Origin of the sequence: Pseudoalteromonas sp. APAL1, from assembly GCF_021532475.1 — a bacterium.
In the GTDB taxonomy this organism is placed as follows: Bacteria; Pseudomonadota; Gammaproteobacteria; order Enterobacterales; family Alteromonadaceae; genus Pseudoalteromonas; species Pseudoalteromonas lipolytica_C.
Genome location: NZ_JAKGAW010000026.1, coordinates 1 through 57,671 on the forward strand (window position 1 = coordinate 1; position 57,671 = coordinate 57,671).

The following is a 57,671-nucleotide window of genomic DNA, read 5'->3' on the forward strand; positions in this document are numbered from 1 at the left end:
CACCACCGTATACTTTTGCAAGTACGTTAGTGATTGCTGCTGTTAGAGTTGTTTTACCGTGGTCAACGTGGCCGATTGTACCAACGTTTACGTGCGGTTTTACGCGTTCAAACTTTTCTTTTGCCATGACGGAACCTATCAGTTTTGTGTATCTAGATTACATATGAAAATAATCCACCGAGGGTAGATTAATTTAATTTTTTCAAATTTCAAATAGTTTTTTCTGACAGATAAAGGAAGAAATTAAGATGAGTTCTCGATACTGGTGCTGATAGGCAGATTTGAACTGCCGACCTCACCCTTACCAAGGGTGCGCTCTACCAACTGAGCTATATCAGCAACACCAGAAGTCTGGAGCGGGCAGCGGGAATCGAACCCGCATCATCAGCTTGGAAGGCTGAGGTAATAGCCATTATACGATGCCCGCATAGGAACCTGTTCTTAAACTACCTCTAACCGTCAAGAATAAAGTGGTGGAGGGAGCTGGATTCGAACCAGCGAAGGCTGAGCCGTCAGATTTACAGTCTGATCCCTTTGGCCGCTCGGGAACCCCTCCACGAAAATTCTTTACTAAGTCACTTCCGGTAAAAGGAAAGTGGTGCCGACTATCCGAGTTGAACGGATGACCTACTGATTACAAGTCAGTTGCTCTACCAACTGAGCTAAGTCGGCACTGCTTTAGTACGGGGCGAGATTCTAAGGTAAGGTTTATTGTGATGCAACAATAAAATCAAAAAAAATGTGATTTTATGTGTTAAACGCTCACTATTCAGGCAAATATAGGCTTTTTTACTGTTTTAGTGTTAATTCTAACCAGTAATTCAGTCCTTTAAAAACAAGCTGACTGTCAAACTCACTCTCAGCGAACTGCTCGGCCAACAACTTTCCATAGCCACCAGCGAATAATAAGCAGCTATTTTCATTATTAAGATGACGCTTAGCTTGCTCAATTGCCCCTACAGTCGCAACAAGCGCACCGTTTTTTAAACCATTAGGGGTGTTTCGGCCTAACTCTGCAGCAAATGGAGTTTGCCCATCATCGAACACTTTTTGCGTATTTTGCGTTAATGAGGTTGTCATTAAATCAAGCCCAGGCAAAATCCACCCGCCAAGGTGTTCTCCTTCGCTGTTTAATACATCAATCGTTGTTGCGGTGCCAGCATCGACCACAATACAGTGTTGCTTTGGCAGCTCCACATATGCAGCAATTAGTGCAAGCCAACGATCAATACCTAAATTGGTAAAGTGCTCGTAGGCACATTTTAAATTCTCAAGTTTAGCGCTTACTTTTGCCTCGTACACGGTAACTTTATGTTGCTCGGCTAACTTAATGAGAGGAGCAAGCAACTCGGTGCTGCCTACACAAGCAAACACCATGTCATTAATTTGCGGCCAAGGCAGCGCATTCAGTTCACATTGTTTGTAACAGCCCTGATTATATAAAACAGCTTTAATAGCAGTATTACCTACATCAACTAACAGTCTCATTTATCTGCCTTACGCAATGAAATCTCACCACCATAATAACTTTTTACCTCTCCGTCTTGGCGAATGCGGATACCACCTTGGCTATCAATCCCTTCACAAATTCCTCGCCAGCTACGATGCCCTGTATTTAGCTCGACACACTCTTTAGCAAATGCATTTAAGCTATTCCATTGTATGTACATCTCGTTTAGCCCTGACTGCTGGTACTGCGCTAATCGCTGTTCTAAACAAATACACAAATAAGCAGCGAGTTTATTCTTATCTAACTTTTGAACATGCTGACTCAGGTCGGTCCACGCTTGGTCAATGTGTTGGCTGACACTTTCGGGCATATGTAGGTTTATGCCAATACCGATCACTAATTGACAGGGCCCTTGTGGTTGCCCATCAAGTTCAACGAGAACACCCGCCAGTTTTTCTCTGTTTATATAAATATCGTTTGGCCACTTAAGCTCAACATCAATTTGATACAAAGCTTTTAAGGCATCATATACAGCTAGCCCTACTGCAATCGACACTCCCATCGCCGCCTGTAAGCCATCATCCAAGCGCCAGAAGTAACTAAAGTATAAATTAGCGCCAAATGGTGATTGCCATACTCGGCCGCGACGGCCTTTTCCTGCTTGTTGCATTTCCGCAACCAGTACAGTGCCAGATGTTAACGGAACATCACTTTGAAGACGGCGCATTAATTCACTGTTGGTTGAATCAATAATTGGCTGCACCTCAACGTTGGCTGTGTTACCACCTAGTTTGTTATACTGCTCAGTAATCGCTTGTTGATTTAGAAACCCTGCATTATTGTTCAGGCAATACCCTTTACCCGTTACTTTAAAGATATCTAGGCCCATTTCCTGCAAAGAATGAATATGTTTACCAACAGCAGCACGGCTAATACCTAATTGCTCTCCTAATTGCTGGCCAGAAACAAAACCACCTTGATTGAGCGCTTGCAAAATAGCTAATTTGTTACCATCTGGCGCTTTCATGATGAAGCTCCCAATTCAATGTGACACTCACGATCGGCATCAATCAGTCGCACCTCGTGTTGTAGCGCAATTTTGTAATTTTGCCAGACTTGTTGCTGAACATGTTTCACCATGGCAATTAAATCATCTCCAGTGCTATTGCCGTGATTCACGAGCACTAACGCTTGCTGCTGATGAACTTCAATTCCTGCAACTTGATAGCCTTTTAACCCAGCATGTTCAATCAACCACCCTGCGGCAACCTTATGATGTTCAGCATCAACATAGTAATGAGGTAGCTCAGGGTACTGTTTTAGAAGTACCGCAAGTTGTTCATTAGAGATCACTGGGTTTTTAAAAAAACTTCCCGCATTAGCAAGTTCACTTGGGTTTGGTAGTTTGCTGTTTCTAGTTGTGATGATTTGTTCAAACACCTGCTGTGGCGAAGGAGTTGTAAGCTGTTGCAATGGCCCATAACTAAGCACTGGTTGCCACTTTTTAGGGAGCAGTAACCCGACTTGAGTGATCACTGCTTTATTTTTAAGTGCATGTTTAAAGATAGAGTCACGATAGCCAAATTGGCATTCGTCTTTTGTTAAACAGTTTATCGTTTTGGTAGCAATATCAAAGTACTCAACATAACTAACAAACTTTTCGAGCTCCACACCATAAGCACCAATATTTTGCACTGGCGCAGCACCAACGGTACCGGGGATTAAAGCAAGGTTTTCAAGCCCAGGTATGTCATTGGCAATGGTCATAGCGACTAATTGATGCCAGTTTTCTCCGGCCGCTATATGCAATAAAAAGCCATCACTTTGCTGCTCTATATTTATGCCCTTCGTGTTCATGTGAACGACAGAACCTTGGTAGTCAGATAAAAACACCGTATTACTGCCTTCACCTAAAATACAAAAGGGAGACGAAAAGTCTGTGCTTAAAAGCTGATTCACTTCATCAATTTGATAAAAATGCTGGCATTGGCTTGGCAAAGAAAAGGTATGAAAAGATTGCAGGGACTGAGCCACAAAACGCCTCAAAGGTTACCGGTAACTAATCGCATTAGTGTAACCTATCGTCGCAAAATACGCATTAGATTGTAAAAATCACTCAACCCACTGCACTAATCATGTTATAAAACGGGCTCTTTTTCATTTGTGTTCCAGGGTTATTATGAAGTTTAAACCATTACTTTTAAGTCTTGCTATGGCCGGTGCTTGCTCTCAAGCAACTGCAGATGCAATCAGCCAGCACACTTACGCAAACTTAGATGACGTAACAACCACTCACCTACTACTAGATTTAGATGTTGATTTTGATGACAAACAACTAGAGGGTTTTGTTGAGCATACGCTAGATTGGCACAATGCGAACAGCAAAACACTTGTACTTGATACTCGCGATTTAGATATCGACAAAGTAATGTATCAAGATAAAAAAGGCAGCTGGCACAAAGCTGACTTCACCCTTGCCGCACGTGATGACGTGAAGGGCTCAAAATTAACAATTAAATTTAAAAGCCAAGCGGTTAAAGCACGTATCTACTACAACAGCCGCCCAGAAGCTTCAGGTTTACAGTGGTTAACACCAGAGCAAACAGCCAGTAAGTCACACCCATTTATGTACAGCCAATCACAAGCAATTCATGCTCGTAGTTGGATCCCTGTACAAGATACGCCTGCAATGCGCGTAACTTACTCAGCACGTATTCACACTCCTAAAGACATTCGTGCAGTTATGAGTGCTGACAATAAAGATGCGCTTTATAAAGACGGCGACTACTTATTTGATATGCCACAACCCATTTCGCCATACTTAATCGCAATTGGTGCGGGTAATTTAGAATTTAAAGCCATGTCTAAGCAAACCGGTATTTTTGCTGAGCCAACAATTTTAGATGCGTCGGTTGCGGAGTTTAACGACACACAAGCGATGATCGACAAAACTAACGCAATGTATGGCGAATACGCATGGGGTCGTTACGACTTATTAATGCTGCCACCAAGCTTCCCATTCGGTGGCATGGAAAACCCACGCTTGTCATTCATCACACCAACGGTTGTTGCCGGCGATAAAAGCTTAGTAAACCTAATTGCTCACGAGCTTGCTCACTCTTGGTCTGGTAACTTAGTTACCAATGCAACGTGGGAAGATTTATGGCTAAACGAAGGCTTCACGTCTTACGTTGAAAACCGCATCATGGAAGAAGTGTTTGGCCGTGACCGTGCAGTGATGGAACAAGCCCTTGATGCAGCAGGCTTACGTGCATTACTTAAAACGCTACCAGCACCAGATACGCGCCTTAACTTAAAACTAAATGGCCGCGATCCTGATGATGCATTTAGCTCAGTGCCTTACACTAAAGGTCAACTTTTCTTAATATATCTAGAAAACAAATATGGTCGCGACAAGTTTGACCCATTTGTAAAAGGTTACTTTGATCAATTTGCGTTTAAGTCTCTTACAACCGCTCAATTTGTTACTTACTTAAAAGCAAACCTGATCGACAAGTACCCAGGCGTGGTCAGCATGGATAAAGTTAATGAGTGGATTTTTGAGCCAGGTTTGCCAAGTGATGCACCAAATCCAACCTCTGATGCCTTCGATAAAGTTGATGCTGTAACCAAAACATGGTTAAACGGTGAGATTAGCGCAGCTCAATTACCAACAGCAGATTGGTCTGTTCATGAGTGGCTACACTTTTTAAATAATCTACCTCGCGATTTAAGCATTGAAAAAATGACTGAGCTTGATAAGCAATTCAACTTAACACAGTCAACTAATGCTGAGCGCGCTTTCGCATGGTTTATGCTAGCGGTAGGTAATGGTTATCAACCAATTTACCCTGCTCTTGATAAGCACCTCTCTGGCATCGGTCGCCGTAAATTAATTGTGCCACTATATAAAGCACTTATTAAGAACGGTAAAAAAGACTGGGCGCATGATGTGTACTTAAAAGCACGTCCGGGTTACCACCCTCTTGCACAAGGTACAGTTGACGACTTATTCGCAAAATAAGTCACTAAACTCAAAAAAGGCGCTGATTTCAGCGCCTTTTTTAATAATTAGATTTAGTTGCTTACCTTTTGTAAGAATGCCCGACGCTCTTCAGGGCTCGCTTGTTGCCACCAAAACTCTAGCATTGCCGCTGCATTTGGCATATTTTTTAATCCAGCCTGCCCACCTGGTACTTTTGCAGGTAAGGTAACTGGCACCGCTGTCGCAGGCTTACCACTTGAACTTGCAACAGGCGCTGTCGCAACAGCTTGCGCTGACGTTGGCTGTGCACGATAACTAACAATTGATAACGGCATCGCAAGCTCACTGCCTTTCGCTTTTAGACTCACTTGAGGTGACTCAGCAAACACCTGCGCTGCTACAGCATTACTGGCGCGATTAAATACAACATCATAGTCTTTGCCATTTTCAACCGTCACTTCAACCCAAAAAGGCTCTGACTCTACAACCTGATGGTCGTCATAACCTTGCTCATATAGATCTGTGTATTTCATTTTCAGCTGATAGGTACCTGGGGCAAGCTCAACATCATCAACACGGCTAAAAAATGATTGCTCAATAAGGCGATCTCCCACTTGTAACGGTACAAGCTCTTCTGGAAAGTGAATAGTCTCGGCTACACTGCTAACACTATTCAATAGCATTAACACACTACTCAGTAATACTAACTTACGCATGTTCACTCCTTGGTTGTTCAACTTGTGGCAGTTTCAGTTTGACACTGCAAATAAAGTTTGTCATTAGTGGGCGGTCATTTAACCACATTTATAAGAGAGCTAAGTATGAGCCAAGAGACTATTTTTACAAAGATTATTAATCGCGAGATCCCTGCCGATATCGTCTATGAAGACGAGTTATCACTGGCTTTTAAAGACATTAATCCACAAGCACCCTTTCATGTATTGATCATTCCCAAAACACCAATTGCGACTGTTAATGACGTTACAGAAGAAAATGCCCACTTGGTTGGTCACTTGTATGTCGTTGCTGCAAAACTAGCTAAGCAATTTGGTTTTAGTGAGGATGGCTTTCGTGTTGTGATGAATTGTAACGAACATGGCGGGCAAACGGTGTACCATATACACCTACACATGTTAGCGGGCAAACCAATGGGTTGGCCTCCTTACCAAGATAAGATGAAAGAAAGTGCCTAGCACTTTAATATGTAAATAACTGTAAAAAGTAGTACAAACATATTAATTTGGACTATACTATATATATATCAGTTAGTTAACACGTTGCATTAAGTTAACTAACTGTATTATTTGACACAAAATAGACACAAACTGCACTTTTCCTGCACAACTCTCAGAAATTTCTAATACGAAAGGGGTGGATTGCGTGGTAGGATGAAACTGTCAACTTTATTCAAGAGTGTATATATATGAGTAGTTCAGCCTTTTTATTATTAGATCCAGAACCGGTTAACACAATTGGTGTTAATGTATTAGAACCACTTTTAAAAACACAGGGGCTAGACGTCACATCTGGTACTGATATTTCTGAAGTACCTGAAGGCACACGCTTGTTATTCATTGAAACATCAAGCACTGATCCATGGGGTAAGCTTAAAGAGCAACTCGTTCATCTGCGCATGAAATGCGATATCGTATTATTCAATTTAGATGAAAACCCTGAATTAGCTAACCGTGCTCTATTAAGTGGTATCCGTGGTGTTTTTTACACAACAGACAATGCTGATGTGTTAATGAAAGGCATTCGTTTGTTGCTGGAAGATCAATTATGGTATCGCCGCGAAATCATGTGTAATGCATTAAATCGCATGCTGCAGTTTAATAAAGATGCCTTACATAAACTGACAGATGGCGACATCGAGCCGGTTAAACTTACTAAACGTGAAAAAGCAATTATTTCACTAATGAGTAAAGGTTCGAAAAATAAAGAGATTGCTGAAGACTTAAGCATTAGCCCACACACAGTAAAAACTCACTTGTACAGTGCATTCAGAAAAACCAAATGCCGTAACCGTATCGAGTTATTGTCATGGGCACAGCAAAATATTCCTGACGAGATCCGTTAAATCCAATACGCTTCGTCAAGTATTATTGCCAATTGCTACAATACACCCTACTAAGTTAAACAGACGCTACTAGCGTCTGTTTTTGTATCTTGTGGTTGATATACATGGCAATAGACCTTATTCTCAAGCTGACTGCAGACTGCCGGAAAAATAATGCTAGATTCAGCTACTTTATATTATGTAAGCGCCGCTATGATGGCGATAATGACGTTACTGAACTATTTAACCTGGCGAACAAATAATAATACCCCAGGTACACTTCTTTATATTTTCTACCCTCTTGTCATGTTTGCATCAGTAATGAGTTTTGCATTACATGGTCATATTAATAATGTAGCCAGTATATCGATTGCCAACTCACTACTTTTTTGTGCCTCGATCATTCATGTTCTTGCCGTTTGCCAATTTTTCAATGCTAAGTGTGTCGGTTTCAAAGCTTTTGTCGGTATAACTGCAGCATTTGCGCTACTTATGATCTACCTCTCTACTGACAATTCAGAGTTAAGAAGTCGCATTTTAGTTTCTGATTTACAGCATGTTATCGAAGCGCTGTTCTTATTGGCACTGTTCATTCGCAATGGCCGCAAAAACTACCCTAATGGCAGCATTGTCTATATTTTAATACTCAGCATTATTCTTGCTATTTTTACTGGCCGCACTTTATTAATGGGCGATATTGCTAAAGCAGACTTATTATCGGCAAACTGGTTTAGTATTACCCTATTCATTAACGGCGTTATCGCACCCATGTTTTATGCCACGGGTATGGCATTATTATGTAATGAACGCCGAGAACAGAATTTAAATCAACTCACTGAAAAAGCACAAAAAGACCTTGAAATTCGCGGCTTATTTTTGTCAACAATTAGCCATGAAATTCGCACCCCCCTAAATGGTATTTTAGGGAGTGCACAACTTATCATGAACCAATCAAGTGATCCTCGCGATAAACCTTACTGTGAAGCGATTATCAACTCTGCAGAATCTCTCAATTTACTGGTTGATAAAGTCCTTGATTATGCAAGTCTAGATCAGCGTGATGAAGCGCTTTATGAAGAAGATGTTGAGTTTAAAACTTGGTTAAACAATTTATGCTTACTGCTAAGCCCACTTGCAGAACAAAAACATTTAAAGTTTGAGCTTATTTACGATTTACCTGCTCAAGCATGTTACTACTGCGACCAGCAAAAACTAAGACAAGTTATTATTAACTTAGTGGGTAATGCGATTAAATTTACAGACCACGGCGCAGTAAAAATACATGTAACGTTACTTAAAGAAAGACAATTAGATCATCTTGTTCGCATCAGTGTTATCGACTCAGGTCCGGGTATCGAAGACGAAGAAATTATCTTTCTCACAGAACCCTATGTACAAAGCAGTGCAGGTAAAGAAAAAGGCGGCACGGGACTTGGTTTGGCAATAACAAGCCGATTACTCGAGAAGCTTGGAAGTAAACTTAATATTACCAGTGAGCTAAATAAAGGCAGTACTTTTAGTTTCGATATTTCACTTGCGATTGGTGAGCTAAGTCTTGTTGAACAGCGCCACCAATCAAAAGACTATGTAACTGGGCTTGACGTTTTATTGGTCGAAGATCTCGATCTAAACCAAAAAATTGCTATCGAATTTATGGCCGATGACGAGCACAAAATTAAGCTCGCAAAAGATGGTAAAAGCGCTATAGAGTTAATGCAAAAGCACCACTTTGACGTAGTGTTACTTGATATGAATTTACCTGATCTCAGTGGGCAGGATGTATTAAAAAAACTCAAAACTGTTGACCACTTAAATCAACGAACACCGGTGCTTGCCTTTACAGCAAGCCTTAGCCCCGATGAAATAAAAGAATACTTGGCGCTGGGAATTAAAGATATTGTCGGAAAACCAATAAAGCAACAAAAGCTACGCCAAGCACTTAGCGATTCGCAAACGAACCAGGCTGCGAGCATAGCTGTCGAGCTGCGCGACACTTTGTACGATGAAACGGCTGCAGCGACACTTGTAAGCTCATTTAATGAAGATGAAGTATCATCAATCTACAACGAATTTGTTTTATCAGCTCGTAACAAGTTGATTCGCTGTCAACAACTTGTAGAAGATGATAAAGAACAGTGCATCAAGCTTCTCCACCGCCAAGCCAGTACCGCTTTGCAATTAGGCTTTAACCGTTACGGCTTAGAGCTTAAAAAAATAGAGCGTAAGTTACTCGACAACAAACCTCTTAAAGACTCGCTTACAGATACACTTGTGCTGTGGCAAGACAGCCTTCAAGCCTACTTAAAACATGTAAGAAGTGAATTAACTTAAGGAAAGCGGAAACGTTAAAACCTAACCAATAAAAGTTTAAGCCGGCTGTTCTCAATAAAGAAACAACCGGCTCAATTTAGTTAAAACTTATAGCTAGTCCCTACCATACCTATCATCAAACCGCTCGATGTCGCTTTCATCAAGTATTGCACCGGTTTGTACTTCAATAACGATCAGAGGTGTGGCTTGTTGATTAGCGAGGCTATGTAATTGTTTAGCCGCAATATAACAAGATTGATCGGCTGTTAGCTCAAACTCGTCATCACCTACTCGCACACTTGCCACTCCAGATACGACAACCCAATGCTCTGCACGGTGCTGATGGCGTTGAGTTGAGAGTTTTGCACCGCTGTTGACGATTATTTTCTTTACCTTAAAGCCAGTACTTTCAATTAAAGTTCGATAGTTGCCCCAAGGTCTGAATACCGCTTGATGGTGAGTCAATTTGTCATTATCAATAACAGCAAGCTGCTTAAGTAAATCAGGAAGCTTATCGAGCGCACTTTTATCTGCCACTAAAGTGGCATCATGAGTATGAATAATTGCTTGATTACTCACGCCGAGCGCCGCAATAGTGTGGTCGGCTTCGCTGATGAGTAGATTATTTTCGCTATCTAAACTCACGCCTTGCGAGGCTAAATAGTTACCATGACAGTCTTTTTCAGCGATTTTAGAGAGTGCTGAAAAGCTGCCAACATCACTCCAATTTAAATCAACAGGAATAACAGCAACGTTAGCGCTACGCTCCAAAATAGCATAATCAATGGAATCACTTGGGCATGCTGTAAGCGCATTCGCTACAGGCCGTTGAAAACCTAAATCTGCAGTAAAGCTTGCCGCCTTTGCGACACTGTCAGCAATCTTTGGCGCAAAACGATTAAGTTCGCTTAAATACACATCCGGCAAAAATAAGAACATGCCGCTATTCCAGCCATATTCACCACTGGCAAGGTATTTCTCGGCTAATTGCCGGGCTGGTTTTTCTTTAAATTCAGCCACCTTAAAGCAGCCTTCATGGGCTAACTGCTCACCTTGGCGAATATAACCATAACCAGTATGTGGCTCAGTGGGTGTAATGGCAAAGGTCACTAACTGTTGTTGCTGGCAAAGCGCTATAGCATTATCTAAGCATGCAATAAGCTTATCAAAATCACTTATGTGGTGATCAGCAGGCATGACTAGTAAGGGATCTTTTAGGCCATTTTGCAATGCAAATTCAGCTGCTAAGGCAATCGCTGGCGCGGTATTTTTACCTTCAGGCTCCAGCAGTAGAGTATAGCTATCTGTGATTTCTGCAATTTGCGCTTTAGCAATAAAACGGTGCTCTTCATTGCATACTAAAATCGGCGCATTAAATCGTGAGTCAGCCACACGTAAAAGCGCGCTCTGTAACAGTGACTTGTCGCTAAGCAAAGGTAAAAACTGCTTAGGCATCGCTTTACGTGACAAAGGCCATAAACGAGAACCTATGCCACCAGCAAGAATAACGGGGGTGATTTTGCGACTCATGATTGCTTAAAGTAAATTATCCAACCATGAGTTTAACAAATTTTTGAGTAGGCTTCTTCGAGCAATTACAGTAACTGAAATTGATCAGCGTCTAAATGAGCAGGAAAAGCCTTTCTAAAGTCATCTAAAGGTGATTTTTCTAAGCGCTGAATAATGATACCCGATTGGTTATCTTCAAGCGCTGCCAAGGTATCACCTTTAAAATCATATACAGCAGTGCCTCCGCTGTGGGCAACATCATTACCATCAGCGCCAATGCGATTGACGCCTACGACATAACAGAGGTTTTCCATTGCGCGTGCTTTTAACAGGGTATCCCACACATGGCGACGAGCAGCGGGCCAATTAGCTACGTTTATCATCACATCGTAGTCGTTGCAATTACGCTGAAATACAGGAAAGCGAAGGTCGTAACACACTTGCGGTAAAATGCGAAAATCATTAATAGTGAATATCTCGCGCTGTGTACCCGCTGCAACAAAATTGCCTTCGTTACCTAAACAGAATAAATGGCGTTTGTCGTAATACTTTACTTCGCCGTTTGGCCAAGCCCAATAAAAGCGATTGGCCTTTTTATCACCTTTTGCGACTAAAACAGAGCCTGCAACCACAGCATTTTTTTGCTTAGCTGTGGCTTTTAACCAGCTAAGTACCTCACCTTGCTCAGGCTCACTGCAATCTAGATTAATCGCAAAACCAGTAGCAAATGTTTCTGGCAAGACAATTAAATCAACTTGCTCTTTTAAGCCATTAAGCTGCTCAGTAAAGTGTGCAAGATTCGCGCTTTTATCAAGCCAATGCAGTGATGACTGCACTAAAGCTAAGGTTAAAGTTGACATAAAATCTCCGCGGCACGTTTTAATGTGTCATCATTTTTAGCAAAACATAAACGAATCACTTTGTCGCTGCTTGCGCTGTTATAAAACACACTGAGTGGTACAGCTGCAACACCCGCTTGCTCAACCAGCCATTGGCAAAACTCAACATCATCAAGATCAGACACATCACTATAATCGAGTAGCAAAAAGTAGGTGCCTTCACTTGGTAATATTTTAAAACGGCTTTGCGCTAGTGCTTCGCTGAGCAAGTCGCGTTTTTGTTGATAAAAACCACTAAGTTCATCAACATGTTCTGGCTCTAACTCGAGCATATCGGCTAGTGCATGCTGGGCAGGCGTAAAGCTAGAAAAAGTCACATATTGGTGAATTTTACGAAACTCCCCCATTAATTGGGCAGGTGCAACACAATAACCCATCTTCCAGCCGGTGCTATGAAAAGTTTTGCCAAAGCTTGAGATCACAAAACTGCGTGCAAATAACTCAGGGTCGGTCAGCGCACTTAAATGCAAAGCGCCATCAAAGGTAATGTGCTCATACACTTCATCGCTAATTACATATAAATCATGCTTAGTAACAAGCGCTTTAAGGGCATTAATATCTTCTGTTTTAAAGATTTTACCGCTTGGGTTATGTGGCGTGTTGATGATGATGACACGTGTTTTGTCTGTTATAACATCAGCTACAGCTTGCCAATCGATTTTGTAGTCTGGCGCATGCAAAGCAACATGAACTGAGCGACCGCCAGCAAGCTCAATTGCCGGTTGATACGAGTCATACGCGGGGTCAAATACCACAACTTCATCACCCTTTTTAACAAGTGCTTGAATCGCCACGAACAATGCCTCTGTTGCTCCTGAAGTGACAGTAACTTGTTGCTCATAATTTATGTTGTTATGGTATTTTCTAGCAATCAGTGCGGCTATTTGCTGCTGCAGCCTTGCAACACCACTTGAAGGTGCATATTGATTTACCCCCTCAAGTACATAATGATTAAGCTGTTTTTTTAGCAATTCAGGTGCATCAAACTCAGGAAAACCCTGAGATAAGTTAAGCGCTTGGTACTTATTTGCCAGAGCGGTCATTTGACTAAAAATGCTGGTGCCTAAATTCGGCAATTTACTTTCAAACACAGAGGTTCCTTAAAGATGGTTTTGCGCCCGAAGCGATGCTATCATTGCTTAAAACAGATGTATAGCCGTCTAAATAACTTTTAGAATGTCGAGGAATATATGCATAACAATACCGCTATTTCAGAACTAATTGAAGCCGGTAAATGGGTAAGTCAACGCGGTTGGGTCCCTGCTACTGGTGGTAACTTTTCAGCCCGCACAGCAAGTGGCTATGTTGTCACAGCAAGTGGCTTCGATAAAGGCCAACTCGGCACTCATGCGTTTATTGAATTTGATCATGAAGGTAATCGCACTAAAGGCTCAGGTAATCCTTCAGCTGAAACTGAGCTGCATCTAAATATGTATAAGCTGATCCCATCAGCAAACTATGTCTTACACACTCATTCGGTAGCGGCAACCGTGTTATCGCGTGTTATTAAAGGCCATACTATCAACTTACACGGCTACGAAATGCAAAAGTCTTTAAGTGGTGTTAAATCGCATTTAGATACGCTAAGTATTCCTATTTTTGATAACGACCAAGACATCGACCGTTTAAGTTTACTTGTCAGTGATCATCACCTTCACACCCCTATTGAGCATGCCGTATTAATTCGCGGCCACGGTTTATACGTGGTTGGTCGCGATATCAAAGAAGTAATGCGTCATTTAGAAGGCTTAGAGTTTTTGTTTAGCTGTGAACTTGAGCGCTTAAAACTAGAAGGCATTCAAGCTGGAGTTCAGCCATGATCAAAGCGATTTTAACCGATATTGAAGGCACAATTACCCGCATTTCTTTTGTCAAAGACGTCTTATTCCCTTACGCTGCAGGGCAATTACCCGAGTTTGTAAAGTCACATCAAACAGACCCAGAAGTTGCAGCCCAAATTGATGCTGTTAAAGCACATATTGAACAACCAGAAGCCGATATTGACACGGTTATTAAGCATTTAATTCATTGGATAGAAACGGACCAAAAAATTACTCCACTTAAGCAATTGCAAGGATTAATTTGGCAAACTGGCTACGAAAATGGTGATTTTACTGGCCACCTTTACCCTGATGCTTATGACTTTTTACAAGCCCAAAAACAAGCGGGCAAAAGTCTCTATGTGTACTCATCTGGCTCAGTAAAAGCCCAACACCTGATTTTTGAGTTTTCTGATTATGGTGATGTGAGACCTTTATTCAGTGGTTACTTCGATACTAAAGTAGGCGCAAAACAACAGCAAAGCTCTTATGAGAATATTATTGCTGAACTGCCTTTTGACGCTGAAGAGGTGCTATTTTTAAGCGATGTTGAAGCAGAGCTTGATGCTGCAAAAGCGGCAGGTCTGCGAACGCTTCACCTTATTCGAGATGGCCAAGAAGCAAGTGATATCCACCCATATATTAACGATTTCACAGCATTCAGCGCGGAGCTTTTAGTATGAGTCAATTAACTATTTTTAATGATACAAACGCAGATAACATACTGTTTCATAGTGAAGATTTAAGCGCTATTGCTAGAGAGCTTAATGCGGTTGGCGTTCGCTTTGAGCAATGGCAAGCAACGGCACAGATTGATCAAGACACCAGTCATGACGCTATTTTAACTGCCTATGCTAACGATATAGAACGCCTTAAGGCTGAAGGTGGCTATCAAACAGTGGATGTTATTTCGCTTGCAAAAGGTAACCCAAATGCCAGCGAATTACGCAGCAAGTTCTTATTTGAACATACTCATAGTGAAGATGAAGTGCGCTTTTTTGTGAAAGGCCAAGGGTTATTTTGCCTACACTTGGGCGATAAAGTGTATCAAGTTCTTTGCCAACAAGGCGACCTGATTTCAGTACCTGAGCTTACACCACATTGGTTTGATATGGGCAGTGATCCTGAATTCACAGCAATTCGCTTATTCAATAATACCGAAGGCTGGGTCGCGCAAAGTACTGAGTCTGATATTGCTAACAACTTTCCCCTTTTGGATTAATATGGAAAAGCTATTTTCGTACGGTACCTTGCAGTACCCACAAGTTCAGTTAGATACCTTCGGGCGCTTGCTCGAAGGTCAACCAGCCACGCTGACAGGGTATGTAGTTGGCGAAGTAGAGATCACCGACGAGGCCGTACTTAAAAGCAGTGGGCAACGTTTTCATCCTGCATTATTAAAAACAGGTAATGAAAGCGATTCTGTGAGCGGCACAATCTACTTAATTACAGAGCAAGAGCTTGCACAAGCAGATAAATACGAAGTGGACGACTATCAACGCATTGCAGAAAAATTCCTCTGCCATACTAATGCATGGGTATATGTTGCAAAAAATAGTCTTTAATTTACAAAAATAAAACAAAAAAACCCAATTACAGTACAACTTCTGTTATTATCGACCCCATTAATAAGTACTAATTATTTGCTAAAGGACTAAAAATGGGGTCGGCACTTTCACCCTTACGCGATAATGTTATTTTTGTTGGCGAATGGCAACTTAATATAAAACAGCAAACTATCAGTGACGGTGTTCACACCCGCGAATTAGAACCTTTGCTTTTTAAATTACTCTGCTTTTTTATTGAAAATAACGAGCGAATAATTACTCGCCAAGAACTGGTTGAAAATATTTGGCAACAAAGTTTTGTTGATGACAATGCTATAAACCGAGCTATCTCTGAACTAAGAAAAGTACTCAAATCAGAGAACCAGCCAGGTCAAACCATTAAAACCCATTATCGTAAAGGCTACAGCTTATTCATTGCAGTGCGACCTCTTGAGCAGGCACCTATTGCTGAACCAGTAGTAGTGGCAAATGAAGAAACAAAACCTCACCTAAACACTAACACCATCAGCGAGAAAAACACTCACTCATCGCGCTGGCCATGGCCTTTTGTTGCCTTAGTATTAAGTTTATTGATTGCTGCTACCTGGTTGTATATACAACAGCCCCAAGCCAATGTCGAAGCCCAAGAGCAAGCACCATTTTTAGATCTTCAAGCCGAAACCATTACTTGGCATAAAGGCACGCACTATCGGTTATTGCTAAGCCAAGACAAAACGAAACTGGCTTACATACTGCAAAATGATAAGAAACACCTTTATGTTGTCGATTTAACAACTAAACGAGAGTACCAGATTGCATCAGGGGAGCTATTTTTACAAGGTTGGTCTGAAGACGGTGAACGCTTATTTTATGGTTCATGTGAAGGGGATGATTACAACGATTGTATTACTTGGCAAGCGAGTAACCTGCTATCTAACGAAGCACTAATAAAGCCTCGAACAAATCAATCTGTACTAAACCGCACCCCAAGCCAATACATGGAAGTCGGCAATGTGGCAATTACAAGGCGTAATAATTACCGTGGTTTAACTCACCTATATGCTTTGTATGCACAAGATTTAAAAACAGGTGAAGAGATTCGCATTACCTCACCTAATATTACAGGCACGGGTGACTTTATATTAACGACGATTCAAAACCCTAGCCGCATTATTTTTGAACGCCATAATGTTGCCCAAGCAGAAATTTACATGGCTAATTTAGACGGCAGCTCACTAAAGCTATTAACAACTAACAATTACCGCTCTTGGGCTGCGACTTACGATGAGCAAAGCAACTCGCTTGTTTGGTATAACCGCGGTAAATTGACGATTGAATCATTTTCGTTTGATTCCATGAGCCGTGGGCAACCTATTAAAGCCCCTGTAAAACGAGCCAATTACGCTTACCCTCTTAATAAACATAGCGTGCTAATTAGCACAGATATACACGACAGTGATGCAGCTTTATTTGACTTAAAATCAAAACAAATGAGCTATATTGCGACTGCAAATAAGCATGAGGATGACTTAGTTGCATTAACTAATAATGATGTGTATTTCGCTGACTTTGAATACTACAAACGCCAACACTGGCTTCGAAAAGATAACCAATATATCGATATAACCGATAAGCTTGGTGAAGATACTGCGATTATTGCTGCAAATAGTAGCAGTAGTAAGCTTGTTAGCTTTAATAAAACCAATCAGCAATTAACGCTACTAAATGCGAATGACTTTTCAGAAATTAAGCATTGGACACTACCAGGGAACACTAAACTGGCGGCTGTCAGAGGTAATAAGATTGCCGTTATTTATACCGAGCTTAGTAGCCTGCAAAACCAAATAATGATTTTGCATACTAACAGCGATGAAGTTGTCAAAAGTACCATCGACACCCCTTTGGCAATTGCTTGGTATGACGAAACTCAGCTAATAGTGCATTCTAAATATGAAAAATACCTGCTTTTAGATAGTGACAGCAATACTTACAGTGAACTAACAACGCCAGATAAGTTAACCGAGCTGAAGCCTTCAATTATCTCAATGACAAGCAACCAACACAGCTTGTATATTGCCACGGAAACTGAAGTGTATAGCATTAAATTAGCAAACCTGCAGGATGTCGAATTAGCTCTGCAAATGCAGCCTTTGCACTTTATTAGCCAGCTCAATGCAAGTAATGACAAGCTCGCAATTTCATTCTTAACAGCAAACAGTCAAAACAGCATTGAGCTTTACACAGAAAAAAGCGCTGAATAAATCCGCTATTTTAACTGCTTTAAAATACCTTGCTCGATATCTGCTTGGTTATAAACCCCGGTATCGAGCACCCAACCTGTTACTAAATTAGCAGGTGTTACATCAAACGCTGGGTTATAAACCTGTGCATTAGTCGGTGCCCACATTGCTTCACCAAAACTACCACTAACACCGCGCACTTCATTTACACTACGCTGCTCAATTTCAATGTCATTACCACATGTCGTTTGCGTATCAAGCGTAGTCAATGGCGCAACAACATAAAATGGAATGTTATGAAAATGCGCTAATACAGCAAGATTATAAGTGCCCACTTTGTTAGCAAAATCACCGTTTGCAGCAATGCGATCAGCGCCTACAAAAATCTTATCAACCTTACCTGCCGCCATTAAGCTAGCTGCCATGTTATCGCAAATCAAAGTATAAGGAATTTGCCAACGCTCAAGTTCAAAGGCAGTTAAACGGCCACCTTGCAGTAATGGTCTAGTCTCATCAACCCAAACATGAATATCACCATAGCGTTGCTGCGCTTTATAAATCACTCCTAATGCAGTACCCACACCTGCTGTTGCTAATGCGCCAGTATTGCAATGAGTTAAAATATTGTCGCCTTTGGCAACCAAAGCCGCACCACGTTCAGCCATACTATCGCAAAGCGCAATATCTTCTTTAAACAACTGCTCAGCGGTAGAGACAACAGCAGCAACAAAGTCGCTCTCAGTCAACGCTTCGCGTAACTTGGCCATACAGTGCATTAGATTAACAGCTGTTGGACGGGTTGCTTCTAGCTCATCTATGGCGATAGCGAGTGAGGCTTGGCTCATGCCCTGCTCTGCTAAATGTGCAACGAGTAAACTAGCGCCTAAACCTATTAACGGTGCACCACGAATTTTCAGTGTCAAAATTAAATCTTTCATCGTTTCAACATCATTGCACACATGCCAATGCTGTTGATGTGGCAACAAATACTGGTCAAGTACAGTTAGCGTACCTTGCTGATATTTAATACTACTCGCGATGAGATCTTGCATACTGAATCCGAATAAATAATGAAAAGCTAATTTTATTGAATGGTTATTTTACATCAGTTTTGACAACTAACAAGCTGGATGTATGGACATCTAAATGGTTAAAAGTATAGAATGCTTAAAGTTTATTGTTTTATGAGATAGAGCCATGGCTGATTACACCGCCTTCACTTCAGAGCATGCTGTTGATTACATTAAAGAACTTGTTAAAAGTGAACTGATTTCAGTTTTCCCTGCTGATGCAATACTGACTGCATACGAGTTTGGAGACGGAAACTTAAATCTGGTTTTTCGTGTAACGGATCAACACAATAATAGTGTTATTTTAAAACAAGCCCTTCCCTATGCTCGTTGCGTAGGCGAATCATGGCCATTATCACTTGATCGCGCACGCATAGAAGCTGATGTGCTTATTAATCACGGTGCCTTATGCCCAGAACATACTGTCGCTATTTTGCACCATAATGCAGAACTTGCCTTAACAGTGCTGGAAGATTTAGGGCATTTGCAGATTTTACGAGGCGCGCAAATCAACGCAGAGCAATTTCCGCTACTGGCAAGTCATGTCGCACTGTATTTGAGTCGTACTGGTTTTTATAACTCAGACTTCTATTTATCTGCTGAAGATAAAAAAGCCAAAGTGAGTCAGTTTATCAACCCTGATTTATGTAAGATCACTGAAGATTTATTCTTTACTGACCCTTACATTGAGCATGAGCGCAATAATTTCGCTGCTGAGCTTAATGAGCACGTCGAAAGCATTCGCAATAATGACGCTTTAAAACTAGCCGCAGCCAAATTAAAAGCTAAATTCTTATCTTGTCCGCAAACTTTATTACACGGTGATATGCATAGCGGCAGTATTTTTGTCGATACAAACACCACCAAAATGATCGACCCAGAGTTCGGATTTTTTGGCCCTGTTGGTTTCGATATCGGCTCTTTTATGGGCAATTTATTGCTTAATTACTGCGCGCAAAATGGCCGTATTACAAATCAGGCAGCACGCCGTCAATATCAAACCCACCTTCTAACTTGCTTGCAGGATTGTTACAGCCAATTTGAACAACATTGGCTAACCCTAGCAAGTAACGAAGCAACAGATATTAGCTTTGCAAACCGCGCTTTTACTGAAGATTATTTACAACAAGTATTACACGATGCGATTGGTTATTGTGGCGCTGAGCTTATTCGCCGCACCATAGGTTTAGCCCATGTTGCCGATATCGATGGCATTGACGATGTAGGCGCTCGCCTTGCTGTGCAACAACAAACGCTGGTACTCGGAGAGCAGTTAATGCTTAACGCGACAAGCTGCAATAATAAAGATGAGTTTTTCTCTTTACTGGTTAGCTTGCTAAACTAAAAACAAAGGCGCTAAACGCGCCTTTCTAAATACTTTACTGATAATGCTCGTACATTTTATCGAGCGGCTCAGACAAGCCATTTTCTTGCACTACGCGCACATGATGACGAGCCAATTCTCTGGCACTGGATACACCACATGAATGGGCAATCAAACCTGCCCCATAATGAATATATTTATTATAGTTAGCAACACGCTGAGCCTTGTCTGTGACATCTAAACCTCGTTGTAAGCGCTCATTGTGGGTTGTAATACCTGTAGGGCAAGTATCTTTATTACATTGTAGAGCTTGAATACAGCCAAGCGAGAACATGTGACCACGAGCCGAAACAATAAAGTCAGCACCCAGCGCTAATGCCCAAGCAACTTTTGATGGCACAATTAACTTACCCGATGCGATAACCTTTACACGCTCTCTTAGACCATGTTTTTTCAAAAGATCTACAACAAGAGGTAAGCTTTCACGCAGCGGTAAACCGACAGAGTCCATTAACGGCTGAGGCGCTGCGCCCGTTCCACCGTCGGCACTATCAATCGTGATAAAATCAGGCGCTGATTCAATGCCTCGATTATTAATTTCACTGAACAAGGTTTCAAGCCAAGTGTATTCACCAATCACTGCTTTAAAACCTGTTGGTTTACCTGTTGTTTCTCGAACTGTCGAAATCATATCGAGTAAGTGGGCCGGTTCTTTTATTTCTGGATGGCCATTAGGGCTAATCGAGTCATGCCCTTCAGGGATCCCCCGAATTTTGGCGATTTCAGCGGTTACTTTCCGCCCAGGCAACATACCGCCTTTACCCGGTTTTGCGCCTTGGCTCATTTTAATTTCGAACATCTTAACTTGTTCATGCTCGGCAATTGCTTTTAGTTTTTCTAAACTTAGCTTACCTTGCTCATCACGCACACCATATTTTGCCGTACCAATCTGAAATACAATATCAGCTCCCCCTTCGAGATGATAAGGACTCAGTCCACCTTCCCCCGTATTCATCCAACAACCAGCTAATTTTGCACCTCGTGATAAAGCACGCACAGCGGGTTTTGATAAAGCGCCAAAACTCATGCCCGAAATATTGAATAATGCATTGGTAGAATAGGGCTTCTCACAGTATGGACCTAAGGTGACATAACTTGGCTCTAACGCCTCTTCATCCAGTTTTGGGAAGGCGCAGTTCATAAACATCACAGTCCCTGTGGCTTCTAGGCTTTGTGTTGAACCAAACGCAGTAGTGCGGTCAACATTTTTTGCTGCGCGATAAACCCAGCTTCGCTCTGCGCGGTTAAATGGTAACTCTTCCCTATCCATAGCAAAGAAGTACTGACGGAAGAACTCACCTTGGCGTTCAAAGAAATAGCGAAAACGTCCTATCACCGGGTAATTACGGCGAATCGCCTGCTTAGATTGCGTCACATCACTAATGTAAAAGCACACAATCACCAGTAATCCGATCCCTAATGCAAAAATAAATAAACTGGCAAATACATCGATACTAAAAATTATAAAATCACTCATCCAAGGCCCCTTTGTGAAATGACATCTTTCAAAGCATATAAGGTGTTTATATTACGTGCAATAAACAAAAAAGGCGTGATGTAAATCACGCCTTTTCGTCTTTTATACTGCTATGCTGCTCGTTTGGCTAATTCAGCTTTTATGTAAAGTTGAATTTGCTCTTCGAGCACTGACATTGGCACTGAGCCATGTCGTAATATTTGATGATGAAATTCACGAATATCGAAATCTTGACCAAGTGCTTGCTCAGCTTCGTGGCGTAAACGTTTAATGGTTAGCTCACCAATTTTGTATGACAACGCTTGTGCAGGCCATGAAATATAACGGTCAGTTTCGGTCTTCACGTTATGCAATGAAAGCGCGGTGTTTTCGCTCATAAACTGCATTGCGCGTTCGCGGCTCCAGCCATACATATGCATACCTGTATCAACCACTAAACGTGCTGCACGCCACATTTCATAAGTCAAACGACCAAAATCACTGTATGGGTCTTGATAAAAGCCCGCTTCGATGCCTAAAAACTCCGAATATAGGCCCCAACCTTCACCAAATGCCGACAAATATGCATTACGGCGATAACTTGGCAATGACTCAAGCTCAGCATTAAGTGAAATTTGTAAATGATGCCCTGGTACAGCTTCGTGCAAAGTTAATGCTTCAAGTACATACAACGGGCGCTTATCTAACGCATAGGTATTAACCCAGTAGTAACCTGCTTGGTCATCACGACGAGACCCTGAGTAACGCCCCGTTGTATATTTTGGAGCTATGCTCGCTGGCACCGGTGCAACACCATACGGCATTCTCGGCAAGGTGTGGAACAACTTAGGTAACTGCGCATCCATTTTCTTGGCAATGTAAGACGCTTCTTTTAGTAGCTCTTCAGGTGTTTTTGCGTAAAATTGCGGATCAGTACGTAAAAAGTGGACAAAATCAGCAAACGAGCCTTCAAAGCCTACTTGCTCAATAATTTTTTCCATTTCTGCACGAATACGCGCGACTTCTTGTAAACCCAACTCATGAATTTCTTTTGGCGTCATATCTGTGGTGGTGTAGTACCTTGCGCGATTTTCGTAAAACGCTTTACCGTTTGGCGTACTTGAAATACCAATTTCTGTACGTGCACCCGGTTGATATTCATTATTAAAGAAGGTTAAGTAACCTTGATAAGCTGGAATAACCTGCTCTTTAATAATGGTTTGCGCTTGCTTTTGTAGAGCTGCAAATTCGCTATCGCTCAGGCCCGCAGTGTTATTTAAAAATGGTTTGTAGAATTCAGACTTAGTAGCATCATCAACAATATACGCCGTGATTGAGTCTTGATAGCCTTCTAACACAGCCTTAGGTTGGGTTAGCCCCACCTCAAGCCCTTTGCGCATCCAACCGATATTTTGTGTGAAATAGCGGGGAATTTGCTGCAATTTTGCAAGATATAGCTGGTAATCTTTTGCTTTTGTGTAATCTGAGCTGGAAATCATAAATGATAAGCTAGAGTGAAAACCGTACTCAGAAGTCAGCGGCATATAGTGCGCATTAAACACATATTCATCGACACTATTTTGCACTTGGCCACGCAAAATAGTCAGGTTAATGCGATTTTCTTCAGATAATTTATCACGGTCGATAGCGTCTAGCTCGGCAAGTAATTGAGTATTCTTTTTGTACTTTTTCTCTAAAAATTCAGCCGACAAGTTTTCCAGTAAATAACCGTCAACGCCATTTTCCTTTCCATAAGGGCTAATACTTTGACGATGGTTAACAATTTCTTCTGCAACTTGATTAAACTGCTGATCAGCGTCAATTTTGGTAACCTGACAGGCACTTAAAGTGCAAGCTAACGCAACAGCAATTAGCGATCGATTTACAGTTTGCGATAATGAGTGTTTCATAACTTTCTTATTCGTTTTGATCTGTGCAGCTAAATTAGCTCAGCTCAGATTAAAACCCAAGCAAATGCGACCAAGCTCAGATTATTTACGCTCAAATAAACGCCCAACAAACGCAACGAATGAACAAGCTTTAAACAATTTATGCTTATACATGGCAAAGTTGTAGAGAAAATCAGCTAATAGACCCAAACAAAACAAATTTAAGTTCCAAATTTGGCAATTTTGCTTTTAAATAGACTGATTACAGATTACTGTAGACTCAGTATTTATGCTTGGAAGCAAATGCACTTTAGGGACAAGATGATTAATTAGTTGATATGCGTATTTAGTGGTATTGAAAAATGATGTTCCATGATTCCATGGCTATTGCTCAAGAAAAAATGACGAAGGTATGTATCTTTTTAGAACATCATTCATTACCGCCGTCACCACTTAACTACCACGTCGTTTATACCTATGTCAGCCAAGCTAACCAAAAACTCAATACCGCAATAGACCGTGCTATTGCTCAAAAGAAAACGATCGACAGCGTTTACGTAGAACAACTGTATTTCGATTTTATGGAACAAGGCTATAAAATGAATACAGCAATTGTTCGTAATGTCGACTCCGTTATAAACTCATTATCTCGTAATGCGAATACGAATGAGCAAAACATGATCCGCTTTGCTGATCAAGTTACTGATTGCGTGCATGCCATAGATGAAAATAACCTAGAGCAAACTCGCCACGCACTGAAAATGCTTAGCAAGCAGTCTGAAGTATTACTAAATCAGCACCGACAATTTAAACAAGAAATTGCAAAAGCTAAATCACTCCAAGAAAAAACCCAAAAACAGCTCACTCAACTTCGTAAACAACACATCACTGATCCACAAACCGGATTATATAAACGCCATTACTTAAATCAGCAAACGCAATTATGGATTGGGCAAAACAAGGCGGTGTGTGCCATATCAATTCAAATTGAAAACCTTGATCACTTTATAAGCAACTATGGTGATGTGATTGGTGAAGTGATTTTGAGTAAAGTTGCCAAACAAGTTCAAAAATATGTATTAGAGAGCGGTTTACCGGGTCGTACTGGTAAAGAGGAATTTACTATCCTTCTTGCTGACATTGAGCCTGAAACAGCAAATTTAATCGCTGAAAAAGTACGTAATGGTGTTGAAAAGCTGCGTTTTGTTAGTTCAAAAAATGGCACCAAATTACCTGCTATCACGCTCGCTTTGGGTATAGCAAAGCACGAAGAAGGTAATGATTTTAATTACCTAGCACGAAAAGCCTCATTAGCAGCAGCAAAAGCAAAATCATTGGGTCAGAGTAGCTATATTGCAGGTCAATAACATCTAATCCTGTTCTAAGTCATTAAATACAACGCTAATCTGATGATTTAGTTATAATCAAATTGCACCCCATAGCTACAATCAAGTACACTAGTCTTTATTGCCACGATAGAGATTAATCATGAACGAGAATCAAGAAAAGACCACGCATTTTGGCTATAAAACCGTTGCTGAAAACGACAAAGCATCGATGGTTGCTGATGTATTTCACTCAGTCGCAGCAAAATATGACGTTATGAATGACTTAATGTCATTCGGTATTCATCGTTTATGGAAACGCCAAACTATTGCAAGTTCAGGTGTTCGTAAAGGCCACTACGTATTAGACCTTGCAGGCGGTACTGGCGATTTAACCGCTAAATTTAGTCAGTTAGTTGGCGAAACCGGTCAAGTTATCTTAGGCGATATTAACTCTTCAATGCTCAAAGTTGGTCGCGAAAAACTTCGCAACTTAGGTCGCGTAGGCAATATTGAATACGTGCAAATGAATGCAGAAGCATTGCCATTTCCAGATAATAGCTTTGACTTAATCACGATTGCATTTGGGCTACGTAATGTCACCGATAAAGATAAAGCATTACGTTCAATGTACCGCATCCTTAAGCCTGGCGGTCGCTTGCTAGTGCTTGAGTTTTCTAAGCCTGAGCATGAAGTGCTGAGCAAAGCGTATGACTTTTACTCATTCAATATCTTACCTAAAATGGGTGAACTGGTAGCGAATGACAGCGAGTCTTATCAGTATCTTGCTGAATCAATCCGTATGCACCCAGATCAAGAAACGTTAAAGGCTATGATGGAAGATGCCGGCTTTGAACAAACCACTTATCAAAATCTAACGGGTGGTATTGTTGCTTTACACCGTGGTTTTAAATATTAAACCTAAGCAGGTAATGTGATGTTAGCTAACGCTCTGTTGTCACTTGTAGAACGCATTATTAATCATGTGTTGCAATTAGATCCCGCTGTTAAAAACAAGCTTGCCAGCATTGCTGACAAGCAACTTTTAATTGAAATACGCGATTGGCAACAGTCCATTTTGTGCGTTTACAGCGACGAGCAAATTCACTTATACAGTACGCAAGAGCGCAGTTTTGATTGCATGATCAGCGCCGATATCAACACCTTGTTGGCCCTTAAAGATCCATCAATGCTTACCCAGCTAATTCGCCAAGATAAACTCGATTTACAAGGCGATTTAAATCTTGCGCAAGGCTTTAGCAATGCGTTTGCAGAGCTTAATATTGACTGGCCTGAACACTTTTCTCGTTATATTGGCGATGCCCCAGCGCAGCAACTATGGCTCTCTTTACAAGCCTTAAAACGCCGTGGGCTACAAACAAAAAGTAAGCTAGAAAATACCTTAACAGCGCTTTGCCAAGATGAGCTAGCGGTGACGATTCACCCACTAGAACTTGCTGAATTCAAACAGCAAAATCGCCAATTAAAAAGCCAAGTATCTCAATTAGAGATGCGAATTAACGCGCTGTTACAGTCACGCTAATGCGCTAAGGAACTTGTGTGTCGTCTGCTCGTCTTTATTACATCACAAAAACGCTACTGAGCTATGGCTTAGACGAATTAATTCCGCGAAAAAGAGTACCTTGGTTTGCAAAGCTCGCCCGTGGCAGCTTATTTTGGTTACGTAACCAGCATAAAGATAAACCTGCTGGTATGCGCCTTCGACTTGCTTTGCAAGAACTTGGCCCGGTGTGGGTCAAGTTTGGGCAAATGCTATCGACACGCCGTGATTTACTCCCTCATGATGTCGCGTTAGAGCTTGCATTACTTCAAGATCAGGTTGAACCATTTGAAGGTGAGCTTGCTCAGCAACTTATCGAAAAAGCACTGGGTATCAATGATATCAGTGAGTTGTTTAGTGACTTTTCGCAAACACCTCTGGCATCAGCTTCGATTGCTCAAGTTCACACAGCAACCTTAATTGATGAGCATGGCGCACCTCAAGATGTTGTCATTAAGGTCATTCGCCCAAATATTAAAGAGCAAATTGATGCCGACTTAATGCTAATGCAAAAAGTCGCACGCTTAGTTGCTAAATTATTAAAAGAAGCAAAACGTTTGCGCCCTATCGAGGTTGTAAACGAATACAAAAAAACCTTGCTGGATGAGCTCGACTTAATGCGCGAGGGGGCGAATGCGATTCAGCTACGCCGTAACTTTGAAGATTCTGAATCACTCTACATTCCTTTTGTTTACAGCGATTTTAGCCGTAATAACGTATTAGTTATGGAGCGTATTTACGGTATTCCAGTGTCAGATACCGACGCACTGCTTGCACAAAATACCAATATGCAGCTGCTGGCTGAACGCGGTGTCGAAGTGTTTTTCACGCAAGTTTTCCGTGACAGTTTTTTCCATGCAGATATGCACCCGGGTAATATCTTCGTGTCTCGTGAAAACCCACACAACCCAAAATACATCGGCATTGATTGCGGTATTGTAGGCACCCTTAATCGCGAAGATAAGCGTTATTTAGCAGAAAACTTTATTGCCTTTTTCAATCGTGATTACCGCCAAGTAGCGCAACTGCATGTTGATTCTGGCTGGGTACCCGCCGATACCAGCATTGAAGAGTTTGAATTTGCGATTCGTACCGTATGTGAGCCAATTTTCAATAAACCACTGGCAGAAATTTCTTTTGGCCATGTGTTAGTCAACCTGTTTAATACGGCTCGTCGCTTTAATATGCAGGTTCAACCACAATTAGTGTTACTACAAAAGACGCTGTTGTATGTTGAAGGCCTTGGCAGACAACTGTATCCGCAGCTTGATTTATGGAAAACCGCTAAACCTTTTCTAGAAGATTGGGTCAAAGAACAAGTTGGTCCGCTTGCTGTAATGAAAAAAATGTATGCGAATTTGCCATTTTGGGCAGAAAAAATGCCCGAATTACCAGATTTAATTTATCAAAACTTAAAACGTCAACAACAACCTGTACAATTGCCAGCACCGCAATCAGCTAAGCCTTTGTTACTAAGTATCTTTGCTGGTAGCTGTTTGATTGTTTCAGGCTTATGTTATTTACAGCATGACTTAGTCGCCAGTGCAATTACGGCAGGCCTTGCTGTAGCAGGCTTTATTGCAGCATGGCGTAGCGCATAAACTAAGTGCTATTTATGTTTTGGTGAGTATAATCGAAACAAGTCTATTCAATAAATTTGATAAAAACGGAGTAACCCATGGGTTTTGGTGGTATCAGTATTTGGCAATTAATCATTATTTTGGCAATCATCGTGTTGTTATTTGGCACAAAAAAACTTCGTGGCATCGGCGGTGATTTAGGTAGCGCAGTAAAAGGCTTTAAAAAAGCGGTGTCTGATGATGACCAAGCTAACGCTAAAAGCGAGAAAATAGAACAAGCTTCTAACACGCAAAGCAAAGAAACCGTAGAGAAAAGCAAAGACGACCATAAGGCTTAATCAACATGGGGATGTGGGAACTTGTTGTCGTACTGATCGTGGGTCTAATTGTATTAGGCCCTGAGCGTTTGCCTGTGGCAATTCGTACAGTAAGCCGCTGGATAAAAACGTTAAAGTCAGTCGCCAACTCAGTGAAAGCTGAAGTGAACGAAGAACTCCGTATCCATGAGCTCCACGAAAATTTAAAAAAAGCAGAGCAACAAAACTTGCAAGAACTGTCACCAGAGCTGCAAGACTCTGTAAACGAACTTCAAAAGGCTGCTCAGTCAGTCACCCACAGTTACAAAAAAGACACGCCTGAAAAAGCAGAAACTAATAATAATGACGAAAAAAAGTGAATTTAAACTCTGTTTTTGTGGTCAATAACAACGATGATGAATAGTAAACTATGACCGAGCAAGCTCACACAGGCTTTGTTGGCCACTTAATTGAGTTACGAAATCGACTCATGAAAGCTTTGTTAAGCATTTTGATTATATTTATTAGCTTGGTGTACTTTGCCAACGATATTTATAGCTTTGTTGCGGCCCCATTAATCGCACACTTGCCAAGCACTGCTACTATGATCGCAACGGATGTAACAGCCCCATTTTTTGCACCGTTTAAACTCACCTTATTTGTGGCGTTATTTGCTGCTATTCCTATGATACTGCATCAAGTTTGGAGTTTTATAGCACCAGGCTTGTATCAACACGAAAAGCGTATGCTCATGCCTATTTTGGCCTCTAGTATCTTGCTATTTTATGGTGGTATCGCATTTTGCTACTTTGTGGTGCTACCGATTATTTTAGGGTTTTTTACTAGTACTGGCCCTGATATGATGACATTAGCGCCTGATATTAGTAGCTATTTAAGTTTTGCTTTAAAACTGTTTTTTGCTTTTGGTATTGCGTTTGAAATACCTGTTGCCATCATGCTGTTATGCTGGAGTGGCGCAACAACAACGAAAAGTTTAAAAGAAAAACGGCCTTATATCGTGGTAGGTGTATTTGTGATTGCTATGTTCTTAACACCACCCGATGTATTGTCACAAACATTACTAGCATTACCTATGCTGTTACTATTTGAATTAGGCTTAATTTTGGCTGCATTTTATACCGCCAAACCTCAACAGGAATCAGAGGAATAAAATGAAAAAACAACTCATCCCTTTCGTCGCTCTTCTAACAATTGCTGGTACTGCCCAAGCAAACGAGGTTAACTTACAGGCATTACAAGCCTGTACTTTTGTTGAAAACGACTTTAACCGTTTACTTTGTTACGACAATGTAATGGCAGGTAAGTCGCTATCTAAGCCGGTAAAAAAGCAACAAATTGAGCAGCCTAAAATGAGCTCTGCAGCTAGTGCAGCTACCACTGCGACTACTGAGGCCGCAGCAACAGTTGCAACTAAACAAAGCGAGCAAATTGTAAAAACAAAAAATGAAGACTTTGGTTTAGAGCATAAAGAAGTTGCAAAAGTAAACGATGATCAAATTAACGCCATCGTTAAAAGCGTAAAAACTGCGCCTTATGGCGAGCTAATCATCGAACTTGAAAATGGTCAACAATGGCGTCAAATCGGCTCTGATAAAATAAAACTGAAAGTTAATGAAACTGTAATTATTGAGCGTGGTGTCTTCAATTCATTCTTATTAAGGATTGAAGGTCAAAACCGCTCGATTCGCGTTAAACGAACAGATTAATGAACATTCAACTGGTTGATGCAGGTGTCAACCTTAGCAATCATCAGTTTGATGACCGTCACCAAGAAGTGTTACAACGTGCAAGCGATGCCGGTGTAACACAAATGCTATTGATTGGCTGCGATTTACAAAGCAGCCAAGCTTCTCTGAGCCTTGCTAAGCAATTTTCGCAGCTTAGCACAGCAGGAGTTCACCCCCACGATGCAAAAACCGCAGATGATCGGCTGGAAGAGCAGTTAATTTCCCTTAGTCAACATAATGAAGTTGTGGCTATAGGTGAGTGCGGCCTTGATTATAATCGTGATTTCTCTCCTCGAGATATTCAACGCAATGTATTTAGGCGACAACTTCAACTGGCTGAGCAGCTAGATATGCCCGTATATCTGCATGAGCGAGATGCCAGTGAAGATATGCTTGCAATCTTGAACGAACATAAGGTCCGAGGCGTTCTACACTGCTTTACAGGTGATGAAACTGCATTACAGAATTACCTAGCGTTGGGGCTTTATATTGGTGTTACGGGTTGGGTCTGTGATGAACGAAGAGGCGAGCAATTACAGGCACTCATTCCTGCTATTCCTCTCGAACGATTACTGATAGAAACAGACTCCCCTTTCTTAATACCTCGAAATATCAGACCAAAGCCTAAGTCGCGCCGCAATGAGCCTCAGAACCTTCCTTATATATGTCAGCAAATTGCTGATTTAAAAGGCTGTGAATTTACTGATGTCGCAAAACACACTACACTAAACTTTCAGCAATTATTTACCACTAAGGGTTAAGATGAAGCGCCTATGGTCACTGTGTGGCTTACTCTTCGTTGTTTTTTTTACTCCCTACTTGCTGGCTAACTCGATTACCGTTGGCCCACACTTTAAGTCTCTTCATTCGCTAAATGTTGAGTACACGCTTGATCCCATAACAAAGCAACAAGCATTAACGAATCATAACGTGTCTTGGCAAACTAACCATGGCAAAACGCTCAACCTAGGTATGAACTTAAGTCCTTTGTGGCTAAAGCTGCCAATTGAAAATACATCGTTACATGACTTGCCGCTGATTTTATCTATTGATAACCCGTTACTAGACGAAGTGAGTGTATTTCACCTGCAAGGTGATCATGTCAAATTCAGCACGCGAATTGGTGATGCACTTCCTTTAGAAAATCGACAAATTAAGAATGAATCACTCCTCGTGTCTTTGACGCTTCCTAAAGCAAGTCATTCAGTTGTTTATTTAAGAGTTAAAAATAACGGCGGCCTAAGAGTGCCTTTAAGTCTGTGGGAACCCTCTGAGTACCTAAAACATAAGAGTAAATTCAATTTACTTTATGGTTTACTGGTGGGTTTTATTCTCTCTTTAGCAATCACTAATTTAGTGCTTTATGGTTTTTCAAGGCGCAGCTATTTTGCCTATACTGGCTTTTTGCTGATGTTGTTATGGCTATCACTCGCCTACCTTTATGGCTTTGGCTATCGTTACCTGCAACCTAGTGGGGCATCATTTCAGCAATTAACAATTCCAAGCTTGTTTTTTATTTGCTGTGCACTGTTTGTCCCCTTACAACGTTACATTTTTGGTGCAGAAAAGACTCGCTTAAGCCGCGTGCAAAATTGGTTTGCATGGAGTGTTGTTGCCACCACTTTCGTGTTATGGCTTTTACCTGTTTATGTTGCAATTTCGCTATGCTTATTAAGCTTACCTATTCTGCTATTTGCCTTCACAGCGATAGCAATTAAGCAGTTTAATCGCGACTATAAACAGCCATGTATTGCCTTTATTATTGGCCTATTAGCATTTTGTTCTGCCATTATTTACAGTGCATTTGCTGTATTTAATCCATTTAATTTATATATCAATGAGCAATCTCTGATCTTCATTTTCTTTTTAATTTGCAGCTTAAGTTTGAGCTATGCTGTTATAAAGCTTTTTATAATGCAACGTGATGCAGAAGTAGCCGCACAACAGACAGCTTTGGCGCAAAGTAAAGCACAAGATATCCTGATGCAAGAACGCTTAGAGCTTCAAGAACAAGCACGACAAAATCTAGAAGCTAATATTGAAGAACGTACTTTCGAGCTACAAGTCACTCTGCGCGAGCTTGAGGAGAAAAACCGCGAACTTGAACAGCTCAATATGGAAGATGCGCTGACTAAAACCAAAAACCGCCGTTACTTTGATAAGAAACTACTAATGGATGTTCGTCGCTCTCGCCGAGAACAAACGCCATTGGCCATTATCATGTTCGATATCGATCATTTTAAAGCAATTAATGATACTTATGGCCATTTAACCGGTGATCAAACAATTCAAGCAGCTGCCAATATCATCAAAGCACATTTAAAACGGCCACTTGATGAAGTTGCTCGTTATGGCGGTGAAGAATTTGTAGTACTTTTACCCAATACTCCACTTGATGGAGCCATAGAAATTGCTGAACAAATACGCAATTCGGCTGAGAATGCTGATATAATAGTGGCCGGAACAACGCTCAAATTTACTTTAAGCGCAGGTGTTTACAGTGCAATAGCTGATGACATCAATCATCCAAGTTTATTTACTGACTATGCCGATAAAGCCTTATATCATGCCAAGCAAACAGGGCGTAATCGGGTAGTGAGTTATCCTCTACCAGACTAGGAGTACACAACGAATGGCCCAATCAGGACTCGACCTTTTCCCTTATACACGTATGCGTCGCATGCGTCGTGATAGTTTCTCTCGTCGCTTAATGGCTGAACACCAACTAACCGTTAATGATCTTATTTTTCCTGTATTTGTGTTAGAAGGTAAAAACCGCCGTGAAGCTATTGAGTCTATGCCTGGCATTGAACGTCTTTCTATCGATTTACTACTTGAAGAAGCAAAAGAACTCGTTGAATTAGGTGTTCCTGCTATTGCTATTTTCCCTGTTACACCAAGCGATAAAAAATCGTTGCTGGCTGAAGAAGCCTATAACCCAGATGCATTAGCGCAGCGAACAGTACGTGCATTAAAAGAAGCATTTCCTGAACTTGGTGTGATCACTGATGTTGCGCTTGACCCTTTCACCGTGCATGGTCAGGATGGCATCATTGATGAAAATGGTTATGTGATTAACGATGTAACAACTGAAATTTTAGTTAAGCAAGCATTGTCACATGCTGAAGCTGGCGCTGATGTAGTTGCACCTTCAGACATGATGGATGGTCGCATCGGTGCAATTCGTGAAGCATTAGAAGCCGAAGGCTATATCCATACTCGCATTATGGCTTACTCTGCTAAATACGCTTCAAGCTATTATGGACCATTCCGTGATGCGGTAGGCTCAGCAGGTAATTTAAAAGGTGCCGACAAAAAAACCTATCAAATGGATCCAGCAAATTCAGATGAAGCCTTGCGTGAAGTAGCGTTAGATCTACAAGAAGGTGCAGATATGGTTATGGTTAAACCTGGCATGCCATATTTAGATGTTGTACGTCGTGTGAAAGACGAGTTTGGCGTACCAACATTTGCGTATCAAGTGAGCGGTGAATATGCCATGCATAAAGCGGCTATTGATAACGGCTGGCTTGCAGAAGAAGCAATAATCATGGAGTCGTTATTAGCATTTAAACGTGCTGGCGCCGATGGCATTCTTACTTACTTTGCTAAACAAGCAGCCCAATGGTTGAAAAACAACCAACGCTAAGTTAGATATATAAAACGGTACAACTATTACCGTTTTATTAACAATTTGTATTTAATTTGTCATAGATTTTCCTTAAAGTATGTGTCCCATTTTGGGACTATTAACTTACATACACGGGAAAAATAATGATAAAGACTAAATTGACGCCGCTCGCGCTTGTAATTGCAAGCCTGAGCGCGCCGGCTTCAGCTAACCTAATCATCTCTGAATACGTTGAAGGAAGTTCTAACAATAAAGCGGTAGAACTATACAACACCTCAGGTGCAGAACTATCGCTTGATGGTTACACCATTTCTTTATACTCAAATGGTAACGGCGATCTTAGTGCTCCTAATAACACCTTAGATTTAACTGGTACACTTGCTGCAAATGCGACTTACGTTATTGTAAACCCAAGCTCTGCAGATGAATTAAAAGCAAAAGGCAATACCGAGTCAACAATCACTTATTTCAACGGTGATGATGCATTAGTTCTTACTAAAGACGGCGCAATTGTTGATAGCTTTGGCCAACTAGGTGTTGATCCAGGTTCAGCATGGAATGAAGGCGGCGTTTCTACACAAAATAAAACTCTACGCCGTAAAGCAAGCGTGACCACGGGTCGTACTGATGCAACATCAGCATTCAATCCAAGCGATGAGTGGCAACAATTCGACCAAGACGATTTCAGCAATATTGGTTTATACGGTGATAGCACAGAGCCAACACCTGAACCCGATCCAGTAACACCACTTGAGTGTGGCGCAACAAAAACGCTAATTAGCGCAATTCAAGGTGAAGGGGGTGATAGCCCACTAATTAATACTGAGGTCGAAGTTGAAGGTGTTGTTACAGCTGACTTCCAAGGTGATGAGCAACTAAAAGGTTTCTTCATTAGCTCACTGGCTGCTGATGTTGATACAAACCCACTTACCTCTGAAGGTGTATTCGTTTATTTCGCAGATACCGACGTTGCTGTTGGTGACCACGTACGTGTTAAAGGTAGCGTGGCTGAATACTTCAGCGCAACACAGCTAGGTGATGTTAGCCAAGTAGAGATCTGTGCGACAGGTTTATCTACCGATGCAACCGCTATCACTCTGCCAGTTGCCGACGTTGCAGACCTTGAAGCTTACGAAGGTATGTTAGTTACCATAGCGCAACCTCTCGTGGTTAATAACAACTACGGTCTTGGTCGCTATGGTGAAGTTGACTTAGGTACTGAACGTTTATACCAAGGTACTCAAGTTGCGCTGCCAGGCGATGCAGCCAATGCTGTTGAAGCTGAAAACCTGAAAAAACAAATCTTACTTGATGATGGTTCAACAAAACAAAATCTTGACCCAATTGCCTATCCTGGCACTGGTCTTGATGCCTATAACACATTACGTTTGGGTGACACTGTTAATACTATTACCGGTGTGATGGGCTACAGCTTCGACCGTTACCGTATTCACCCGACAGTACAACCTGAGTTTATTGCATCAAACCCGCGTACAGATGCACCAGAGCTTGCAGAAGGTGCTGATTTACGAGTAGCTAGCTTTAACGTATTAAACTACTTTAATGGCGACGGTCAAGGCGGTGGCTTCCCAACAAGCCGCGGAGCAGACAGCGAAGAAGAGTTTATTCGTCAGCAAGCGAAAATCGTTAGCGCAATCACTGCTATTCAGGCGGATGTAATCGGTTTAATGGAAATCGAAAACGATGGTTTCGGTGAAAACAGTGCAATTGCCAGCCTAGTAAAAGCACTCAATGATGAAGATACAGAAAATAGCTACGCTTTTGTGGACTTTGAAGTTGATCAAATTGGTACTGATGCAATCACAACAGCACTGATTTATCGCTCAAATAAAGTAACTGAAGTTGGTAAGGCAGCTCATACCACAGTAGCACCTTTCGATTACAGCAATCGCCCGCCAATTGCACAAAGCTTCCAATCGCTTGAAAGCGAAGAAATCTTCACGGTTGCAGTTGCACACTTAAAATCTAAAGGTGGCTGTGGCAGCGCTGAGGGCAACAATGCTGACTTAGGTGATGGCCAAGCATGTTGGAATGAAATCCGTGTTGCAGGTGCTAATGCGTATGCCGATTGGTTAGCGACTTACCCAACTGAGATTGAAGATGAAGACATCATCTTAGTAGGTGATATGAACGCTTATGCAATGGAAGATCCAATCCGTGCATTTGCAGATAAAGGCCTTAAGAGTGCAGTTGCTGAATTAGACGGCGACACCTTAGGTTACTCTTATAGCTTCTCTGGCAGAATTGGTAGCCTTGACCACGCACTAGTATCTGAGTCATTACTTGGCAAAGTCGTTGCGGCGACAGATTGGCACATTAATGCGGACGAACCAATCAGCCTAGACTATAACCTTGAATTTAAGTCTTCAACACAGCAAGCTGGTCTTTATGCTGATAACGCATACCGTGCATCAGACCATGATCCTGTGATTGTTGATATTAAATCTGCAGAGCCTATTCCTGCAGAGCAGGCGCCTGTAATCGAGGCAAACCAAACGTTTAATATTGTTGAAAATAGCGAGGTAGGTACTGTTATTGGACAACTTGTATTCTCTGATGGTGATGCTGATTACACACCTGTTGTAAGCTTTAATATTACTGGTGAGCATGCTGATGCAATCGCAATCAGCGCAACAGGTGAAATCACTGTAGCTAAAGTACTTGATTACGAACAACAAGATACATTAACACTCATGGTTCGTGCTGAAGATAGCGCGGGTAACTTGTCACAAGAGCAGCAACTTAACATCAATATCACTAACGATGAAGCAGATGATACTCCTGACGAAGTTGAAGAACAGCCTAAAGATAATGATTCAGGTTCATTTGCTTGGTTAAGCTTACTTTCTTTACCATTTGTATTACGCCGTCGTATGAAAAAATAGACTGCAAAATCAATAACTAAAAAGGCCGCTTTTGCGGCCTTTTTAATTTTTTAATGGAGTAACAGGATGCTTAAATTGCTTCTTTACGTTGCTCATCTGGTTGGTAGAGAGCTGTTATTGCGCTCTGTTGCTGCTCATCGATTTGCCAATTAAAAAAGCTATATGTTTTACCATTCTCAAGAAAAACCTTAAATATTGTTATAAAGGTCGTTGATTTAAACTCTACACCCTTGATGTCTTCAGCATTGATATAACGCTTGCCTATGCCCAGTGAATAGCATATTCCCGCATTGTAACAATACAAAAAACGCATCCCTAACAAGCTCAATACCGGAAAAAAAAGCAACACAGGTAATATAAAAATTAATAACGAAGCATCAAAAAAACTGCTTATCAATGCAATAAGTATAGCCAGTGCGATCGTGCTTCCTTGTAAAATCCAATTCGGACCTAACTTAATCGTTTTCATGAGTATAAATCTTTAATTGATAGTTAAAAGGTGAAAATTAATACAAAATAACTAAAAAACAGGTTGATTTTGCAATTCTACACAGGTCAAAATAGGTACACAAGCGAATAAAAACGACTTAGCCTGCGTCTTTCTACTTTTAGAGTGCAACTCCCTAAAAGTACTGTCTTTTATCTCAACATTAATTTTGTATGAAAATAATATTAAAAAACACCAACCCACACTTTAGAATCAACGAAAAACAAAAATAATAACTAAAGGATGAGTTGTGGTGGATACAATAATCAAGAAGGACTGAATAAAAGGTTAATACCAGTACACTTAATTAAGTGATCGATTTTGAGGAAATAAAAAACCCGCAACAAGTGCGGGTTTTTTTAAAGAAGTTAAAAGGCTAATTACTTAGCAGCTTTTTTCTCTTTTTCTGCAGCGATTACAGTTTCAGCTACGTTCTGTGGACATGGTGCGTAGTGTGAGAACTCCATAGAGAACTGACCACGACCAGACGTGATAGTACGTAAGTGACCGATGTAACCGAACATTTCTGAAAGTGGTACTTCACCCTTGATGCGAACGCCCATTGCGCCTGCTTCTTGGTCTTTGATCATACCACGACGACGGTTAAGGTCACCGATTACGTCACCCACGTTGTCTTCTGGAGTGAACACGTCAACTTTCATGATTGGCTCAAGAAGTTGTGCGCCCGCTTTAGGGATAGACTGACGGAAAGCACCTTTAGCAGCGATTTCGAACGCGATTGCTGATGAGTCAACTGCGTGGAAAGCACCGTCGAAAAGTTCAACTTCAACGTCTAACACTGGGAAGCCAGCTAGAACACCTTCTTGCATCATTGATGCGAAGCCTTTCTCAACTGCAGGCCAGAATTCCTTAGGAACGTTACCACCAACAACTGAAGACGTGAATGTGAAACCTGAGTTAGGCTCACCTGGCTTGATGCGGTAATCGATCTTACCGAATTGACCAGAACCACCAGATTGTTTCTTGTGCGTGTAGCTATCTTCGATTTCTTTCGTGATAGTTTCACGGTAAGCAACCTGAGGTTGACCAACGATTAGGTCTACGCCGTAAGTACGCTTAAGGATATCTACTTTGATATCTAAGTGAAGCTCACCCATACCTTTAAGGATGGTTTCGCCTGAATCTTCGTCAGTTTCAACTTGGAATGAAGGATCTTCTGCAACCATCTTACCGATCGCGATACCCATCTTCTCGTTACCGCCTTTGTCTTTAGGAGCAACAGCGATTGAGATAACTGGATCAGGGAAGATCATCGCTTCAAGAGTACATTCGTGCTTAGGATCACATAGAGTGTGACCAGTTTGAACGTTCTTCATACCAACAACAGCGATGATGTCACCCGCTTGTGCTTCAGTAAGCTCAGTACGCTCGTCAGCTTGCATCTCAACCATACGGCCGATACGCTCTGTTTTACCAGTTGCAGAGTTAAGTACTGTATCACCTTTTTTCATACGACCAGCGTAGATACGGATGAACGTAAGTGCACCGAAACGGTCGTCCATGATCTTGAACGCTAACGCTTTAAGTGGCGCATCTGCATCAACAGTTGCAACTTCACCAGTAGGCTCACCTGTTTCAGGATCAGTTAGAGGTTGTGGATCAACTTCTGTAGGCGCAGGTAGGTAATCTACAACCGCGTCTAGTACTAATTGCATACCTTTGTTTTTGAATGCAGAACCACAGAAAGTTGGGAAGAAAGCAAGGTCACGAGTACCTTTACGGATACACGCTTTGATTTGCTCTAGTGAAGGCATTTCACCTTCCATGTACGCTTCCATTAGGTCGTCGTCTTGCTCAACAGCAGACTCAACTAACATCTCATGGTACTCTTCAACTTTGTCTACCATGTCAGCTGGAACGTCTTGTACTTCGTAGTTTTCAGGAAGACCTGTCTCGTCCCAAACGTATGCTTTTTTCTCAAGTACGTCTACAACACCACAGAATTGGTCTTCGATACCAATTGGTAAAGTCATAACTAGTGGGTTAGCACCAAGTACTTTTTCAACTTGACCAACTACACGGTAGAAGTCAGCACCCATACGGTCTAGTTTGTTTACGAAGATTACACGTGCAACTTCTGATTCGTTCGCATAACGCCAGTTAGTTTCTGACTGTGGCTCAACACCACCAGAACCACAGAATACACCGATACCACCGTCTAATACTTTAAGTGAACGGTATACTTCTACTGTGAAGTCAACGTGTCCCGGAGTATCGATAACGTTTAAGCGGTGGCCTTTCCACTCACAAGTTACAGCTGCTGATTGGATTGTAATACCGCGCTCAGCTTCTTGTTCCATGAAGTCAGTCGTAGACTCACCGTCGTGTACCTCACCAGTCTTATGAATTTTACCCGTAAGCTTAAGGATACGCTCAGTGGTGGTAGTTTTACCCGCGTCAACGTGGGCGAAAATACCAATATTTCTGTACTTCGATAAATCTGCCATTATTTTACTCTTAATAAAGTCGAAAAATTATTCGGCGGGAGTATAGCATTACTTAAAGCGAACATCACCATCGAAGTCGCTTAAAATGCAATCAATTTTATAAAATTTTTCTATGCTCAGGATAAGCGGCACTTTTTATCGTGCCGATTAATGAATTTATATGACTAAAATCGTTAATTGAACGGTAATTTACCCGATAAATGATGCAATTAGCTGTTTGTCATTTTGTAACAGCGCTCGGGGCGACCAATACTTCCGTAGCTCTGATCAGCACTGACTTGCTCAGCCTCAAGCAGATATTCCAGATAACGGCGGGCTGTTGAGCGACTAACCCCAACTAAATCACCCATTTGCTGAGCAGTAAAAGCCGTGCCAATATTCGCTTTAAAAGCCTTTAAGATCTTTTGCAAAGTGAGCTGATCTACCCCTTTTGGTAACCTAACTGGCGCTTTTAATTGTTCTTGCGATCCAAATAAAGTATCAACCATTGACTGGGTAACTTCATCAGCACCCAACAAACATTGTTGCCTTGCTTCAAATCTTGCCAGCGCTTGATCTAAGCGGTTTAGCATTAATGGTTTAACCAAGAAATCACAGGCACCAAGCTGCATAGCCTTTTCAAGAGTTTCTACTTCTTTTGCTGCAGTTAGCAGCATTACTTCGCTTTTCATTTCTTCGCGGCGTAGTTCATTGAGTAAATCAAGACCATTGCCATCAGGTAAATGAATATCTAGCAAAATTAAATCAGCATTAATTGCCGATAACAGCGCTTTCGCTGTGGCAAGATTGCCTGCAATACCCACAACCTGATATTGCCCCTGACGCAGTGTTTGCCGTGCCCCTTGCTGGCCAGCAACGCCATGAGGAAGTAATAAGTATTGCGCCAATAACTGGGCAACTTCTACTTCGTCTTCAACAATGACAACCGAGTAAGTCATGTTCTTTACCTTTTATTTATAGGCTGATCGTTTTTATTATTTTGGAATGTAGACACTTAAACGTGCACCCATGAGATCAGACTCACCTATTTCTAAACTACCACGACACGAATCTAAGTTGGTTTTAACCAAATAAAGGCCAATACCATGTTCAGCCCCTGACTTAGAGCTGTATTGTGGTGTAAATACTACATCCTTGTCATCGCCTAAACCAAAGCCACTGTCTTCAACATCAAACAATAATGTTTTACTGGTTTCGTCAACCGTAACACGAACCTTAGGGGTACGTGTATCACTGGCTCTAATAGCAGCTTCAATTGCGTTATCAATCAAATTGCCAAGTATCGAGACAACCCGCTCTAGCATATCTTTACGGGTGATCGATCCTAGTAAGCTGTCTGGATTAAGCTCAAGGATTACATTAAGTTCACGGGCTTTGTGGTATTTACCGACCAGTAAACCAGCTAGCACTGGATCTTGGATCCTTTCGAGTAAGTGATGGATCTGCGCTTGCGAGCCTTTGCTTTCTTGACCAATTAACTCAATGGCCTGCTCTGTTTGCCCCATTTGAATTAACGCACCAATTAAGTTTAGCTTGTTTGAGTAATCATGAGTTTGCACTCGTAATAACTCAGCAAAAGCTTGTACTTTGGTTAATTGCTGCGATAAATATTCAAGCTCATCCGCAGGGCGCATACTCAGCAAAATACCATCAGCCTCACCTTGCACTTGCAATGCATATCGCGACAACACAATGCGTTTATCGGCGGCAAATAATTCAAAACCAACAATCGGACGCTGTTGGTTATGCATTAAAAATTCAGCATGTTCAGGAAGCAAATCTTCAAGCTTAAGTGGCTGATGGATACAGCTGGTCGGTTTACCGAGGATTTCGCAAGCGCGCTGGTTTAAGTTACGTACGTTACCTTCAGGATCGAGGGCGATAATGCCACTACGAACGGTATTCAAAATAGCATCTTGCTCAGAGAACAACCGTGCTATTTCGTCAGGCTGTAAACCAAAAATAGCATTACGTACCCGTTGACCGATATACACCGCAGCCAAAATACTTAAACCAACTAACAACAAGCCCCAAAGCATGATTTCAGCACTACGAGCACGAATAAGCGGTTCAATTGATTGCACTAAAAAGCCAACCGAAACCAAGCCGATAACTTCGCCCTGCTCTGAAAGCACGGGTACTTTGCCACGGATAGATTCGCCCAAACTCCCTTTTGCAATCGAGACATACCGCTCACCACGTAGCGCCGCTTTACTATCACCACCCACCATAGGTTTACCCAGCTTGTCAGAGTCGGGATGAACAATACGGCGGGTATTCCTATCACCGATAACAATAAAGCTCGCTGCGGTTAGTTCACGAATATGCTCTATTTGCGTATTTAACTCATCAAGCCCTTGCTTGGTTTGTAATGCATTTTGCACGTCATCTCGTGAGGCAATACTGGTTGCTAGCGAAAGTGCTTTATCACCCATGTGGCTATGCAAGCTTTCTGCAGTGATCTGATACACCAAAGCGCCAAACAACACAGCTTGCAAAACACATAGACCGGTAACCCAAATGATGAGTCGCGTTTCTAAGCGCTTTGGTTTTTTAACCACATGCTGAAATGGGTTTAGCTTATTGGTGTATCTCATATCAGTGCCTTGTTCTACGCATGTTGCTCTGCTTGCGTAGCTGCTTTGTCTTTACGACGTTGGACAATATAGTCTTTCAGTGGGAACAACAACACTAAGATCGAAATCACAAAAATACTCAGTGTTAATGGGCGGTCCCATAAAAAGCTCAGCGAGCCATCTGAAATCATCATTGCACGGCGGAAGTTTCGCTCAATCATATCACCGAGTATAAAGCCCAGTAATAAAGGCGCCATCGGGAAAGCTAATAATCGAAGCACCAAAGCCACCAGCGCAAAGCCCACCATCATAAATAAATCAAAGGTGTTAAATGACACTAAATACACACCAATTAAGCTAAAGAATAAAATCATCACTGTCAGCACAGATTTAGGCATTGCCAGCACTTTAGCGAAATACGGGATCAGTGGCAGATTCAAAATAAGCAGTACAATATTGCCAAAGTACATACTGACAATAACTGCCCAAAACACGCTTGGGTTTTCTTGCATTAACATAGGGCCCGGCTGAATACCGTAGGCAATTAATGCACCTAACATAATCGCTGTCGTACCAGAGCCCGGAATACCTAAAGTCAGCAATGGTACAAATGAGCCCGTACAGGCTGCATTATTAGCCGACTCAGGTGCAGCCAAGCCACGCATTGAGCCCTTACCAAACTTATCTTTTAGTGCTTTTGGAGCAAGGTTACGCTCAGTAGCATAGGCCATAAAGCTGGCAATCGTTGCCCCTGCGCCCGGTAAAACACCGACAATAAAACCAAGTAAAGATGAGCGACCAACCACAGGAGCCATATCTTTAACTTCTTCTTTAGTCAGTTTTGTTGAACCAATTTTTGGCGTATCAGGATCATCAATTTTTTTATCTGGTTCAGCTTCAGGGCGTGCCACATTAATCAGCGCCTCAGCCAACGCAAACGTTGCCATTGCTACTAATAAAAAGCTAATACCATCTAATAAATCAGCTTGGCCAAAAGTAAAGCGCTCGGTACCTGAAGAGGGATCAATACCTACCGTTGCCAGCATCAAACCAAATACCGTCATCATCATGGCTTTTAAAAATTGTCCTTTATTAGAGAACGCAGCGATAGCCGTTAAGCCTAAAAACATCAGTACAACATAATCAGGCGACTGAAAACTTAATGACACTTTCGCTAATAATGGCGCAGCCACCATCAATAAAATGGCGCCAATCGTCCCGCCTATAAAGGATGAATAAGCTGCAATCGCAAGGGCTTTACCAGCCTTACCTTGTTTTGCTAGCGGGTAACCATCAAACGATGATGCTACCGTCCCCGCCACACCCGGCGCATTAATCAAAATTGAAGAAGTAGAGCCACCGAATATAGCCCCGTAGTAAACACCCGCCATTAAAATCATGCCCGAATCAGCACCAATGCTGTAAGTGATCGGGATCATCAACGCAATCGCAGTAATTGGACCAAGCCCAGGTAGCATACCGATGAACGTGCCAACAAAGCAGCCAATAATTACATATAACAAGTTGTTCCAGTCGAGTACGGTCGACAAACCTAACATAATTCCATCAAGCATAACTTAACTCCACAAATTGCCAGGTACTAAGTAAATGCCCAGTACTTGTGTCATTAAAAACCAAAAAACCACAGCCACAGGTACAGAAGCAAACAACAACACCGTCTTACGGCGCTCACCCATAATAAAAAAGCCAGCAATTAAAAATGCACTGGTGGCAATTAAAAAGCCGAACGGTTCAAGCATGGCGCTATAAGCAACCATTAAAACCAGCAGTGCAAAGGTACGTAGTAAGTTGCCCTTACTGAGTAGTTCTGCTTTTTCTGTTGGCGCTTGCTTTAATAAGTTGGCACCAATCGATAGTACGCACACCACGATCCCGAAAACTGCATACACTTTTGGTAAGGTTGCAGAAGTAACGCTTTCGTACTCTTCAAATGGCATAAGTGGAATTTGCCAAGCCACAAGGGCGTAGAGGGTAAAGAGGACCAAGAATAAACTTGGTCCTATTAGTTCACGGTTTAACATTGTCTAACCTTAGCCTCGGATAAAACCAAGCTCTTTCATTACAACGCGTAATTGCGCTTCTTGCTGCTCAAGCGATTTAATAAACGCATCTTTTTCTTGAAATAGATTTAGCCAACCATTGCGGGCACGAACCGCTTCCCACTCAGGGGTTTGCTGCAACTTACGTAGCTTTTCTGTGTACTGGGCTAGTTTGTCTGCTGGTAAGTCTGGGGTTGCAAAAAAGCCGCGCCAGTTTACAAACTCCATGTCGTAACCTAGCGACTTTAAGGTTGGAATTGCTGGGTAATCAGGCAATTTATCGGCAGAAGTAACCGCTAAAATACGTGCCTGACCACCATTTGCGACTTCGAGTGCTTCACTTAAGCCTGTTGAAAGTAAGTTGACCTCGCCCGACAATAAACCTGCCTTCGCTTTACCACCAGCATCATAAGGAATGTAACGTAATCGACGGCCATCAATACCCGCCGCTTTCACCGCTTGTGCTGCCACTAAGTGATCCATGCTGCCGCGCGCAGAGCCACCCGCCACTTTTACAGAACCAGGGTCTTTTTTCATGGCATCAATAACGTCTTGCCATGTTTTAAATGGCGAGTCATTGCGCACAACAAATGCACCATAATCAGCAATCATGCTGGCAACTGGCGTTAAATCGCGATAGCTGTAAGGAATTTTGCCTGATAATGCACGCAGAACGATAGGCGTTGAGTTAACCATCAACATATCGCCTTTTTTAGTGCCCGACTCAATTAAGTAAGCAATTGCACGGCCACCGCCGCCGCCCGACATATTCTGAAACGATGCATTGTCTTCAATGCCCGCTTTCACCATTGCTTCACCGACACCACGTGCTGTGGTATCCCAACCGCCACCTGGGCCACCTGGTACCAAAAAGTGTAAGTTTGCCAATGCCAGTGGGCTGGCTACTAATAATGAAGCTGCTAAAACAGATCTTTTTAATGATTTAAACATAGTCATAATGCACGACTCCTAAAATAAGTACTGCATACGAGCACTGATGCCCATACCTGAATCTTCATCACCAACCAGCGTAGAAGCACCGGCACCGTCAACATCGCTGTAAATCAGGTTGCCCATAAATTTAATATCGCTGCTTAGGTAATAAGATGTACCTAACGTATAAGTGGTTACGTCGGTACCTTGTTGTTTGCTGCTGGCATTCATTTGCGACACACGGGCAACAAGCTCCCATGCATCTTTAATCCCTTTTGGTTGCACAAATAATGCTGAACCTGCTTTGTAACGGCGCTGCTCACCGCCTAAGAAATAACTCGCCGAAACATGAAAGCCATCAAAACGTTCACCATCAAGTTCATTGCTACTATCAACCGTATCGAGGTAACGGCTGGCATATTCAGCCTCTAAAGTGAATGCATTCGCTTGGTAGGCAAATTCAAGACCGCTTTGCGACATACTATCTAGTGCTGCCGTTTCACCACCAACTGCGTAATCCACTAAGCGAACATTGGTTTCACGCACTTCACCACGGGCAAAACGAGCGCTTAAGTCATTGCCGCCCATATCACGATAAGAGTGCCAAGCACCTATATGAATCACATCACCCGGTGCTGCACTTGACCAAGTTAAGCGACCTGTTACAGCCAATGTTAGTTTGTCATCTTCGTCATGGCCCGATGCACCAAACGCGTCGTTTTTGTAAACACCCACCGCGTAACGTAAGCCTGAGTCTTTGAAGTATTGATAAGCCGAGATACCCCAGCGGAAGAAAGGCGAGAAGGTATTAGCAAGGGTACTGCGCTCAATGGTATTTATGTGTTTAGAGCTGGTTAGCGCATTGAGTGACATGTCTTCACGGATTTTACCGGCTTTTACTTTTAAGCCGTTGTCGAATGCATAGCGTACACGCGCTAACACGATTTCAGCCGTGCCTTCAGCAAATTCGAGTAATAGTTTGTGATCCCAGTTGCCATGTTCACTTTCAACATAAGTACGGATACGGCGAGGGAAGAATTCGCTGCCTCCTGCGCCATCATTGTTGGCATTGTAAGCACCGTCGAAATAGTTGTAATCAAGTTGTACGCGACCACCAAATTCTAAGTTGAAGCCGCTAGATGTTTTTAATGAATCCACTTCTTTTTGAAGTGCATCGAGTTGTTGTTGTAGTTTTTCAGTGTCGCTTTGTGCGAATGCTGATGTACTTGCTAACGCCGCTGCAACGGCTAAAGCGAGCTGTGTGTTACTAGCTTTCATGAATTACTCCACACCAGATTATAATTATTTGTTGTCGTTGATCGGCCTACTGCAATCGGCGATCTGGTTTGGAGCATAGTGTTAACGATAGATTAACGAAATGTTTAGGGGGTAAGTTGCATTGATGGTGATAAATGGCTTTTTGCTCATAAAATTCATGAACAAAAAGCACATTATTGGGGTTTAGTATAAAATCTAGGCAAATTAGCTGCTTAAAAGTCGTAAAACTAGCTAAACGTCATCTCAGGAATGTCACCAGAGACAATAAGCTTGCCCTGTGTCTTAGCAATAATCTCATCAACCGAAACACCCGGGGCACGCTCTAATAAATGAAATGCACCGTCTTTAATTTCTAAAAGTGCCAAATCGGTGATCACTTTATTGATACAACCAACACCCGTTAACGGCAAACTACATTCAGTCAGCAGTTTTGATTCACCATGCTTATTAGCATGGGTCATAGTACAAATAATGTTTTTAGCGCCAGCCACTAAATCCATCGCACCGCCCATTCCTTTAACCAGCTTTTTCGGGATCATCCAACTGGCAATGTTGCCGTTTTGGTCAACTTCAAACGCACCCAGCACGGTTAAATCAACGTGGCCACCACGGATCATGGCAAAGCTTTCTGCTGAGCTAAAAATAGCCGCCCCCGTTGCAGCGGTGACCGTTTCTTTACCTGCGTTGATCATATCGGCATCAACTTGGTCTGCACTTGGGTATGGCCCCATACCGAGTAAACCATTTTCAGATTGCAGCATCACTTCGATGCCATCAGGGACATAATTAGCGACCAAGGTTGGAATACCGATGCCCAAGTTAACGTAGTAACCATCCTGTAGTTCCATCGCCACGCGTTTAGCGATTTGTTCTCGTGATAATGCCATCAGCGTGCTCCTTATTGATTCTCTTGCTTAGTGGTAACTTTCTCGATGCGCTTCTCAAATTCACCCTTAATCACCCGGTCAATATAGATACCCGGCGTGTGAATTTGGCTTGGCTCCAGCTCCCCTGGCTCGACAATTTCTTCAACTTCAAGAACCGTAATTTTGCCTGCGGTTGCTGCCATCGGATTAAAGTTCATCGCCGTATGACGATAAATGCAGTTACCGTAGCGGTCTGCTTTCCACGCTTTAACTATCGCAAAGTCGCCAGTAATGCTTGGCTCTAATAAATAGTCACGACCATTAATATTGCGGGTTTCTTTACCGTCAGCCACCGGGGTACCCACGCCAGTTGCGGTATAAAATGCAGGAATGCCCGCACCGCCAGCTCGCATTTTTTCTGCTAAGGTGCCTTGCGGTGTAAGCTCAACTTCAAGTTCACCATTTAATAGTTGCTGCTCAAATAACGCGTTTTCACCAACGTAAGAGGCAACCATCTTGCTGATTTGCTTGTCTTCAAGCAGCACACCTAAACCAAAACCATCAACACCACAGTTATTCGATACCACGGTTAAATCTCGGGTGCCTTGCCGTTTAATTTGCGCAATCAAGCCTTCAGGAATACCGCATAAACCAAAACCACCGGCTATCACTGTCATGCCATCTTCAAGGCCAGCCATCGCTTCGCTGTAACTTGTAACTACTTTATCAAAACCTGCCATTGGCTCCTCCTACTGTGCAGTCCAACCGCCATCAATGGCGATTGCTTGGGCGGTAATATTGCGTGCTGCATCGGCCATTAAAAAGCTAACGGTATGCAGGATCTCATCTAAGCCGATAAATGCTTTTTTCGGCATCGGTGCTAGCATAATTGTGTCGATCACTTGTTGCTCTGAAATGCCATGCTCTTTGGCTTGCGAGGCAATTTGTTGCTCCACAAGCGGTGTTTTTACATAGGCTGGGCACACGGTATTAATCGTGATATTGGCATCGCCAGTTTCGAGTGCCATGGTTTTAGCAAAGCCGATTAAGCCATGTTTTGCGGCGATATAAGCCGACTTATATTTAGACGCCACCATGGCATGGATTGAGCCAATATTAATGATGCGACCAAAATCTTGCTCACGCATGCGAGGGAGTACTGCCTTGGTCATCATCGCCGGGCCAACCAGCATAACTTGCTGTAAGAACTGCCATTTATCAGCCGGAAAATCTTCAAGCTTCGCAACATGCTGAATACCCGCATTATTAATAAGCACATCAATTGGCTGATTAAGCTCAGTGAAAAACTGCTCTATTGCATCACTATCAGCCACATTAAGTGCATACCCTTCGGCGCTGCCACCTTGCTCAACAATCCCTGCTGCCGCTTGTTGTGCTGCTTGCTGATTTAAATCAGTCACAATAATAGTGTGACCTTGCATCGCCAGTTGCTGTGCAACATATAAACCAATACCACTTGCTGCACCGGTAATTAAAACTGTTTTGCTCATCGGACTACTCCTCTAAAAACTCACTGATAAGCTGCGCTTTCGGGGCGATTGAGAAAATGCCATCAAGGTGTCCCCAACCCCCTTCAATTTCTGAAATCTCAACGTCTTTACCTGCTGCTTTCATGGTGTCAAACACGGTGCGCATGTTTTCAGGGCGAAGCAGTAAGTCGTTCGTTGCGGGTAGTAATAATGTTTTGGCAGAGACATTTTTAAGTGCCGTTGTTAAATCACTTTGCATGCCAGCGGTAAATAGTTGTGATGCCCGGACCAAATAAAGTACATGGTTTGCATCTTGCGTTTTAGCTCGTGCCATTGCGCGCTGAGCGAGTACTTGGTTTAATTTAGGCAAGGTGCGAATGTCTTTTAACGCACCTTCATCCAATACATTAAAGTCAGGGAAGCTCGCGTTATAAATAATTGGATGCATCGCATCTTGCGTAATATTAAGCATGGTTGCCGCTAAGCCATCTAATGGGCGCTCTTTGCCGTAGTAATTACCTTGCTGCCAGTTTTTATCTAAACGAATTGGTAACGCCCATTTCTCAAGTGCAGCGACTGTCCATGCATCCATGGTTGCAGCGCCAATCACATGAATTAAACGCTCTACTTTATCTGGGTAACGTGTTGCCCACTCAAGTGCTTGAAACGAACCCATTGATGCACCCATCACAGCATGTAATTTAGTGATACCTAGGCTGTCGAGTAACCGCTTTTGCACATTCACAAAGTCAGTAATCGTAACCACTGGGAAATCTAAACCATATGGTTTACCTGTTTTTGGATTGATTGAGGCAGGGCCTGTGGTGATGACATTCGGATCATGCCAGTTGGCATTCACTAAAGTATCTGAGCTAATCACATAATATTTATTGGTATCGATAGCTTTACCTGGGCCGATAATCGCATCCCAATAACCCGGTAAGGCATCATCCGCTTTATATTTACCTGCGGCATGAGAAGTACCAGAGAAGTAATGGGTTATTAAAATCACGTTATCTTTATTGGCGTTTAGTTTTCCGTAACTTTCCCAGCCAATGTCCACTTGCTCTAAAGTCACACCAGACACTGTGGTAAAATCTTTTGTCGTAAAATGCTGTTTTTCCACCAGCATGGTGTCGGCTTTGTTGGCAGCGCCAAACGCAGTGCTACTAAATACAACTAGCCATAGCAAAATTATTAATTTGGTTTTCATTGCTGTTCCTTAAAAGAAAATAAAGAGTCCGAGTGCCAAGGCGACACCGATAAGCGGAATAACCGCAGTCAGCGCTGCCATTGACCAATACGCTCGTTGATGTGTTTCTTTACAGATAGCGCGTATTGTTGTGACCACATAACCATTATGCGGCAAGGTATCGAGGGCTCCAGAGCTAATTGCCACTACACGGTGCAGTTGTTCAGGGTTTACACCCATGTCTAAATAACCAGGTGCGACAAGCGGTAATGCAATGGCTTGCCCGCCAGAAGCAGAGCCTGTTAAGCCGGCAATCACACTAACCGCAACCGCAGCACCAAGTAGTTCATTACCCGGCATATGGGTCATCACATCGACAGCGGCGGTAAATGCTGGTGATACTTTCGCCACAGCGCCAAAACCAACCACGGCAGCGGTATTACCGATTGCCACTAAAGCGCCAGTTGTACCAACATTAATCGCGTTACCCATATCGTGAAAATGCTTGAAGTTAATAATTACAATACTCAATACGCCACCAAGCAAGGCAACAATCAGAGCCGTCTGCTGTAAAATATCGTGCAATGCAAATGACAGAACTAATACCACAATCAGTGGGATCACACCCGTGATTGGATGCGGACGACGACGCTCAATAATGACAGGATCATCATCACGCGCTTCAAAGGTTTCGCCGTTAGCAACGGCTTTTTTGATCATCTTGTTTAACCAAAAGTAACCTGCTGTCGCCATGAAAATAGCCACCACTAAGCTCACTTCCCATGCTGCATAAGGTGACGTACCAAGGTGTTTAACCGGGATCCAGTTTTGAATTTCTGGCGAGCCTGCTGAGGTCATGGTAAAGGTCACCGAACCAAATGCCAGCGTTGCTGGAATAAAGCGGCGCGGTAAGTTTGCATCTTTAAACAGACTTAATGCCATTGGGTAAACAGAAAACGCAACAATAAAGACGCTCACGCCACCGTAGGTTAAAACTGCACAGGCAATCACAACCGCAAGAACGGCGTGCTTCATACCTAGTTTACCCACAATGTAGCTCGCAACACTGTCTGCAGCACCGGTGTCTTCCATGAACTTACCGAATAACGAACCCAGTAAGAACATAAAGAACCATGCGCTTAAAAAGCCTGCAAAGCCATCCATATAGGCGTTAATAAAGTTTGTATCTGCCGATACAGGGAAAATGGCCATGCCACTACTAAGTGCAACTAATAGTGCACAGATTGGCGCAGCGATAAATAAATTTACCCCACGCAGCGTTAAAATGATCAGCAGTATCAAACCGCCTAACAGTCCTATCATGCTCAGCATAGACATTCCTATAATTATTGTTATTACACAGATGAGGTGACATCGGAATAATGCCTTCAGTCTTACCCTAAGCGTTCAAAAAATACATAACACTAAGGTACTATCTGCTTTAAAAATAGCTTAATTGCTTGATAAATAAAGGGCTGTGGCGGGTATAGCACTATGGTACTAATTCAATTTTTGCAACTATCTTCTACATTAACTGACAGGTGACACGGGCAAATCTTATTAAGTCTTCGGCAACATCAATGTGAGTGGCCATAAGACTAATGACAACAATAACAAGGAATACAACATGATAAAGCTTAACCCAAAAGTCGCGCCACTTACTCTGGCTGTATCACTTGCTTTGGCAGGTGTCAGTGCTCAAGCGGCAGAACAAGCCGAACCTGCAGCAAAAAAAGGGGAACTTGAACGCATTCAGGTAACAGCACGTAAAACTGTTGAAAACCTGCAAGAAGTTCCTGTCGCAGTCACTTCAGTTGGTGCTGAAGAACTGGCAGAAAATGGCATCGTCGTTATGACCGAAGTTCAGCAGTTCTCGCCAAATACCACCTTGCAAGCAAGCCGTGGTACAAACTCTACTATTACCGCGTTTATTCGTGGTGTAGGTCAGCAAGATCCACTTTGGGGTTATGAGCCGGGTGTAGGTATCTATATTGATGATGTTTATCTTGCTCGCCCACAAGGTGCCGTACTTGACCTTCTTGATGTGCAACAAATCGAAGTATTACGTGGTCCACAAGGGACCCTTTACGGTAAAAATACCATTGGTGGTGCAATTAAATACGTCACCAAAGAAATGAGCGGTGATGCAACGTTAAACATTCAAGGCACTGTAGGTAGCTATAACCAAAAAGATTTAAAAATTACCGGCCAATTACCGATTGTTGACGAAAAGCTTTACGTAGGGTTTGGTTTTGCAACGCTAAATCGTGATGGCTTTGGTGAGTTTTTAACATCGGCTCTTGATAACCAAGACCGCGAAAACTACAACAAAGACGTAACCGCAGCTCGTGTTACCTTAGAGTACACACCGACCGATGACCTTTTCTTCCGCTTAGCGTGGGATAAAACAGAAGATAAATCTAACGCGAAAGGCGGCTATCGTTTACTGCCTAGTCTACTAACTGATGCGCCAGTACCAAACAGCGTGTATGACTCATACACCAGCTTGCCTACATGGAACAAAGTTGAACTTGAAGGCTACAGCCTGACTGCACGTTGGGATATGAGTGATAGCACAAGTATTAAATACATAGGTTCAAGCCGCGAAAGTTACTCTCCAACAAATATCGACTTTGACAATACCTCGTTGCCAATTTTCGATGTACCGGCTATTTACGATGATGAGCAAACCACTCACGAGTTACAGCTAAATCATCAAGGGGATAACTACAAGCTTGTATCAGGCCTTTACTATTATGATGGTGAATCATGTGGTCAATTTGAGGCTATTTTAGGTATCTTAGGTCAAAGCCTAGGTGCACCAGGCCTGACTCGTGAAGTAAGCGGTTGTAGTAACTCAAACAGTAAAGCAGCCTATATTCAAGGCTCGATTGATTTAACCGATAAATGGTCAATGACACTTGGCGCGCGTTACACCAAAGATAAAAAAGAAGCACAGGTTAACAACGGCCTCATCTTTGACATTGTTTATCCAGAGTCAGGTTGGGTGCCAGGTTACACTCGACCAGAAGGCCAACTTGTACCAACGGTACTCGATGATGAAGAAGAGTGGTCACGTTTCACACCGCGTGCAGGTGTTGAATACCAATATTCAAACGACATCATGTTCTTTGCAAGTTACGCGCAAGGCTTTAAGTCAGGTACTTTCAACCCACGTGCAACTACTGCAGAGCCAGCAGCAAAACCAGAAATCGTTGATTCATTCGAAATCGGTATGAAGAGTGAGTGGAACAACAACTTACGTGCAAACGTCACTTTATTCACCCTTGACCACAAAGACCGTCAATATATTTCGGTATTACCGGGCGACAGCGCAGCAGATCTAAACCAACGCTTAGGTAACATTGGTGAGTCAACATCAGATGGTATTGAGCTTGAGCTTAACTATGTTGCAACAGAGTCACTCAGTTTTGATGCGTCAGTAGGTTACATCGATAGTAGCTTTGATAACGTAATTGACTACAACCCAGAAACGGGTGAAGCATTCGATAAATCAGATCGCTTTAGTGTATCAAATACCCCTGACTTAACCTTTAACCTGGGTGCAACATACCGTATGTACACAGAAATGGGTGACTTTGTTATCAATGGTAACTACTACCACAGAGGTGACTACGCACTATTCGAAGAAGATAGCCTATTAACGCAAGATGCTTACGGTATCTTTAATATGGGTATCACTTGGTACAGCACTGATGGCCACTGGACTGCTGGTCTTTACGGTAAAAACTTAACGGATGAAGAGTACATGATTGGTGGTTACCAGTTCGTAGCGCCTGATCCAACAGACCCAACAGATACTAGCAAATACACCCCAGGTTTAGGTGGTGATAATACGCTGATCGGCTACTACGGCGACCCTCGCACTGTAGCCTTCACTGTTGGTTACCGTTTCTAAAATAGAACCTAAATCCTTGTGTGAGAAAGGTTTGTCTGAAACTTCCCTTCAGGCAAACCTTGTTTCAAAACGCAAAATCACTTATAACATAACGCATTGGAGAATCGAGGGAATGTCTTTAGCTGTGAACACCATAATCGCCGATGATCACCCGTTATTTAGAAGTGCATTGCGTCAAGCTGCCGCGACATCAGTGCCAGAAGAACATATCAAAGAAACCAGTGACATTGATGGTTTGTTTGCACTGTTAAGCGCTCACCCTGAGATTGAACTGATATTTTTAGACCTCACCATCCCTGGTGCAAATGGCCTACAAGCCCTTTCGCAACTGCGTAACCACTACCCAGATATTTTAGTGATTATGGTCTCTGCCAATGAGACACCAGCCATCATAAAACAAGCAATGAGTCTTGGCGCTGCAGGCTACATTCCTAAGTCATCTTCTTTAGATGTCATCAGCGAAGCTATTAGTCATGTACTCAACGGCGACACTTGGTTACCACCTGAAGTAGATTTAACCGATGTAGTGATCAACGACGAACAAAGTGAATTTGCTCGCAACCTTGAAAAACTAACTCCACAGCAATACCGCGTACTAGCGATGATTGCCGACGGTTTATTGAATAAACAAATCGCCTTTGAAATGTCGATTCAAGAAACCACAATCAAACAACATGTGTCAGCGATTTTACGCAAACTAAATGTTTATAACCGCACCCAAGCGGGCATTTTGTTTAATCAGCTTTCGCAAGTTGGCAAAATCGAAGAAAGCTAATTTAAGCATTCACTCCCAGTTTTAATTTGAAATTCCCATAAATGGGAATTTTAAAACCAAGAAAAACAATAAAAGCCATTAACTTCAACACCTTAAAGATTGGCATACTCCTCGCTTTAGTGCTCACATCAAAAACTATCTAAGTAAAAATAATAGATACAAATGAACACTAAGGACAACATCGTGTACACAGCTTGCAAAAAATTAATCCTTCCAACGATTACTCTTCTATCGCTTATTTTAAGTACCTTTTCTGCACATGCAGATGAGCTTGACCAATGGCTGGTTGAGTTAATGCAAAAAAGAAATATTCCCGGGCTACAACTTGCTGTCGTTCGAGATAATAAAGTAATTAAAGTTGCCAGCTACGGAGTTGCAAATATTGAAGATAATATTGCAGTTGATGCCGACACTTTATTTGTGATTAATTCCGCAACTAAAGCCTTTGTTGGTGTGGCACTGATGCAGCTTGTTGAGCAAAAGAAATTAGACCTTAATGCGCCTATTGGCACTTACCTACCCGAGCTGCCAACTCAGTGGCACTCTATAACAACAAGAGAGTTAATGAGCCATACATCAGGCTTACCTGACATAATAAAAGATGAAATTGCCAATCTAATCTCAGATCAAGGACCCGATGACGCATGGCAACAAGTACAAACTAAACCATTAGAGTTCGAAACCGGCACCCGTTTTAAATATAACCAAACAAACTACGTCATTATTGGTAAGTTAATTAATAAGTTATCTGGGATTCCATTTCAGCAATTTATAGCAAAAAACCAGTTACAAAAAACTGAGATGAACAGAACACTTCAAGCGGGCTTTGGCAATCTCAACAATGTTGTAAAACACTCGGCTAGACGATACGAAACGCAAGGTAATGAACTAATAAATTCAAGAGAAGCCATTTTCTCACCAATGCTACAAACCGCCGCAGGTATGGCCTCAACAGCAACTGAGCTAGCAAATTGGCTAGTGGCATTACAAACAAATCAATTTATTAATGCACAAAGTATTCAACAAATGTGGACCCCGACTCGACTAAAAAATGGTCATACTCAAGGCTTTAATCAGCGCTTAAATGGCTACAGTCTTGGTTGGCCTGTAATGGGACGAGAAGAACATCCGGCATTAGCTGCCATAGGTGGTAACAGAGCAGGTATCTTTGTTTACCCTGAAGATAATATGTCGATAGTAATCTTAACCAACTTGATTGGCGCAATGCCATCGCAATTTGTAGATGAAATTGCGGGCTTTTATATCCCTGAAATGAAACAAGAAAATGGCTTTGGTTTAGCGAAAAATATTAAACGCTTATGGCAAGTTCTTGAAGTGCAAGGCTATGAAAATGCAATTACAGCTGCCGCTCAATTAACTAAAGACGAGCAGATCCAATTTACTGAAAGCGATATTAACTTATGGGGTTATTCGCTTATTAACCAAGACAAACTCAATGAAGCGTTAGCGATTTTTAAACTAAATACGCACCTTTACCCACATAGTTACAATACCTTTGATAGCTTAGCAGAGGCATACTGGTACCTCGGTGATCTCAAGCAAGCAACCGCCAATTATAACCATGTGTTAAAGCTTAAACCTGATAACACACATGCTAAAAAGCAGCTGGCTAAGCTTGCAAAGTTACTACAGTAGACTTCACTTTATATCTGTCCCACTTTTGATTTTATTAATCCCAAAAGTGGGAAAACCCATCTCACCTAAAAACAACAAAACCTTTAAAATCAATAAATTAAACCTTGGCACGTTCCTCGCTTTTGTGTTGCTAAACCTACAATACAATGAAATATAGCCAATGGATTTAGACAGCACACTAAAACGCAAACCTCAGCAATCAAAAGCTAAAAAATGGCTTTTTGGTGCAGCTATTGGCGTGTCAGCTCTTGGCGCTTTAATGGCGTATCAATGGGCGACCCCCACCGTGGTTGCTGCAAGCCAACTGCAAATAGCAACCGTAGAACAAGCCGATTTTGTGGTAAAAATACGTGGCTTTGGCCGTTTAAAGCCAAAGTATCAACGTTATTTAACCAATACCGACACCGCAATGGTCGAAGCTATCCATGTATACCCCGGCACTATTGTTAACAAAGACACGGTAATTTTAAGCCTAGTAAACCCACAGCAAGCGCAGCGTTTATCGGTCGCTCGGCTAGAGCTTGCTCGCCAAAAAGCCAGTGTGAATGAGCAAAAAATTAATCAGCAAAGTGAGCTACTTGAGCGCCAAGCAAATCTCGCCATATTAAAAAGTGAGCTGCAAAGCGCAGAGCTTAGAGTCGATGCCGAAAGCAAACTGATCGAGCAAGGAATTGTTTCAAGCCTCGATTACAAACGAAGCATGCTAAACGTAGCACAGCTTACAGAGCGCGTAAGTATCGAGCAGCAACGTCTTGCACAGCTTAAAGAAATGCACTTACAACGCAGCAAAATACAGCAAGAACTATTAAGCCAATTTGAGCTTAATTATCAGGTTGAGCAGCACGCTTTTGATCAGCTACAAATAACAGCAGGCATCGATGGCATGCTACAAGAGTTGAATGTTGAACTTGGCCAAAACCTAGTGCCGGGCACCCGCCTTGCGGTGGTTGGCTCAAATAAAGCACTCAAAGCAGAGCTAAGCGTGAAGCAAGCTGATGCCGAAAAAGTGGCACTTAATATGGCAGCGAAAGTAAACACCTTTAGCCAAGCAAGCCACGGTGAAGTTGATGCCAAAGTCACCCGAATTGACCCTATCGTTACCGATGGTCGAGTTATTATCGAACTTGATTTACAAGGCACACTGCCTGCCAATGCCCGCCCCGATTTAAGCATTGAAGGCTATGTGGTTAGCAATATTATTCCCGATGCATTAACCATTAACGTGCCACAAAAAGCACAAGCAAATAGCGAAGCCACGCTGTTTAAACTTAATCCAGATACCCAGTTAGCAACGCCAACCAATATC

At 42.2% G+C, this 57,671-nt stretch carries 50 protein-coding genes and 4 tRNA genes (1 of these 54 running past the window's edge); 26 read left to right on the forward strand and 28 right to left on the reverse strand.

The window, feature by feature from the left end:
- The 8 genes from L1264_RS13285 to murB all read right to left on the reverse strand — a co-directional run.
- Nucleotides 1-127: GTP-binding protein (locus L1264_RS13285; RefSeq protein ID WP_033023824.1), on the reverse strand; the 127-nt coding region annotated here is incomplete at its 3' end.
- A 136-nt stretch (nucleotides 128-263) separates the two neighbouring features.
- Nucleotides 264-339 (reverse strand) — tRNA-Thr (locus tag L1264_RS13290).
- A 13-nt stretch (nucleotides 340-352) separates the two neighbouring features.
- Nucleotides 353-427: transfer RNA gene (locus L1264_RS13295), tRNA-Gly, on the reverse strand.
- A gap of 44 nt (nucleotides 428-471) precedes the next feature.
- Nucleotides 472-556, reverse strand: a tRNA-Tyr gene (locus L1264_RS13300).
- A 40-nt stretch (nucleotides 557-596) separates the two neighbouring features.
- A tRNA-Thr gene (locus tag L1264_RS13305) sits at nucleotides 597-672 on the reverse strand.
- 117 nt (nucleotides 673-789) lie between these two features.
- On the reverse strand, nucleotides 790-1,488 hold the full coding sequence (locus L1264_RS13310; RefSeq protein ID WP_199527228.1) for a type III pantothenate kinase: 699 nt from the start codon (nucleotides 1,486-1,488) through the stop codon (nucleotides 790-792).
- Nucleotides 1,485-2,477 (reverse strand): bifunctional biotin--[acetyl-CoA-carboxylase] ligase/biotin operon repressor BirA, encoded by a 993-nt coding sequence (gene birA / locus L1264_RS13315; protein ID WP_135922947.1) that lies wholly within the window; start codon nucleotides 2,475-2,477, stop codon nucleotides 1,485-1,487. The genes L1264_RS13310 and birA overlap by 4 nt, the downstream gene beginning before the upstream one ends.
- The gene (gene murB / locus L1264_RS13320; RefSeq protein ID WP_199527227.1) at nucleotides 2,474-3,484 is read right to left on the reverse strand and encodes a UDP-N-acetylmuramate dehydrogenase; all 1,011 of its coding nucleotides are present in this window, start codon (nucleotides 3,482-3,484) and stop codon (nucleotides 2,474-2,476) included. The genes birA and murB overlap by 4 nt, the downstream gene beginning before the upstream one ends.
- A 145-nt stretch (nucleotides 3,485-3,629) precedes the next feature.
- On the opposite strand from murB, the gene L1264_RS13325 reads away from it, so the two are divergent.
- The gene (locus L1264_RS13325) at nucleotides 3,630-5,474 is read left to right on the forward strand and encodes a M1 family metallopeptidase (protein ID WP_135922949.1); all 1,845 of its coding nucleotides are present in this window, start codon (nucleotides 3,630-3,632) and stop codon (nucleotides 5,472-5,474) included.
- Nucleotides 5,475-5,527: 53 nt separating this feature from the next.
- Here the strand turns inward: L1264_RS13325 and L1264_RS13330 are convergent, their stop codons facing one another.
- Nucleotides 5,528-6,151, reverse strand: a complete 624-nt coding sequence (locus L1264_RS13330) for a DUF2057 domain-containing protein (protein WP_199527226.1) — start codon at nucleotides 6,149-6,151, stop codon at nucleotides 5,528-5,530.
- 105 nt (nucleotides 6,152-6,256) lie between these two features.
- Here L1264_RS13330 and L1264_RS13335 point away from each other — a divergent pair, with 105 nt between their 5' ends.
- From L1264_RS13335 to L1264_RS13345, 3 genes are all read left to right on the forward strand, one after another.
- A complete protein-coding gene (locus tag L1264_RS13335; protein ID WP_199527225.1) occupies nucleotides 6,257-6,628 on the forward strand; it encodes a histidine triad nucleotide-binding protein in 372 nt (123 codons plus the stop codon).
- Nucleotides 6,629-6,858: 230 nt separating this feature from the next.
- Nucleotides 6,859-7,515, forward strand: a complete 657-nt coding sequence (locus L1264_RS13340) for a helix-turn-helix transcriptional regulator (RefSeq protein ID WP_135922952.1) — start codon at nucleotides 6,859-6,861, stop codon at nucleotides 7,513-7,515.
- A gap of 153 nt (nucleotides 7,516-7,668) precedes the next feature.
- The gene (locus tag L1264_RS13345) at nucleotides 7,669-9,825 is read left to right on the forward strand and encodes an ATP-binding protein (protein ID WP_235404108.1); all 2,157 of its coding nucleotides are present in this window, start codon (nucleotides 7,669-7,671) and stop codon (nucleotides 9,823-9,825) included.
- Nucleotides 9,826-9,918: 93 nt separating this feature from the next.
- On the opposite strand, the gene L1264_RS13350 is transcribed toward L1264_RS13345, so the two are convergent.
- From L1264_RS13350 to L1264_RS13360, 3 genes are all read right to left on the reverse strand, one after another.
- Nucleotides 9,919-11,334, reverse strand: a complete 1,416-nt coding sequence (locus L1264_RS13350; RefSeq protein WP_235404110.1) for a mannose-1-phosphate guanylyltransferase/mannose-6-phosphate isomerase — start codon at nucleotides 11,332-11,334, stop codon at nucleotides 9,919-9,921.
- 65 nt (nucleotides 11,335-11,399) lie between these two features.
- On the reverse strand, nucleotides 11,400-12,173 hold the full coding sequence (locus L1264_RS13355; RefSeq protein WP_235404111.1) for an amidohydrolase: 774 nt from the start codon (nucleotides 12,171-12,173) through the stop codon (nucleotides 11,400-11,402).
- Nucleotides 12,161-13,303, reverse strand: a complete 1,143-nt coding sequence (locus L1264_RS13360; protein ID WP_328256158.1) for a methionine aminotransferase — start codon at nucleotides 13,301-13,303, stop codon at nucleotides 12,161-12,163. The genes L1264_RS13355 and L1264_RS13360 overlap by 13 nt, the downstream gene beginning before the upstream one ends.
- A gap of 99 nt (nucleotides 13,304-13,402) precedes the next feature.
- Here L1264_RS13360 and L1264_RS13365 point away from each other — a divergent pair, with 99 nt between their 5' ends.
- The 5 genes from L1264_RS13365 to L1264_RS13385 all read left to right on the forward strand — a co-directional run bounded on the left by L1264_RS13365 (nucleotide 13,403) and on the right by L1264_RS13385 (nucleotide 17,840).
- On the forward strand, nucleotides 13,403-14,032 hold the full coding sequence (locus L1264_RS13365; RefSeq protein WP_199527220.1) for a methylthioribulose 1-phosphate dehydratase: 630 nt from the start codon (nucleotides 13,403-13,405) through the stop codon (nucleotides 14,030-14,032).
- Nucleotides 14,029-14,715 (forward strand): acireductone synthase, encoded by a 687-nt coding sequence (gene mtnC / locus L1264_RS13370; RefSeq protein ID WP_199527219.1) that lies wholly within the window; start codon nucleotides 14,029-14,031, stop codon nucleotides 14,713-14,715. Before L1264_RS13365 ends, mtnC begins: the two co-directional genes overlap by 4 nt.
- A complete protein-coding gene (locus L1264_RS13375) occupies nucleotides 14,712-15,254 on the forward strand; it encodes a 1,2-dihydroxy-3-keto-5-methylthiopentene dioxygenase (RefSeq protein WP_135922959.1) in 543 nt (180 codons plus the stop codon). Before mtnC ends, L1264_RS13375 begins: the two co-directional genes overlap by 4 nt.
- Nucleotide 15,255: 1 nt before the next feature.
- The gene (locus L1264_RS13380) at nucleotides 15,256-15,597 is read left to right on the forward strand and encodes a gamma-glutamylcyclotransferase family protein (RefSeq protein ID WP_135922960.1); all 342 of its coding nucleotides are present in this window, start codon (nucleotides 15,256-15,258) and stop codon (nucleotides 15,595-15,597) included.
- Between the two features lie 95 nt (nucleotides 15,598-15,692).
- Nucleotides 15,693-17,840, forward strand: coding sequence for a winged helix-turn-helix domain-containing protein (locus L1264_RS13385; protein WP_199527218.1), 2,148 nt, complete (start codon nucleotides 15,693-15,695; stop codon nucleotides 17,838-17,840).
- A gap of 5 nt (nucleotides 17,841-17,845) precedes the next feature.
- On the opposite strand, the gene mtnA is transcribed toward L1264_RS13385, so the two are convergent.
- Nucleotides 17,846-18,871 carry an S-methyl-5-thioribose-1-phosphate isomerase gene (gene mtnA, locus L1264_RS13390; RefSeq protein WP_138558433.1) on the reverse strand — a complete coding sequence of 342 codons (1,026 nt, stop codon included), beginning with the start codon at nucleotides 18,869-18,871 and terminating at the stop codon, nucleotides 17,846-17,848.
- 145 nt (nucleotides 18,872-19,016) lie between these two features.
- On the opposite strand from mtnA, the gene mtnK reads away from it, so the two are divergent.
- Entirely contained in the window at nucleotides 19,017-20,234 is a 1,218-nt protein-coding gene (gene mtnK / locus L1264_RS13395) for an S-methyl-5-thioribose kinase (RefSeq protein ID WP_199527217.1), read from the forward strand.
- Nucleotides 20,235-20,268: 34 nt separating this feature from the next.
- On the opposite strand, the gene L1264_RS13400 is transcribed toward mtnK, so the two are convergent.
- Together L1264_RS13400 and L1264_RS13405 are read right to left on the reverse strand one after the other, a co-directional pair.
- A complete protein-coding gene (locus tag L1264_RS13400) occupies nucleotides 20,269-21,750 on the reverse strand; it encodes an FMN-binding glutamate synthase family protein (protein ID WP_135922964.1) in 1,482 nt (493 codons plus the stop codon).
- Nucleotides 21,751-21,860: 110 nt separating this feature from the next.
- Nucleotides 21,861-23,639, reverse strand: a complete 1,779-nt coding sequence (locus tag L1264_RS13405) for a DUF885 domain-containing protein (RefSeq protein ID WP_199527215.1) — start codon at nucleotides 23,637-23,639, stop codon at nucleotides 21,861-21,863.
- Between the two features lie 359 nt (nucleotides 23,640-23,998).
- Here L1264_RS13405 and L1264_RS13410 point away from each other — a divergent pair, with 359 nt between their 5' ends.
- The 12 genes from L1264_RS13410 to L1264_RS13465 all read left to right on the forward strand — a co-directional run bounded on the left by L1264_RS13410 (nucleotide 23,999) and on the right by L1264_RS13465 (nucleotide 36,665).
- A complete protein-coding gene (locus L1264_RS13410; RefSeq protein WP_235404114.1) occupies nucleotides 23,999-24,985 on the forward strand; it encodes a GGDEF domain-containing protein in 987 nt (328 codons plus the stop codon).
- 121 nt (nucleotides 24,986-25,106) lie between these two features.
- Entirely contained in the window at nucleotides 25,107-25,862 is a 756-nt protein-coding gene (gene ubiE, locus L1264_RS13415; protein WP_135922969.1) for a bifunctional demethylmenaquinone methyltransferase/2-methoxy-6-polyprenyl-1,4-benzoquinol methylase UbiE, read from the forward strand.
- 18 nt (nucleotides 25,863-25,880) lie between these two features.
- Nucleotides 25,881-26,486, forward strand: coding sequence for a ubiquinone biosynthesis accessory factor UbiJ (locus L1264_RS13420; RefSeq protein ID WP_135922970.1), 606 nt, complete (start codon nucleotides 25,881-25,883; stop codon nucleotides 26,484-26,486).
- A gap of 17 nt (nucleotides 26,487-26,503) precedes the next feature.
- Entirely contained in the window at nucleotides 26,504-28,105 is a 1,602-nt protein-coding gene (gene ubiB, locus L1264_RS13425) for a ubiquinone biosynthesis regulatory protein kinase UbiB (RefSeq protein ID WP_199527214.1), read from the forward strand.
- Between the two features lie 77 nt (nucleotides 28,106-28,182).
- Entirely contained in the window at nucleotides 28,183-28,422 is a 240-nt protein-coding gene (tatA, locus tag L1264_RS13430; RefSeq protein WP_135922972.1) for a twin-arginine translocase TatA/TatE family subunit, read from the forward strand.
- A 5-nt stretch (nucleotides 28,423-28,427) separates the two neighbouring features.
- A complete protein-coding gene (tatB, locus tag L1264_RS13435; RefSeq protein ID WP_135922973.1) occupies nucleotides 28,428-28,760 on the forward strand; it encodes a Sec-independent protein translocase protein TatB in 333 nt (110 codons plus the stop codon).
- Nucleotides 28,761-28,810: 50 nt separating this feature from the next.
- The gene (tatC, locus tag L1264_RS13440; protein WP_199527213.1) at nucleotides 28,811-29,551 is read left to right on the forward strand and encodes a twin-arginine translocase subunit TatC; all 741 of its coding nucleotides are present in this window, start codon (nucleotides 28,811-28,813) and stop codon (nucleotides 29,549-29,551) included.
- Nucleotide 29,552: 1 nt separating this feature from the next.
- Nucleotides 29,553-30,107, forward strand: coding sequence for a hypothetical protein (locus tag L1264_RS13445; protein WP_135922975.1), 555 nt, complete (start codon nucleotides 29,553-29,555; stop codon nucleotides 30,105-30,107).
- Nucleotides 30,107-30,889, forward strand: coding sequence for a TatD family hydrolase (locus tag L1264_RS13450; protein ID WP_135922976.1), 783 nt, complete (start codon nucleotides 30,107-30,109; stop codon nucleotides 30,887-30,889). The genes L1264_RS13445 and L1264_RS13450 overlap by 1 nt, the downstream gene beginning before the upstream one ends.
- Before the next feature lies 1 nt (nucleotide 30,890).
- Nucleotides 30,891-32,747 (forward strand): sensor domain-containing diguanylate cyclase, encoded by a 1,857-nt coding sequence (locus L1264_RS13455; protein WP_138558116.1) that lies wholly within the window; start codon nucleotides 30,891-30,893, stop codon nucleotides 32,745-32,747.
- A gap of 13 nt (nucleotides 32,748-32,760) precedes the next feature.
- Nucleotides 32,761-33,777 carry a porphobilinogen synthase gene (hemB, locus tag L1264_RS13460; protein WP_199527212.1) on the forward strand — a complete coding sequence of 339 codons (1,017 nt, stop codon included), beginning with the start codon at nucleotides 32,761-32,763 and terminating at the stop codon, nucleotides 33,775-33,777.
- 125 nt (nucleotides 33,778-33,902) lie between these two features.
- A complete protein-coding gene (locus L1264_RS13465; RefSeq protein ID WP_199527211.1) occupies nucleotides 33,903-36,665 on the forward strand; it encodes an ExeM/NucH family extracellular endonuclease in 2,763 nt (920 codons plus the stop codon).
- A gap of 70 nt (nucleotides 36,666-36,735) precedes the next feature.
- On the opposite strand, the gene L1264_RS13470 is transcribed toward L1264_RS13465, so the two are convergent.
- The 13 genes from L1264_RS13470 to L1264_RS13530 all read right to left on the reverse strand — a co-directional run bounded on the left by L1264_RS13470 (nucleotide 36,736) and on the right by L1264_RS13530 (nucleotide 51,347).
- On the reverse strand, nucleotides 36,736-37,134 hold the full coding sequence (locus L1264_RS13470) for a hypothetical protein (RefSeq protein WP_199527236.1): 399 nt from the start codon (nucleotides 37,132-37,134) through the stop codon (nucleotides 36,736-36,738).
- A gap of 398 nt (nucleotides 37,135-37,532) precedes the next feature.
- A complete protein-coding gene (gene fusA / locus L1264_RS13475; protein WP_135922981.1) occupies nucleotides 37,533-39,620 on the reverse strand; it encodes an elongation factor G in 2,088 nt (695 codons plus the stop codon).
- 209 nt (nucleotides 39,621-39,829) lie between these two features.
- Nucleotides 39,830-40,558 carry a response regulator gene (locus L1264_RS13480; protein ID WP_135922982.1) on the reverse strand — a complete coding sequence of 243 codons (729 nt, stop codon included), beginning with the start codon at nucleotides 40,556-40,558 and terminating at the stop codon, nucleotides 39,830-39,832.
- A 36-nt stretch (nucleotides 40,559-40,594) separates the two neighbouring features.
- Nucleotides 40,595-42,217: an ATP-binding protein gene (locus L1264_RS13485; protein ID WP_138558112.1), complete on the reverse strand. Its 1,623-nt coding sequence runs from the start codon at nucleotides 42,215-42,217 to the stop codon at nucleotides 40,595-40,597.
- 14 nt (nucleotides 42,218-42,231) lie between these two features.
- The gene (locus L1264_RS13490; RefSeq protein ID WP_199527210.1) at nucleotides 42,232-43,770 is read right to left on the reverse strand and encodes a tripartite tricarboxylate transporter permease; all 1,539 of its coding nucleotides are present in this window, start codon (nucleotides 43,768-43,770) and stop codon (nucleotides 42,232-42,234) included.
- A gap of 3 nt (nucleotides 43,771-43,773) precedes the next feature.
- The gene (locus L1264_RS13495) at nucleotides 43,774-44,238 is read right to left on the reverse strand and encodes a tripartite tricarboxylate transporter TctB family protein (RefSeq protein ID WP_062567509.1); all 465 of its coding nucleotides are present in this window, start codon (nucleotides 44,236-44,238) and stop codon (nucleotides 43,774-43,776) included.
- Between the two features lie 9 nt (nucleotides 44,239-44,247).
- Entirely contained in the window at nucleotides 44,248-45,213 is a 966-nt protein-coding gene (locus L1264_RS13500; protein WP_425343234.1) for a Bug family tripartite tricarboxylate transporter substrate binding protein, read from the reverse strand.
- Nucleotides 45,214-45,225: 12 nt separating this feature from the next.
- Nucleotides 45,226-46,467, reverse strand: coding sequence for an OprO/OprP family phosphate-selective porin (locus L1264_RS13505; RefSeq protein ID WP_199527209.1), 1,242 nt, complete (start codon nucleotides 46,465-46,467; stop codon nucleotides 45,226-45,228).
- Between the two features lie 227 nt (nucleotides 46,468-46,694).
- Nucleotides 46,695-47,354, reverse strand: a complete 660-nt coding sequence (locus tag L1264_RS13510) for a 3-oxoacid CoA-transferase subunit B (RefSeq protein WP_130050233.1) — start codon at nucleotides 47,352-47,354, stop codon at nucleotides 46,695-46,697.
- Nucleotides 47,355-47,365: 11 nt separating this feature from the next.
- Entirely contained in the window at nucleotides 47,366-48,073 is a 708-nt protein-coding gene (locus L1264_RS13515; RefSeq protein WP_063527828.1) for a CoA transferase subunit A, read from the reverse strand.
- 9 nt (nucleotides 48,074-48,082) lie between these two features.
- A complete protein-coding gene (locus L1264_RS13520; protein ID WP_054552326.1) occupies nucleotides 48,083-48,844 on the reverse strand; it encodes a 3-hydroxybutyrate dehydrogenase in 762 nt (253 codons plus the stop codon).
- A 4-nt stretch (nucleotides 48,845-48,848) separates the two neighbouring features.
- The gene (locus L1264_RS13525; protein WP_135922988.1) at nucleotides 48,849-50,036 is read right to left on the reverse strand and encodes an E22 family MetX-like putative esterase; all 1,188 of its coding nucleotides are present in this window, start codon (nucleotides 50,034-50,036) and stop codon (nucleotides 48,849-48,851) included.
- Between the two features lie 9 nt (nucleotides 50,037-50,045).
- Nucleotides 50,046-51,347, reverse strand: a complete 1,302-nt coding sequence (locus tag L1264_RS13530) for a GntP family permease (protein ID WP_105173894.1) — start codon at nucleotides 51,345-51,347, stop codon at nucleotides 50,046-50,048.
- 295 nt (nucleotides 51,348-51,642) lie between these two features.
- Here L1264_RS13530 and L1264_RS13535 point away from each other — a divergent pair, with 295 nt between their 5' ends.
- The 4 genes from L1264_RS13535 to L1264_RS13550 all read left to right on the forward strand — a co-directional run.
- The gene (locus L1264_RS13535) at nucleotides 51,643-53,934 is read left to right on the forward strand and encodes a TonB-dependent receptor (RefSeq protein WP_199527208.1); all 2,292 of its coding nucleotides are present in this window, start codon (nucleotides 51,643-51,645) and stop codon (nucleotides 53,932-53,934) included.
- A 112-nt stretch (nucleotides 53,935-54,046) separates the two neighbouring features.
- Nucleotides 54,047-54,709: a response regulator transcription factor gene (locus tag L1264_RS13540; protein WP_054552322.1), complete on the forward strand. Its 663-nt coding sequence runs from the start codon at nucleotides 54,047-54,049 to the stop codon at nucleotides 54,707-54,709.
- Nucleotides 54,710-54,871: 162 nt separating this feature from the next.
- Entirely contained in the window at nucleotides 54,872-56,365 is a 1,494-nt protein-coding gene (locus L1264_RS13545; RefSeq protein WP_199527207.1) for a serine hydrolase, read from the forward strand.
- A 160-nt stretch (nucleotides 56,366-56,525) separates the two neighbouring features.
- Nucleotides 56,526-57,671, forward strand: partial view of an efflux RND transporter periplasmic adaptor subunit gene (locus L1264_RS13550; protein WP_199527206.1) — the 5' portion only. It continues 132 nt past the right edge of the window; 1,146 of the gene's 1,278 nt are visible here — the first part of the coding sequence; the start codon lies at nucleotides 56,526-56,528; the stop codon falls past the right edge of the window.

Excerpts from the sequence above, each read along its gene's own strand:
- L1264_RS13310 (WP_199527228.1), bottom strand. The coding sequence starts at position 1,488 with ATGAGACTGTTAGTTGATGTAGGTAATACTGCTATTAAAGCTGTTTTA.
- birA (WP_135922947.1), bottom strand. The coding sequence starts at position 2,477 with ATGAAAGCGCCAGATGGTAACAAATTAGCTATTTTGCAAGCGCTCAAT.
- L1264_RS13325 (WP_135922949.1), top strand. The coding sequence starts at position 3,630 with ATGAAGTTTAAACCATTACTTTTAAGTCTTGCTATGGCCGGTGCTTGC.
- L1264_RS13330 (WP_199527226.1), bottom strand. The coding sequence starts at position 6,151 with ATGCGTAAGTTAGTATTACTGAGTAGTGTGTTAATGCTATTGAATAGT.
- L1264_RS13335 (WP_199527225.1), top strand. The coding sequence starts at position 6,257 with ATGAGCCAAGAGACTATTTTTACAAAGATTATTAATCGCGAGATCCCT.
- L1264_RS13340 (WP_135922952.1), top strand. The coding sequence starts at position 6,859 with ATGAGTAGTTCAGCCTTTTTATTATTAGATCCAGAACCGGTTAACACA.
- L1264_RS13345 (WP_235404108.1), top strand. The coding sequence starts at position 7,669 with ATGCTAGATTCAGCTACTTTATATTATGTAAGCGCCGCTATGATGGCG.
- L1264_RS13350 (WP_235404110.1), bottom strand. The coding sequence starts at position 11,334 with ATGAGTCGCAAAATCACCCCCGTTATTCTTGCTGGTGGCATAGGTTCT.
- L1264_RS13355 (WP_235404111.1), bottom strand. The coding sequence starts at position 12,173 with ATGTCAACTTTAACCTTAGCTTTAGTGCAGTCATCACTGCATTGGCTT.
- L1264_RS13365 (WP_199527220.1), top strand. The coding sequence starts at position 13,403 with ATGCATAACAATACCGCTATTTCAGAACTAATTGAAGCCGGTAAATGG.
- mtnC (WP_199527219.1), top strand. The coding sequence starts at position 14,029 with ATGATCAAAGCGATTTTAACCGATATTGAAGGCACAATTACCCGCATT.
- L1264_RS13375 (WP_135922959.1), top strand. The coding sequence starts at position 14,712 with ATGAGTCAATTAACTATTTTTAATGATACAAACGCAGATAACATACTG.
- L1264_RS13380 (WP_135922960.1), top strand. The coding sequence starts at position 15,256 with ATGGAAAAGCTATTTTCGTACGGTACCTTGCAGTACCCACAAGTTCAG.
- L1264_RS13385 (WP_199527218.1), top strand. The coding sequence starts at position 15,693 with ATGGGGTCGGCACTTTCACCCTTACGCGATAATGTTATTTTTGTTGGC.
- mtnA (WP_138558433.1), bottom strand. The coding sequence starts at position 18,871 with ATGCAAGATCTCATCGCGAGTAGTATTAAATATCAGCAAGGTACGCTA.
- mtnK (WP_199527217.1), top strand. The coding sequence starts at position 19,017 with ATGGCTGATTACACCGCCTTCACTTCAGAGCATGCTGTTGATTACATT.
- L1264_RS13400 (WP_135922964.1), bottom strand. The coding sequence starts at position 21,750 with ATGAGTGATTTTATAATTTTTAGTATCGATGTATTTGCCAGTTTATTT.
- L1264_RS13405 (WP_199527215.1), bottom strand. The coding sequence starts at position 23,639 with ATGAAACACTCATTATCGCAAACTGTAAATCGATCGCTAATTGCTGTT.
- L1264_RS13410 (WP_235404114.1), top strand. The coding sequence starts at position 23,999 with ATGGCTATTGCTCAAGAAAAAATGACGAAGGTATGTATCTTTTTAGAA.
- ubiE (WP_135922969.1), top strand. The coding sequence starts at position 25,107 with ATGAACGAGAATCAAGAAAAGACCACGCATTTTGGCTATAAAACCGTT.
- L1264_RS13420 (WP_135922970.1), top strand. The coding sequence starts at position 25,881 with ATGTTAGCTAACGCTCTGTTGTCACTTGTAGAACGCATTATTAATCAT.
- tatA (WP_135922972.1), top strand. The coding sequence starts at position 28,183 with ATGGGTTTTGGTGGTATCAGTATTTGGCAATTAATCATTATTTTGGCA.
- tatB (WP_135922973.1), top strand. The coding sequence starts at position 28,428 with ATGGGGATGTGGGAACTTGTTGTCGTACTGATCGTGGGTCTAATTGTA.
- tatC (WP_199527213.1), top strand. The coding sequence starts at position 28,811 with ATGACCGAGCAAGCTCACACAGGCTTTGTTGGCCACTTAATTGAGTTA.
- L1264_RS13445 (WP_135922975.1), top strand. The coding sequence starts at position 29,553 with ATGAAAAAACAACTCATCCCTTTCGTCGCTCTTCTAACAATTGCTGGT.
- L1264_RS13450 (WP_135922976.1), top strand. The coding sequence starts at position 30,107 with ATGAACATTCAACTGGTTGATGCAGGTGTCAACCTTAGCAATCATCAG.
- L1264_RS13455 (WP_138558116.1), top strand. The coding sequence starts at position 30,891 with ATGAAGCGCCTATGGTCACTGTGTGGCTTACTCTTCGTTGTTTTTTTT.
- hemB (WP_199527212.1), top strand. The coding sequence starts at position 32,761 with ATGGCCCAATCAGGACTCGACCTTTTCCCTTATACACGTATGCGTCGC.
- L1264_RS13465 (WP_199527211.1), top strand. The coding sequence starts at position 33,903 with ATGATAAAGACTAAATTGACGCCGCTCGCGCTTGTAATTGCAAGCCTG.
- L1264_RS13470 (WP_199527236.1), bottom strand. The coding sequence starts at position 37,134 with ATGAAAACGATTAAGTTAGGTCCGAATTGGATTTTACAAGGAAGCACG.
- fusA (WP_135922981.1), bottom strand. The coding sequence starts at position 39,620 with ATGGCAGATTTATCGAAGTACAGAAATATTGGTATTTTCGCCCACGTT.
- L1264_RS13480 (WP_135922982.1), bottom strand. The coding sequence starts at position 40,558 with ATGACTTACTCGGTTGTCATTGTTGAAGACGAAGTAGAAGTTGCCCAG.
- L1264_RS13485 (WP_138558112.1), bottom strand. The coding sequence starts at position 42,217 with ATGAGATACACCAATAAGCTAAACCCATTTCAGCATGTGGTTAAAAAA.
- L1264_RS13490 (WP_199527210.1), bottom strand. The coding sequence starts at position 43,770 with ATGCTTGATGGAATTATGTTAGGTTTGTCGACCGTACTCGACTGGAAC.
- L1264_RS13495 (WP_062567509.1), bottom strand. The coding sequence starts at position 44,238 with ATGTTAAACCGTGAACTAATAGGACCAAGTTTATTCTTGGTCCTCTTT.
- L1264_RS13500 (WP_425343234.1), bottom strand. The coding sequence starts at position 45,213 with ATGACTATGTTTAAATCATTAAAAAGATCTGTTTTAGCAGCTTCATTA.
- L1264_RS13505 (WP_199527209.1), bottom strand. The coding sequence starts at position 46,467 with ATGAAAGCTAGTAACACACAGCTCGCTTTAGCCGTTGCAGCGGCGTTA.
- L1264_RS13510 (WP_130050233.1), bottom strand. The coding sequence starts at position 47,354 with ATGGCATTATCACGAGAACAAATCGCTAAACGCGTGGCGATGGAACTA.
- L1264_RS13515 (WP_063527828.1), bottom strand. The coding sequence starts at position 48,073 with ATGGCAGGTTTTGATAAAGTAGTTACAAGTTACAGCGAAGCGATGGCT.
- L1264_RS13520 (WP_054552326.1), bottom strand. The coding sequence starts at position 48,844 with ATGAGCAAAACAGTTTTAATTACCGGTGCAGCAAGTGGTATTGGTTTA.
- L1264_RS13525 (WP_135922988.1), bottom strand. The coding sequence starts at position 50,036 with ATGAAAACCAAATTAATAATTTTGCTATGGCTAGTTGTATTTAGTAGC.
- L1264_RS13530 (WP_105173894.1), bottom strand. The coding sequence starts at position 51,347 with ATGCTGAGCATGATAGGACTGTTAGGCGGTTTGATACTGCTGATCATT.
- L1264_RS13535 (WP_199527208.1), top strand. The coding sequence starts at position 51,643 with ATGATAAAGCTTAACCCAAAAGTCGCGCCACTTACTCTGGCTGTATCA.
- L1264_RS13540 (WP_054552322.1), top strand. The coding sequence starts at position 54,047 with ATGTCTTTAGCTGTGAACACCATAATCGCCGATGATCACCCGTTATTT.
- L1264_RS13545 (WP_199527207.1), top strand. The coding sequence starts at position 54,872 with ATGAACACTAAGGACAACATCGTGTACACAGCTTGCAAAAAATTAATC.